49 protein-coding genes, 5 tRNA genes and 1 pseudogene (2 of these 55 running past the window's edge) are annotated in these 57,671 nt (G+C 32.0%); 15 read left to right on the top strand and 40 right to left on the bottom strand.

The features are described from left to right. Both AQ1689_RS02765 and AQ1689_RS02770 read right to left on the bottom strand, forming a co-directional pair. On the bottom strand, positions 1-17 hold the start of the coding sequence (locus tag AQ1689_RS02765; RefSeq protein WP_101955111.1) for an AraC family ligand binding domain-containing protein. 316 nt of this gene lie to the left of the window's left edge; the window shows 17 of its 333 coding nt (coding positions 1-17); its start codon is at positions 15-17; the stop codon falls past the left edge of the window. A gap of 18 nt (positions 18-35) precedes the next feature. After that, positions 36-2,408 carry a heavy metal translocating P-type ATPase gene (locus tag AQ1689_RS02770; protein ID WP_101955112.1) on the bottom strand — a complete coding sequence of 791 codons (2,373 nt, stop codon included), beginning with the start codon at positions 2,406-2,408 and terminating at the stop codon, positions 36-38. 103 nt (positions 2,409-2,511) lie between these two features. On the opposite strand from AQ1689_RS02770, the gene AQ1689_RS02775 reads away from it, so the two are divergent. Next, entirely contained in the window at positions 2,512-3,198 is a 687-nt protein-coding gene (locus AQ1689_RS02775) for a Crp/Fnr family transcriptional regulator (protein WP_101955113.1), read from the top strand. 56 nt (positions 3,199-3,254) lie between these two features. On the opposite strand, the gene AQ1689_RS02780 is transcribed toward AQ1689_RS02775, so the two are convergent. From AQ1689_RS02780 to AQ1689_RS02895, 24 genes are all read right to left on the bottom strand, one after another. Further along, entirely contained in the window at positions 3,255-3,563 is a 309-nt protein-coding gene (locus AQ1689_RS02780; protein ID WP_058885593.1) for a DUF3467 domain-containing protein, read from the bottom strand. Positions 3,564-3,617: 54 nt separating this feature from the next. Beyond that, positions 3,618-7,889 (bottom strand): DNA-directed RNA polymerase subunit beta', encoded by a 4,272-nt coding sequence (rpoC, locus tag AQ1689_RS02785; protein ID WP_101955114.1) that lies wholly within the window; start codon positions 7,887-7,889, stop codon positions 3,618-3,620. 108 nt (positions 7,890-7,997) lie between these two features. After that, the gene (gene rpoB / locus AQ1689_RS02790) at positions 7,998-11,810 is read right to left on the bottom strand and encodes a DNA-directed RNA polymerase subunit beta (protein WP_101915970.1); all 3,813 of its coding nucleotides are present in this window, start codon (positions 11,808-11,810) and stop codon (positions 7,998-8,000) included. A 234-nt stretch (positions 11,811-12,044) separates the two neighbouring features. Continuing rightward, the gene (rplL, locus tag AQ1689_RS02795) at positions 12,045-12,416 is read right to left on the bottom strand and encodes a 50S ribosomal protein L7/L12 (protein ID WP_101915969.1); all 372 of its coding nucleotides are present in this window, start codon (positions 12,414-12,416) and stop codon (positions 12,045-12,047) included. Between the two features lie 48 nt (positions 12,417-12,464). After that, positions 12,465-12,980 (bottom strand): 50S ribosomal protein L10, encoded by a 516-nt coding sequence (rplJ, locus tag AQ1689_RS02800; protein ID WP_101915968.1) that lies wholly within the window; start codon positions 12,978-12,980, stop codon positions 12,465-12,467. Between the two features lie 18 nt (positions 12,981-12,998). Then, positions 12,999-13,691: a 50S ribosomal protein L1 gene (gene rplA, locus AQ1689_RS02805; RefSeq protein ID WP_101915967.1), complete on the bottom strand. Its 693-nt coding sequence runs from the start codon at positions 13,689-13,691 to the stop codon at positions 12,999-13,001. A 20-nt stretch (positions 13,692-13,711) separates the two neighbouring features. Then, positions 13,712-14,149, bottom strand: a complete 438-nt coding sequence (rplK, locus tag AQ1689_RS02810) for a 50S ribosomal protein L11 (protein WP_058885599.1) — start codon at positions 14,147-14,149, stop codon at positions 13,712-13,714. 68 nt (positions 14,150-14,217) lie between these two features. Beyond that, entirely contained in the window at positions 14,218-14,766 is a 549-nt protein-coding gene (nusG, locus tag AQ1689_RS02815) for a transcription termination/antitermination protein NusG (protein ID WP_101916002.1), read from the bottom strand. A 2-nt stretch (positions 14,767-14,768) separates the two neighbouring features. Then, on the bottom strand, positions 14,769-14,960 hold the full coding sequence (gene secE, locus AQ1689_RS02820; protein WP_058885600.1) for a preprotein translocase subunit SecE: 192 nt from the start codon (positions 14,958-14,960) through the stop codon (positions 14,769-14,771). A 54-nt stretch (positions 14,961-15,014) separates the two neighbouring features. Continuing rightward, a tRNA-Trp gene (locus tag AQ1689_RS02825) sits at positions 15,015-15,086 on the bottom strand. Between the two features lie 62 nt (positions 15,087-15,148). Continuing rightward, positions 15,149-16,336 carry an elongation factor Tu gene (tuf, locus tag AQ1689_RS02830; protein ID WP_101915966.1) on the bottom strand — a complete coding sequence of 396 codons (1,188 nt, stop codon included), beginning with the start codon at positions 16,334-16,336 and terminating at the stop codon, positions 15,149-15,151. A 76-nt stretch (positions 16,337-16,412) separates the two neighbouring features. Beyond that, positions 16,413-16,485: transfer RNA gene (locus AQ1689_RS02835), tRNA-Thr, on the bottom strand. An 11-nt stretch (positions 16,486-16,496) separates the two neighbouring features. Further along, a tRNA-Gly gene (locus AQ1689_RS02840) sits at positions 16,497-16,569 on the bottom strand. Positions 16,570-16,639: 70 nt separating this feature from the next. Continuing rightward, positions 16,640-16,722: transfer RNA gene (locus tag AQ1689_RS02845), tRNA-Tyr, on the bottom strand. Positions 16,723-16,765: 43 nt separating this feature from the next. After that, positions 16,766-16,839, bottom strand: a tRNA-Thr gene (locus AQ1689_RS02850). Between the two features lie 112 nt (positions 16,840-16,951). Further along, on the bottom strand, positions 16,952-17,260 hold the full coding sequence (locus AQ1689_RS02855) for an HPF/RaiA family ribosome-associated protein (RefSeq protein WP_101955115.1): 309 nt from the start codon (positions 17,258-17,260) through the stop codon (positions 16,952-16,954). A 13-nt stretch (positions 17,261-17,273) separates the two neighbouring features. Beyond that, positions 17,274-18,161, bottom strand: a complete 888-nt coding sequence (locus tag AQ1689_RS02860; protein WP_101955116.1) for a tyrosine-type recombinase/integrase — start codon at positions 18,159-18,161, stop codon at positions 17,274-17,276. 118 nt (positions 18,162-18,279) lie between these two features. Beyond that, positions 18,280-18,477, bottom strand: a complete 198-nt coding sequence (gene rpsU, locus AQ1689_RS02865) for a 30S ribosomal protein S21 (protein ID WP_101955117.1) — start codon at positions 18,475-18,477, stop codon at positions 18,280-18,282. A 224-nt stretch (positions 18,478-18,701) separates the two neighbouring features. After that, positions 18,702-19,868, bottom strand: a complete 1,167-nt coding sequence (locus AQ1689_RS02870) for an acyl-CoA dehydrogenase family protein (RefSeq protein WP_101955118.1) — start codon at positions 19,866-19,868, stop codon at positions 18,702-18,704. 25 nt (positions 19,869-19,893) lie between these two features. Then, positions 19,894-20,610, bottom strand: a complete 717-nt coding sequence (locus AQ1689_RS02875; protein WP_101955119.1) for a helix-hairpin-helix domain-containing protein — start codon at positions 20,608-20,610, stop codon at positions 19,894-19,896. A 49-nt stretch (positions 20,611-20,659) separates the two neighbouring features. After that, the gene (locus AQ1689_RS02880; protein WP_101915962.1) at positions 20,660-22,240 is read right to left on the bottom strand and encodes an alanine/glycine:cation symporter family protein; all 1,581 of its coding nucleotides are present in this window, start codon (positions 22,238-22,240) and stop codon (positions 20,660-20,662) included. Positions 22,241-22,325: 85 nt separating this feature from the next. Further along, positions 22,326-23,225 (bottom strand): SDR family oxidoreductase, encoded by a 900-nt coding sequence (locus tag AQ1689_RS02885; protein WP_101916001.1) that lies wholly within the window; start codon positions 23,223-23,225, stop codon positions 22,326-22,328. Positions 23,226-23,236: 11 nt separating this feature from the next. Beyond that, a complete protein-coding gene (locus AQ1689_RS02890) occupies positions 23,237-24,241 on the bottom strand; it encodes a potassium channel family protein (protein ID WP_101915961.1) in 1,005 nt (334 codons plus the stop codon). Further along, positions 24,238-24,465, bottom strand: a complete 228-nt coding sequence (locus AQ1689_RS02895) for a hypothetical protein (RefSeq protein ID WP_058885608.1) — start codon at positions 24,463-24,465, stop codon at positions 24,238-24,240. Before AQ1689_RS02895 ends, AQ1689_RS02890 begins: the two co-directional genes overlap by 4 nt. Positions 24,466-24,608: 143 nt before the next feature. Here AQ1689_RS02895 and uvrA point away from each other — a divergent pair, with 143 nt between their 5' ends. From uvrA to AQ1689_RS02925, 6 genes and pseudogenes are all read left to right on the top strand, one after another. After that, positions 24,609-27,437: an excinuclease ABC subunit UvrA gene (gene uvrA, locus AQ1689_RS02900; RefSeq protein ID WP_101955120.1), complete on the top strand. Its 2,829-nt coding sequence runs from the start codon at positions 24,609-24,611 to the stop codon at positions 27,435-27,437. A 463-nt stretch (positions 27,438-27,900) separates the two neighbouring features. Next, a complete protein-coding gene (locus tag AQ1689_RS02905) occupies positions 27,901-28,077 on the top strand; it encodes a hypothetical protein (protein WP_158508519.1) in 177 nt (58 codons plus the stop codon). A 142-nt stretch (positions 28,078-28,219) separates the two neighbouring features. Beyond that, the gene (locus tag AQ1689_RS02910; protein WP_145993718.1) at positions 28,220-28,636 is read left to right on the top strand and encodes a CPBP family intramembrane metalloprotease; all 417 of its coding nucleotides are present in this window, start codon (positions 28,220-28,222) and stop codon (positions 28,634-28,636) included. A gap of 172 nt (positions 28,637-28,808) precedes the next feature. Further along, positions 28,809-29,116 (top strand): annotated as a pseudogene (locus AQ1689_RS02915) (cysteine peptidase family C39 domain-containing protein); the annotation flags it as partial. A gap of 178 nt (positions 29,117-29,294) precedes the next feature. Continuing rightward, positions 29,295-30,005 carry an LOG family protein gene (locus AQ1689_RS02920; RefSeq protein ID WP_101915959.1) on the top strand — a complete coding sequence of 237 codons (711 nt, stop codon included), beginning with the start codon at positions 29,295-29,297 and terminating at the stop codon, positions 30,003-30,005. Between the two features lie 483 nt (positions 30,006-30,488). After that, positions 30,489-32,942 (top strand): alpha-ketoacid dehydrogenase subunit alpha/beta, encoded by a 2,454-nt coding sequence (locus AQ1689_RS02925; RefSeq protein ID WP_101955122.1) that lies wholly within the window; start codon positions 30,489-30,491, stop codon positions 32,940-32,942. Between the two features lie 78 nt (positions 32,943-33,020). Here the strand turns inward: AQ1689_RS02925 and AQ1689_RS02930 are convergent, their stop codons facing one another. The 4 genes from AQ1689_RS02930 to AQ1689_RS02945 form a co-directional block, all read right to left on the bottom strand. Then, on the bottom strand, positions 33,021-33,755 hold the full coding sequence (locus AQ1689_RS02930) for an SH3 domain-containing protein (RefSeq protein WP_101955123.1): 735 nt from the start codon (positions 33,753-33,755) through the stop codon (positions 33,021-33,023). Between the two features lie 134 nt (positions 33,756-33,889). Continuing rightward, positions 33,890-34,648 (bottom strand): phosphoribosyltransferase family protein, encoded by a 759-nt coding sequence (locus tag AQ1689_RS02935; protein ID WP_101955124.1) that lies wholly within the window; start codon positions 34,646-34,648, stop codon positions 33,890-33,892. Positions 34,649-34,657: 9 nt separating this feature from the next. After that, on the bottom strand, positions 34,658-36,130 hold the full coding sequence (locus AQ1689_RS02940) for a nicotinate phosphoribosyltransferase (protein ID WP_101955125.1): 1,473 nt from the start codon (positions 36,128-36,130) through the stop codon (positions 34,658-34,660). Positions 36,131-36,240: 110 nt separating this feature from the next. Further along, positions 36,241-36,921 (bottom strand): NUDIX hydrolase, encoded by a 681-nt coding sequence (locus AQ1689_RS02945; RefSeq protein WP_101955126.1) that lies wholly within the window; start codon positions 36,919-36,921, stop codon positions 36,241-36,243. A gap of 278 nt (positions 36,922-37,199) precedes the next feature. Here AQ1689_RS02945 and AQ1689_RS02950 point away from each other — a divergent pair, with 278 nt between their 5' ends. From AQ1689_RS02950 to AQ1689_RS02965, 4 genes are all read left to right on the top strand, one after another. After that, positions 37,200-37,829, top strand: coding sequence for an NAD(P)H-dependent oxidoreductase (locus AQ1689_RS02950; protein WP_101955127.1), 630 nt, complete (start codon positions 37,200-37,202; stop codon positions 37,827-37,829). A 76-nt stretch (positions 37,830-37,905) separates the two neighbouring features. Next, positions 37,906-39,342, top strand: a complete 1,437-nt coding sequence (locus AQ1689_RS02955; protein ID WP_101955128.1) for a sodium:solute symporter — start codon at positions 37,906-37,908, stop codon at positions 39,340-39,342. Between the two features lie 40 nt (positions 39,343-39,382). Next, complete coding sequence (locus AQ1689_RS02960) at positions 39,383-39,544, top strand: hypothetical protein (RefSeq protein ID WP_180947521.1); 162 nt, start codon at positions 39,383-39,385, stop codon at positions 39,542-39,544. Between the two features lie 104 nt (positions 39,545-39,648). Next, positions 39,649-41,358: an ATP-dependent nuclease gene (locus AQ1689_RS02965; RefSeq protein WP_101955129.1), complete on the top strand. Its 1,710-nt coding sequence runs from the start codon at positions 39,649-39,651 to the stop codon at positions 41,356-41,358. Between the two features lie 237 nt (positions 41,359-41,595). On the opposite strand, the gene AQ1689_RS02970 is transcribed toward AQ1689_RS02965, so the two are convergent. The 10 genes from AQ1689_RS02970 to AQ1689_RS03015 all read right to left on the bottom strand — a co-directional run bounded on the left by AQ1689_RS02970 (position 41,596) and on the right by AQ1689_RS03015 (position 52,260). After that, positions 41,596-41,853, bottom strand: a complete 258-nt coding sequence (locus AQ1689_RS02970) for a DUF6952 family protein (RefSeq protein WP_058885623.1) — start codon at positions 41,851-41,853, stop codon at positions 41,596-41,598. Positions 41,854-41,873: 20 nt separating this feature from the next. Next, positions 41,874-42,200 (bottom strand): thioredoxin family protein, encoded by a 327-nt coding sequence (locus tag AQ1689_RS02975; RefSeq protein ID WP_101955130.1) that lies wholly within the window; start codon positions 42,198-42,200, stop codon positions 41,874-41,876. An 82-nt stretch (positions 42,201-42,282) separates the two neighbouring features. Further along, positions 42,283-42,924, bottom strand: a complete 642-nt coding sequence (locus tag AQ1689_RS02980; RefSeq protein ID WP_101915949.1) for a peroxiredoxin — start codon at positions 42,922-42,924, stop codon at positions 42,283-42,285. Between the two features lie 144 nt (positions 42,925-43,068). After that, on the bottom strand, positions 43,069-44,232 hold the full coding sequence (locus AQ1689_RS02985) for a sigma-54-dependent transcriptional regulator (protein ID WP_058886293.1): 1,164 nt from the start codon (positions 44,230-44,232) through the stop codon (positions 43,069-43,071). A gap of 545 nt (positions 44,233-44,777) precedes the next feature. After that, complete coding sequence (locus AQ1689_RS02990; RefSeq protein WP_101955131.1) at positions 44,778-47,438, bottom strand: carboxypeptidase-like regulatory domain-containing protein; 2,661 nt, start codon at positions 47,436-47,438, stop codon at positions 44,778-44,780. 16 nt (positions 47,439-47,454) lie between these two features. Further along, on the bottom strand, positions 47,455-48,300 hold the full coding sequence (locus AQ1689_RS02995) for a GLPGLI family protein (RefSeq protein WP_101915947.1): 846 nt from the start codon (positions 48,298-48,300) through the stop codon (positions 47,455-47,457). Positions 48,301-48,380: 80 nt separating this feature from the next. Next, positions 48,381-48,698 carry a hypothetical protein gene (locus AQ1689_RS03000; RefSeq protein ID WP_101955132.1) on the bottom strand — a complete coding sequence of 106 codons (318 nt, stop codon included), beginning with the start codon at positions 48,696-48,698 and terminating at the stop codon, positions 48,381-48,383. Positions 48,699-49,083: 385 nt separating this feature from the next. Next, on the bottom strand, positions 49,084-49,905 hold the full coding sequence (locus tag AQ1689_RS03005; protein ID WP_101955133.1) for a mechanosensitive ion channel family protein: 822 nt from the start codon (positions 49,903-49,905) through the stop codon (positions 49,084-49,086). 99 nt (positions 49,906-50,004) lie between these two features. Then, entirely contained in the window at positions 50,005-51,324 is a 1,320-nt protein-coding gene (locus AQ1689_RS03010; RefSeq protein WP_058885627.1) for an ABC transporter permease, read from the bottom strand. A gap of 6 nt (positions 51,325-51,330) precedes the next feature. Continuing rightward, the gene (locus AQ1689_RS03015; protein ID WP_058885628.1) at positions 51,331-52,260 is read right to left on the bottom strand and encodes an ABC transporter ATP-binding protein; all 930 of its coding nucleotides are present in this window, start codon (positions 52,258-52,260) and stop codon (positions 51,331-51,333) included. Between the two features lie 191 nt (positions 52,261-52,451). Here AQ1689_RS03015 and AQ1689_RS03020 point away from each other — a divergent pair, with 191 nt between their 5' ends. The 4 genes in view from AQ1689_RS03020 to AQ1689_RS03035 are tightly spaced (at most 27 nt apart) and all read left to right on the top strand, a layout consistent with a single transcriptional unit that may run on beyond the window. Then, positions 52,452-52,910, top strand: coding sequence for a MarR family winged helix-turn-helix transcriptional regulator (locus tag AQ1689_RS03020; RefSeq protein WP_101915943.1), 459 nt, complete (start codon positions 52,452-52,454; stop codon positions 52,908-52,910). A 16-nt stretch (positions 52,911-52,926) separates the two neighbouring features. Continuing rightward, complete coding sequence (locus AQ1689_RS03025) at positions 52,927-55,332, top strand: 3-hydroxyacyl-CoA dehydrogenase/enoyl-CoA hydratase family protein (RefSeq protein ID WP_101955134.1); 2,406 nt, start codon at positions 52,927-52,929, stop codon at positions 55,330-55,332. Positions 55,333-55,359: 27 nt separating this feature from the next. Continuing rightward, entirely contained in the window at positions 55,360-56,550 is a 1,191-nt protein-coding gene (locus AQ1689_RS03030) for an acetyl-CoA C-acyltransferase (protein ID WP_101955135.1), read from the top strand. Between the two features lie 25 nt (positions 56,551-56,575). Next, positions 56,576-57,671 carry the 5' portion of an acyl-CoA dehydrogenase family protein gene (locus AQ1689_RS03035; RefSeq protein WP_198913861.1) on the top strand. The gene runs 701 nt beyond the window's last position, so the window shows 1,096 of its 1,797 coding nt (coding positions 1-1,096); the start codon lies at positions 56,576-56,578; the stop codon falls past the right edge of the window.

Raw genomic sequence — 57,671 nt, forward strand, 5'->3', positions numbered from 1 at the left:
AATGAGGCTACTTTCATAATAATTATCTTTTAAAATTATTTAATTTTTTTTCCTAATAAATTTGTTGCAATCGTTGTAAATAACACGATGCTAATCGAACTTAAAGGCATTAGTATTGCCGCAATTACAGGTTTTAATTGTCCTGTTGTAGCAAAATATAATCCAATTAAATTATAACATAATGACAGCATAAAACTATACTTAATTATTTTGATTGCTTTTTTTGATGCTTTTATGTATCCTGAAATTTCATTAAATTTTGAAGCATCTAAAATAGCATCACAAGCAGGTGAAAACACGTTAATATTTTCCGATAATGAAATACCAACATTACTTTGTGCCAAAGCTCCCGCATCATTTAAGCCATCACCAATCATCATTACGCTTTGTCCTTTATTTTGTAAATTTTCCACGTAATTTAATTTATCTTCTGGCTTTTGATTAAATAAAAACGACGTATTTTTAGGTAATAAAGCTTCTAAATATTGTTTTTCTCCTTCATTATCACCAGAAACAACCGCCAAATTATAATTAGTATTTAATTCCGAAAACAAGTCTTTTACACCATTTCGATACGCATTTTTAAAGACATACTTTCCTTTATAAACTCCATCAAAACTACTATGTACCGAAGTATCTAAATTGAGTTTTTCTTTGGTATTATTCACAAAAGATGACGAACCTATTTTTACATCTACCCCATTACATCTAGCTTCAATTCCTTTTCCTGTGTATTCTTTAAAGCTATCAACAGGCAACATTTCTACCGATAAAAAACCGTATAACATTCTACTTAACGGATGATTTGAAGCTCGTAAAGCACTTTTTAAAAGTACTTTTTCTTCGGATGACAATTCGCTTCCTTTATACTCAATTTGATTTTCTTTACTTGTTGTAAGTGTTCCTGTTTTATCAAAAATAACAGTATCGATTGCGGCTAATTGTTCTACAACCGTGGCATTTTTCAAGTAGAATTTCTTCTTCCCAAAAATCCGAAGCATATTCCCTAAAGTAAACGGAGCAGCTAAAGCAATCGCACACGGACAGGCAATAATTAACACAGCGGTAAATACATTTAAAGCTTTGCTAGCATCATAATACAGCCAAAATGCGGTTGAAAAAAAAGCGATTATTAAAACGGTGACCGTAAAATTCTGACTTATACGATCTGTCAATGTTTTAAATGAGGAGTTTTTATCTTTCTTAAATACATCATTACTCCACAATTGTGTTAAATAACTTTGCGAAACCGAGCTTAAAACTTCCATTTCTACAACTCCCGATAATTGCTTTCCTCCTGCAAATAATTTATCGCCCGATTTTTTAGCTACAGGAACTGCTTCACCTGTAACAAAACTGTAATCGATTTTTGCATTTCCGTTGATTAAAATTCCATCAACAGGAATTAATTCTTGATTTCTAATTAATAATCTATCGCCTTTTTCAACATCATAAATTTGTACATTTTCTTCTTTTCCTTCGGATGAAATTCGAGTTACCGCAATGGGAAAATACGATTTATAATCACGTTCAAAAGACAAGAAATTATAGGTTTTCTGTTGAAAAAACTTCCCTAATAATAAGAAGAAAACCAAGCCTGTTAAACTATCAAAAAAACCAGTTCCGATATCAAAAATAATTTCAGCAGAACTTCGGATAAATAAAACAGCAACTCCTAAAGCAATAGGAACATCAATATTTAAAATTTTAGCTCGTAATCCTTTATATGCCGAAATAAAATAATCCTGCGCAGCATAAAAAACTACAGGTAATGAAAAGAAAAACATCAACCAACGAAATATTCCTTTGTATTGTTCCAACCAAAAACCAGTTACTTCAAAATATTCTGGAAACGATAAAAACATTACATTTCCAAAAGAAAAACCAGCAATTCCTAATTTATAAATTAAGCTGCGGTCAACTTTCTTTTTGCCAACTTCGTAATCTTCTAAACTGATATACGGTTCGTATCCGATAGAACTCAACAATAAAACAATTTCTTTCAAAGAAATAATTTCAGAATTATACGTAATTCGAACCGTTTTTTTAGGAAAATCAACTTGCGCCGAACTAATGTTTCGTTGTAATTTATGCACGTTTTCTAACACCCAAATACACGAACTACAATGTATATGAGGTATATATAAGTTAACAACATGCAAATTACCATCGTTAAACTCTAGTAGTTTATCGGTAATAGATGCGTTGTCTAGAAAGTCGTATTTTCCTTGAATTTCATCAGGGATTGCTCCTGGATTGTTTTGAAAATCATAGTAACAGGTTAAATCATTTTCTGAAAAAATTTCAAAAACCGTCTTACAACCATTACAACAAAAAGATTTCTCTTTAATAGTGATGGTTTTGGTATCGCATTCGGTACCACAATGAAAACATTTTGTGTTTTCCATATTTACTCTTTTGCCTAGTGCAAAGGTCTTATAAGAAGCGTAATTAAAACATGATATATATCAGCTTTTTGTTATCTTTGAACTAGCCTAACTAAAAATTACTATGAGCAAGTGTGAACAATGTGCTATTCGTCAACTTAATTCCTTAAAATCACTCACAAAAGATGAATTGATTCGGGTTGCGGGGTGTAAAACATCTAAAACCATAAAAAAAGGAACTGTTTTGTTTGAAGAAGGCGAGCATATTAATGGTGTTTTCTGTGTTAAAAAAGGTATTTGTAAAATATCTAAAATGAGTGATAACGGAAGAGATCAAATAGTAAACCTTATACAAAAAGGCGATTTATTAGGCGAGCGAAGTTTAATTAATGATGAAGCTTCTAACTTAAAAGCAATTGCTATAAATGATATGGAAATTTGTTTTATCCCTAAAGAAGAAATTGTTAGAGATTTAGAAGAGAACCAAAAATTTACCATGGATATTCTTAAAACAATGGCATCTTCTCTTAAAACTGCGGATGATTTTATTGTTGATATGGCTCAAAAAACCGTTAAACAGCGCTTAGCTTCTACCCTATTAAACCTTGATCGTAAATTTACTAAAAATGAAAATGGGGCTTTAGACATTCAATTATCTAGAGAAGATATTGCCAATATTATTGGTACAGCGACCGAATCGGCAATTCGATTACTTTCTGAATTTAAAAAGAAAAAACTAATTGATTTAAAAGGAAAACAAGTTTTTATTCTTGATAAACAAGCCTTAAAAGATATTTCAACAGGGTTTTAAAATATTTTTTACTTAAAAATAAAAAAACGTCTAATTATAGACGTTTTTTTTTATTTTTAAGCTTCCCCTGTTGTCCCTCCAAAATTCATTGGAATTGGCACCTGCTCATAGTCTTTAATTTCACCATTTGTTTGTTCAAATTTTTGAACATTTTCAACCAAAGCCTTTGCAAGTCTTTTAGCATGTTGTGGTGTTAAAATAATTCTTGATTTTACCTTTGGCTTTGGAATACCTGGCATAATATTGATAAAATCAACGATAAATTCTGATACTGAATGATTGATTATCGCTAAATTACTATAGGTTCCTTCAGCAATATCTTGATCTAATTCAATATTTAATTGTGGTTCTTTATTGTTTTCCATAATATTAATAAAAAAAAAGGCCTCTAAAAAATTTAGAGGCCTTTGTATTAAAAATTATAAATTTTCTTCCATTTCTTCTCTAGGCCCTACAATCTGACGATCGTAAGATCTCATTCCTGTACCTGCTGGTATACGTTTACCTACAATTACATTTTCTTTTAATCCTTCTAAGGTATCAATTTTACCGTTTACTGCGGCTTCGTTTAATACTTTAGTAGTTTCCTGGAACGACGCTGCCGATATAAATGATTTCGTTTGTAACGAAGCTCTAGTAATCCCTTGTAAAATTTGTTCAGCTGTTGCTGGTTTCGCTTCACGAGCGGCTACTAAATTTTTATCTGCTCTACGTAAAATAGAATTTTCATCTCTTAATTGACGTGCCGAAACAATCTGTCCTGCTTGTAAATTTTCAGAATCTCCTGCATCTTCAACAACTTTCATTCCGTAGATAGCATCGTTGTCTTTGATAAAGTCATTCTTATGAATTAATTGATTTTCTAGTAATAAGGTATCTCCAGAATCAATAATTCTAACTTTACGCATCATTTGACGTACTACTACTTCGAAATGCTTGTCATTAATTTTTACACCCTGTAAACGATATACTTCTTGAATTTCGTTTACTAAATATTGTTGTACCGCTGAAGGTCCTTGAATATTTAAAATATCGATAGGCGTTGTAGCTCCATCAGATAAAGGCATACCTGCTTTAATAAAATCGTTCTCTTGAACTAAAATTTGGTTAGATAATTTTACTAAATACTTAGTAATATCACCAGTTTTAGATTCAATAATAATTTCACGATTTCCTCGCTTAATTTTACCGAAAGATACCACACCGTCAATCTGAGCAATTACTGCTGGATTCGATGGGTTACGTGCTTCAAATAATTCTGTTACACGTGGTAAACCTCCTGTAATATCGCCTGCTTTACCAGACTTACGTGGAATTTTCACTAAAGTATGACCTGTTTCAACTTTATCACCATCGCTAATCATTAAGTGAGCACCTACTGGTAAACTGTACGAACGTAACGCATTACCATCAGCATCTTCAATAATTAATGAAGCAATAATTTTTTTGTTCTTAGAGTCAATCATAACTTTCTCTTGGAAACCAGTTTGCTCATCAACTTCAACAGAGTAATTAATACCTTGTTCTAAGTTATCAAACTTCACACGACCTCCAAATTCAGATACGATAACCCCGTTAAATGGATCCCACTGACATACAGCATCTCCTTTTTTAATGGTTTTCATATCTTTATTAAAGATAATTGAACCATAAGGAATAATGTTTGTACTTAATACGATTTCTGTCTTTTTGTCAATGATTTTGATTTCTGCAGTACGTGAAATAACTATTTCTATTTCATTTCCTTCTTTATCTTTACCATTTACAGTACGTAAATCTTCTATTTTAACGTTACCTTCATATTTTGCAATCAACTTATTCTCTTCAGAAATGTTTCCTGCTACCCCTCCAACGTGGAAAGTACGTAATGTTAACTGTGTACCAGGCTCTCCAATAGATTGTGCTGCAATTACACCAACTGCTTCACCTCTTTGAACTTTTTTACCTGTTGATAATGATTGTCCATAACATTTTTCACAAATTCCTCTTTCAGATTCACATGTTAATGCCGAACGAACCTCTACTTTATCAATACCAGCAGCTTGAATTGTATCTGCTAATTTTGACGTAATTAATTCACCAGAAGCAACGATAATATCATCAGAATTTGGTGCATATACATCTTGTAAAGAAGTACGCCCTGTAATTCTATCGCTTAAAGATTCAACAATTTCATCATTTTTCTTTAAAGGAGCTACTTCTAACCCTCTTAAAGTTCCACAATCAACTTCGTTTACAATTACATCTTGCGATACATCTACTAAACGACGTGTTAAGTAACCAGCATCGGCTGTTTTAAGAGCCGTATCCGCTAAACCTTTACGTGCACCGTGAGTAGAGATAAAGTATTCTAAAATTGATAATCCTTCCTTAAAGTTAGAAAGAATTGGATTTTCAATAATTTCTCCACCACCAGCAGTAGATTTTTTAGGTTTTGCCATTAATCCACGCATACCTGTTAACTGACGAATTTGCTCTTTCGAACCCCTTGCTCCAGAATCAAGCATCATAAATACCGAGTTAAATCCTTGCTGATCTTCTCGTAAACGCTTCATAGATAATTCTGTTAATCTATTATTAGTAGATCCCCAGATATCAATTACCTGATTATAACGTTCTTTATTTGTTAACATTCCCATGTTATAGTTAGATACAATTACGTCCACCTCTTTATTAGCTTCAGCAATCATTCCAGCTTTTTCTTTAGGAATAATAATATCTCCTAATGAGAAAGATAAACCACCTTCAAAGGCGTATTTATATCCCATATTTTTAATTTCATCTAAGAAATCTCCAACAGTTGGAATATCAGTAACTTTTAAAATATCACCAATAATACCTCTTAATGATTTTTTAGTTAAAACCTCATTAATATATCCTGCAGCTTTAGGTACCTTTTCATTAAATAAAACTCTACCAACCGTAGTTGCTACAATTCTAGTTACGTGCTCACCATCAACAACATCTGCTGTACGAACTTTTATACCTGCGTTTAAGTCTACTCTTTCTTCATTTAAGGCAATAATTACCTCTTCTGGAGAATAAAAAGTTAATCCTTCACCTTTAATAATAACTTCAGGTGTCGATTTTCTTTCTTTGGTCATATAATACAGACCCAATACCATATCCTGAGATGGTACCGTTACTGGTGCTCCATTTGCAGGGTTCAGAATATTGTGAGATCCTAACATTAAAATCTGCGCTTCTAAAATAGCTTCAGGTCCTAATGGTAAGTGAACTGCCATTTGATCCCCATCAAAATCGGCATTAAATGCCGAACATGCTAATGGATGTAAACGAATCGCTTTCCCTTCAATTAATTTTGGTTGAAAAGATTGAATACCTAAACGGTGTAATGTAGGTGCACGGTTTAATAATACCGGGTGTCCTTTAATTACGTTTTCTAAAATATCCCAAACAACTGGCTCTTTTCTATCTATAATTTTCTTTGCAGATTTTACAGTTTTTACAATTCCTCTTTCAATTAACTTACGAATAACGAAAGGTTTGTATAATTCTGCTGCCATATCTTTTGGCAATCCACATTCAAATAATCTTAATTCTGGTCCAACAACAATTACCGAACGTGCAGAATAATCAACACGCTTACCTAGTAAGTTTTGACGGAAACGACCTTGTTTCCCTTTCAAACTATCAGATAACGATTTTAACGGTCTGTTAGACTCTGTTTTTACTGCTGATGATTTACGTGTGTTATCAAATAAAGAATCTACTGATTCCTGTAACATACGTTTCTCATTACGTAAAATAACCTCAGGTGCTTTAATTTCCATTAATCGCTTTAAACGATTGTTACGGATAATTACACGACGGTATAAATCGTTTAAATCTGAAGTCGCAAAACGACCACCATCTAATGGCACTAAAGGACGTAATTCTGGCGGTATAACTGGTACAGCCTTCATAATCATCCACTCTGGGTTGTTTTCTCTATTTTTTTGAGAATCTCTAAAAGCTTCTACAACATTTAAACGTTTTAATGCTTCGTTTTTACGCTGCTTAGAAGTTTCCGTATTTGCTTTATGACGTAATTCAAATGATAAGGCGTCTAAATCAATTCTTTCTAATAAATCGATTAAACATTCAGCTCCCATTTTAGCGATAAACTTAGTAGGGTCTGTATCATCTAAATACATGTTTTCTTGTGGAAGTGTATCTAAAATATCTAAATACTCTTCTTCTGTTAAGAAGTCCATTTTATTCAATGACTCTCCTTCAGCAGTTTTAGCATCACCTGCTTGAATTACTACGTAACGTTCGTAGTAAATAATCATGTCTAACTTTTTAGATGGCAACCCTAAAAGGTACCCCATTTTGTTAGGCAATGATCTAAAATACCAAATATGTGCTACTGGTACAACTAAATTAATGTGACCTACTCTGTCTCTACGTACCTTTTTCTCGGTAACTTCAACCCCACATCGATCACAAATGATTCCTTTATAACGGATTCTTTTGTATTTACCACAGGCACACTCATAATCCTTTATAGGACCGAATATACGCTCACAAAATAACCCATCTCTTTCTGGTTTATGTGTACGGTAATTTATAGTTTCTGGTTTTAAAACCTCACCTCTAGATGCCTCTAAAATAGACTCTGGAGATGCTAAACCAATTGAAATTTTGTTAAACTTTTTAACAGTGTATTTTTCGTTCTTTCTTGCCATAATAAGTAATGGATTCGAATTAAAAATTTGCCCCTAATTAAGGCGTATATTTAAAATGATTTATCATTAGGCAATCAAGACGATTACCTAATGATATTTCACTGTTTGTTATTCCTCTAATTTAACATCTAATCCTAAACCTTTCAGTTCGTGCATTAATACATTAAATGATTCTGGTAAACCTGGTTCTGGCATAGTTTCACCTTTTACGATCGCTTCGTAAGTTTTGGCTCTACCTAATACATCATCAGATTTAACGGTTAAGATTTCTCTTAATATACTTGATGCACCATATGCTTCTAATGCCCAAACTTCCATCTCTCCAAAACGCTGACCTCCAAATTGAGCTTTACCTCCTAATGGTTGTTGTGTAATTAAAGAGTAAGGTCCGATAGAACGCGCATGCATTTTATCTTCAATCATGTGACCTAACTTAATCATATAAATGATCCCTACCGTTGCTGGTTGGTCGAAACGTTTTCCTGTTCCTCCATCATATAAATAGGTATGTCCGTAACGTGGAATTCCTGCTTGATCAGTTAAAGCGTTAATTTGGTCAATGTTTGCTCCATCAAAAATTGGTGTCGCATATTTTTGATCTAATTTTTGACCTGCCCATCCAAGAACAGTTTCATAAATCTGACCAATATTCATACGCGATGGTACCCCTAATGGATTTAATACGATATCAACAGGTGTTCCGTCTTCTAAGAAAGGCATATCTTCTGCTCTAACAATACGAGCAATAATACCTTTATTTCCATGACGTCCTGCCATCTTATCTCCTACTTTTAATTTACGTTTTTTAGCAACATAAATTTTGGCAAGTTTTAAGATTCCTGCTGGTAATTCATCTCCTACAGAAATTGTAAATTTCTCACGACGTAAAGAACCTTGTAAATCGTTTACTTTAATTTTATAATTGTGAACTAATTCAACAACTAATCTATTTAAGTCTTTATCGGTAGTCCAAGTTCCGTGTAAGTGCGTAAAATCACCTACAGAGTTTAACATTTTTTGAGTGAATTTTTTACCTTTTGGTAATACTTCCTCTCCTAAATCATTAAATACTCCTTGAGAAGTTTTCCCTGTAATTAAGTTGAATAACTTTTCAATTAATAAATCTTTTAAATCTTCGAACTTATGAACATAAGATGCTTCTAAAGTAGCAATTGCTTCTTTATCACGAGCACGTTTTGTCTTATCTTTTACAGCACGTTGAAATAATTTTTTATTAATTACTACACCTCTTAATGACGGAGAAGCTTTTAATGATGCATCTTTTACATCACCTGCTTTATCACCAAAAATAGCGCGTAATAATTTTTCTTCAGGAGTTGGATCAGATTCTCCTTTTGGTGTAATTTTACCAATTAAGATATCACCAGGGTTTACCTCTGCTCCAATACGGATCATTCCGTTTTCATCTAAGTCTTTAGTAGCCTCTTCTGAAACATTAGGAATATCGTTTGTTAATTCTTCAGCTCCTAATTTAGTATCACGAACATCTAATGAATATTCGTCAATATGAATAGAAGTGAAAATATCTTCACGAACCACTTTTTCTGAAATTACAATCGCATCCTCAAAGTTATACCCTTTCCAAGGCATAAAGGCTACTTTCATATTTCTTCCTAAAGCTAATTCTCCTTTTTGTGTTGCATAACCTTCACAAAGTACTTGACCTTCTTGAACTCTATCTCCAACTTTTACAATTGGCTTTAAGTTAATGTTCGTACCTTGATTCGTTTTTCTAAACTTAATTAAGTTATATGAAATATCATCTGATTCAAAGCTAACTAAACGCTCTTCGTCTGATCTGTCATACTTAATTCTAATTTTATTCGCATCAACATACTCAATAACTCCAGGTCCTTCAGCATTGATTAAAATACGAGAATCTTTTGCAACTCTACGCTCTAATCCTGTACCTACGATTGGTGATTCTGGACGCAATAATGGAACTGCTTGACGCATCATGTTCGATCCCATTAAGGCTCTATTGGCATCATCATGCTCTAAGAAAGGAATTAATGATGCTGATATAGATGCTATCTGGTTAGGGGCAACATCCATATAATCAATTTCAGTTGGTGTTACTACAGGGAAATCTCCCCCTTCACGTGAAATTAATTTATCTCCAACAAAATCTCCAGCTGCACTTACCTCTAAATTAGATTGTGCAAACTTCATTCCTTCTTCTTCTTCAGCACTTAAATATATATGCTCTTGGTGTACATCTACATTTCCTTCGATAACCTTTTTATAAGGTGTTTCGATAAAACCTAAACTGTTAACCTTTGCAAATACTGCTAAAGATGAAATTAATCCAATATTCGGTCCCTCAGGAGTTTCAATTGGACATAAACGTCCGTAGTGTGTATAGTGAACATCACGAACCTCGAATCCTGCTCTTTCTCTAGATAAACCTCCAGGTCCTAGTGCTGATAAACGACGTTTGTGCGTAATCTCAGCTAATGGATTGGTTTGATCCATAAATTGAGATAACTGGTTAGTTCCAAAAAACGAATTAATTACTGAAGATAAGGTCTTCGCATTAATTAAATCAATAGGAGTAAATACCTCGTTATCACGCACATTCATTCTTTCACGAATAGTACGAGCCATACGAGCTAAACCTACACCAAATTGACCTGCTAATTGTTCACCAACAGTTCTTACACGACGGTTAGATAAATGGTCAATATCATCTACTTCTGCTTTTGAGTTAATTAACTCAATTAAGTATTTGATAATGGTAATAATGTCATTCTTAGTTAATACCTTCTGATCAATCGGCTCATTTAACTGTAACTTGGTGTTCATTCTAAAACGACCAACTTCACCTAAACTATAACGTTGCTCAGAGAAGAATAATTTTTCAATAATTCCTCTTGCTGTCTCCTCATCTGGCGGCTCAGCATTACGTAATTGTCTGTAGACGTGTTCTACTGCTTCTTTTTCAGAATTCGTAGGATCTTTCTGCAGTGTATTGTGAATGATGGCATAATCGGCCATGTCATTATCTACCTTATGTAATAAGATAGTTTTAGCACCTGCGTCAATTATTTCATCAATATGTTCTTTCTCTATGATGGTATCACGGTCGAAAACAATTTCGTTACGTTCAATAGACACCACTTCACCGGTATCTTCATCAACGAAATCTTCATGCCAAGTTTTTAAAACTCTAGCAGCTAATTTACGCCCTAATACTTTTTTTAATCCTGCTTTAGAAACCTTAATTTCCTCTGCTAAATCAAAAATTTCTAATATATCTTTATCTCTTTCAAAACCAATGGCTCTGAATAACGTAGTTACTGGTAGTTTTTTCTTTCTATCAATATAAGCATACATTACTTGATTGATATCAGTTGCAAATTCTATCCAAGATCCTTTAAAAGGAATTACTCTTGCAGAATACAACTTAGTTCCGTTTGCATGGAAAGATTGTCCAAAAAACACCCCTGGTGAACGGTGTAATTGAGATACAACAACTCGTTCAGCTCCATTAATAATGAAGGTTCCAGAATTTGTCATATAAGGAATCGTTCCTAAATACACATCTTGAACAATAGTTTCAAAATCTTCGTGTTCAGGATCTGTACAGTAAAGCTTTAATCTTGCTTTTAAAGGAACACTATGTGTTAAACCTCTTTCAATACATTCTTGGATGCTATATCTTGGTGGATCTACAAAGTAGTCTAAAAATTCTAATACAAATTGATTACGGGTATCTGTAATCGGAAAGTTATCCATGAAGGTTTTGTACAAACCTTCTTCACCTCGCTCATCAGCTTTGGTTTGCAATTGGAAAAAATCTTGGAAAGATTTCACCTGAATATCCAAAAAGTCTGGATAATCGGTACCTAATTGCGATGATGCGAAGTTAATTCTTTCAGTAGTGTTTATCGTTGCCAAAAGAGATGCTATTTTTAAATTAAAAATATTATTTTTTGAAACTATCTCGTTTCAATAATGCAATTTTAATTGCTTTGCTAACTTAGTGTCAGCTCTTTACAGTCGTACTATTATAGTGTTACAGATGTAATAAAATAAAGAACGAATATATACACAAAATGGTTTAGGACCAGAAACGAATGTTTCTAGTACCTAAACCTTAATTGTTTTACCTAGTTAAACCAGGGATATAGATTACTTAATCTCTGCTTCAGCTCCTGCTTCTTCTAAAGATTTTAAAAGACCTTCAGCCTCATCTTTAGTTACTCCTTCTTTTACTGGTGCTGGTGCGCTATCAACGATTGCTTTAGCTTCTTTTAAACCTAATCCAGTTAATTCTTTAACTAACTTTACTACAGCTAATTTAGAACCACCTGCTGCTTTTAAGATAACATCAAATTCAGTTTGCTCATCTGCTGCTGCTCCTGCTTCTCCTGCTGGACCTGCTACTGCTACTGCTGCTGCTGGCTCAATACCATATTCGTCTTTTAAAATATCAGCTAATTCATTAACTTCTTTTACTGTTAAGTTAACTAATTGCTCTGCGAAATCTTTTAATTCTGCCATTTTAATTGTGTTTTGAAATTTTATTATTTAGTTTATTCGTGCGCGTACTTATTTCTCTGATAATGTCTTTAAGATACCAGATAACTTGTTACCTCCTGATTGTAATGCTGAAACAACATTCTTAGCAGGCGATTGTAATAATGAGATAATATCTCCAATAAGTTCTTCTCTAGACTTAATGTTAACTAATGCGTCTAATTGGTCATCTCCAACATAAACAGATTCTTCAACAAAAGCACCTTTTAATAAAGGCTTCTCTGATTTTTTTCTGAACTCTTTGATAACTTTAGCAGGGGCGTTAGACACCTCTGAAATCATCATTGAAGTATTTCCTTTTAAAACAGCTGGTAAGTCTCCGAAGTCTTTATCAGAAGCTTCCATTGCTTTTGAAAGCAATGAGTTTTTAATAACAGCTAATTCTACGTTTGCTTTAAAACAAGCTCTTCTTAGATTTGAAGTAGTAACTGCATCTAATCCAGAAATATCTGCTAAATAGATTGTATTTGTAGCTGCTAATCTTGCTGTTAAATCTTGTATTACTTGTAATTTGTCTTCTCTTGTCATAATTAAAAGTTTAAGTGCCTATAATGATATAGATTTTTCATCTACAGCAATACTAGGACTCATAGTTGAAGACATAAATATACTCTTTATATAATCTCCTTTAGCCGCTGTTGGCTTTAATTTAACTAACGTTTGTAATAACTCATTTGCATTTTCCTGAATCTTCTGAGCATCAAAAGATACTTTTCCGATTGCAGCATGTACAATACCAGTTTTATCAACTTTAAAGTCAATTTTACCAGCTTTAACTTCTTGTACTGCTTTTGCAACGTTCATAGTTACTGTACCTGTCTTTGGGTTAGGCATTAAACCTCTTGGTCCTAAAACACGACCTAAAGGACCTAACTTACCCATAACACTAGGCATAGTTATAATCACATCAACATCTGTCCAACCTCCTTTAATTTTCTGAAGGTATTCGTCTAATCCAACATAATCCGCACCAGCTGCAATAGCTTCTGCTTCTTTGTCTGGAGTAACTAACGCTAATACTTTTACGTCTTTTCCTGTTCCGTGAGGTAATGTTACAACACCACGTACCATTTGATTTGCTTTACGAGGATCAACTCCTAAGCGTACTGCTAAATCAACTGATGCGTCAAATTTTACAGTTGTAATTTCCTTAACTAAGGTTGATGCATCTTGTAAGCTGTAAACTTTAGAGCTATCTACCTTAGAACGAGCTTCTTTTTGCTTTCTAGTAATTGCCATTTCTAAATATCTTTTAAAGTTTAAGCAGGTGCATTACCTGTTACTGTTAATCCCATAGAACGAGCAGTTCCGGCTATCATTTTCATTGCTGATTCGACTTTAAAGGCGTTCATATCTACCATTTTGTCTTCTGCAATTACTTGAATTTGATCCCAAGAAACACTTGCTACTTTTTTTCTGTTTGGTTCTCCCGAACCTTTCTTAATTTTGGCCGCTTCTAACAATTGTACTGCAGCTGGTGGTGTTTTTACAACAAACTCGAAAGATTTGTCTTTATAAACAGTAATCACAACAGGTAAAACTTTACCTTGCTTGTCCTGCGTACGAGCATTAAATTGCTTACAGAACTCCATGATATTAACACCGGCAGCACCTAAAGCGGGTCCAACTGGTGGCGACGGATTCGCAGCACCTCCCCTAACTTGTAGTTTAACTAATTTACTTATTTCTTTTGCCATTGTTTAAGATTTAAAAACGATATGCTTAAAATGGAAGCTTTAAACACATCTAAATATAGGTGTAACGATTATATTTTTTCTACTTGCATATAGTTTAATTCTAATGGAGTTTTTCTTCCGAAAATTTTAACCATTACTTCTAACTTACGCTTTTCCTCATTAACTTTTTCAACAATACCGTCAAAACCATTAAAAGGACCATCAATTACCTTCACTGTTTCACCAGCATTAAAAGGAATTGCAATATTTTCATCTTTTACAGAAAGTTCATCAACTTTTCCTAACATCCTGTTTACCTCTGATTTACGCATCGGTACTGGTTCACCACCTTTTGTTTCACCTAAAAAACCAATAACGCCTGTTACTGATTTTATCACGTGAGGTACTTCACCGGCTAAATTAGCCTCTACCATTACATATCCAGGAAAATAAACTCTTTCTCTGTTAACTTTCTTTCCGTTTCTTACTTGAATAACTTTTTCTGTAGGAACGATAACTTTACTTACAAAATCAGACAAACCAAAACGAGCGATTTCTGTCTCAATATAAGTTTTAACCTTATTCTCTTGACCACCAACAGCTCTTACCACATACCACTTCATTACTGAGTCAGCCATCATTAAAACATTTTAAAGAAATTATCTAATCCTGTTTGAAAAACTTTATCTACTCCTGCTACGACTAAAGCAAAAACGATTGTAAACGCCGCAACAATTACAGTAGACTTTTGTGCTTCTTCACGAGAAGCCCATGTCATATTTGTATTTAATTCTTCAAAAGAACCTTTGATGTATTGTATAAAGTTATTCATTTTGTTATCCTTTTAGCGAGTTACAATTTATCATTATAACTCGCTTTAATTATGCACGGACGGAGAGATTCGAACTCCCGACAGCTGGTTTTGGAGACCAGTGCTCTACCGCTGAACTACGTCCGTATTTTATTTTAAAAGGAGTCTCTCATTTAAGAGACTCCTTTTTTATAATATAAACTAATAAATTAGTCTAAAATTTCAGTAACCTGACCTGCACCTACTGTTCTACCACCTTCACGGATAGCAAACTGTAAACCTAAGTTTAATGCAATTGGCTGGATTAATTCAACTGTAATAGTTAAGTTATCACCAGGCATAACCATTTCTACACCTTCAGGCAAGAAAATATTTCCTGTTACATCAGTAGTACGTACGTAAAACTGAGGGCGATAGTTATTATGGAATGGAGTGTGACGTCCACCTTCTTCTTTTTTCAATACATACACCTCAGCCTTAAACTTAGCGTGTGGAGTTACAGAACCTGGCTTACAGATTACCATTCCTCTTTTAATATCTTCTTTAGCAATACCTCTTAATAAGATACCTGCATTATCTCCAGCCTCACCTCTATCTAAGATTTGACGGAACATTTCAATACCAGTAACTGTAGAAGTTAACTTCTCAGTACCCATACCAATAATATCTACAGACTCACCAGAATTGATGATTCCTGTTTCAATACGACCAGTTGCAACAGTACCACGACCAGTAATAGAGAATACATCTTCAATAGGCATTAAGAAAGGCTTTTCAGTCTCTCTTAAAGGCTCTTCAATCCAAGCATCAACAGCAGCCATTAATTCTAAAACAGTATTAACCCATTTTTCTTCACCATTTAAAGCTCCTAAAGCTGAACCTGAAACTACAGGACCATTATCTCCATCGTACTCATAGAAAGATAATAATTCTCTTACTTCCATTTCTACTAACTCAAGTAACTCCTCATCATCAACCATGTCAACTTTATTCAAGAAAACAACCATACGAGGAATACCTACTTGACGACCTAATAAGATGTGCTCACGTGTTTGTGGCATAGGACCATCAGTTGCAGCTACTACTAAAATAGCTCCATCCATTTGAGCAGCACCAGTTACCATGTTCTTTACGTAATCCGCGTGACCTGGACAGTCTACGTGAGCGTAATGACGGTTTTCTGTTGCATATTCAACGTGAGAAGAGTTAATTGTAATACCTCTTTCTTTTTCTTCTGGTGCATTATCGATTTGATCAAAATCTCTAGCTTCAGAGAATCCTGCATCAGCTAATACTTTTGTGATAGCAGCAGTTAATGTAGTTTTACCGTGATCTACGTGACCAATAGTTCCAACGTTTAAGTGGGGCTTCGAACGATCGTAAGTTTCTTTTGCCATGATATTAATTTTAATTCTTTAGTTAAATATATTTAGTGTTACTTTAAATCTTTTTTCAAAAAAACTCTAAAAAAAGAGCCAATGATCGGATTTGAACCGATGACCTCATCCCTACCAAGGATGCGCTCTACCAACTGAGCTACACCGGCGTGGACAATAGAGCGAAAGACCAGGTTCGAACTGGCGACATTCAGCTTGGAAGGCTGACGCTCTACCAACTGAGCTACTTTCGCGTATTTTTAAAACCTTTCATCAATAATCAAAAGTTGAAGCTTAACTATTGACTAATCAGTTTTAAAAAAGTGGGGAGAGCAGGATTCGAACCTGCGAAGTCGTAAAACAACGGAGTTACAGTCCGTCCCAGTTGGCCGCTTTGGTATCTCCCCTATTTTTTTGGTACTTAATAAATAATGAACTTTTGTTTTATTGAGCCGATGGAGGGACTCGAACCCACGACCTGCTGATTACAAATCAGCTGCTCTAGCCAGCTGAGCTACATCGGCTTTTTAATTGTCAATAAAAACAATCCGCTATTTCTAACGGATTGCAAATGTATAAAGTAATTTCTATATTTTAAAACTTTTTTCAAGTTATTTTTAAAAAACTTTTATTTTTTTATTCAACTAACGTGCTTCTTTGCTTCTCTTTTGACTTTTTTAAGCTTCTTTTTAAAGAGTCAATGGCAATGTTTACGCCTTCTTCAAAGGTTTTGGTTTGTTTTTTAACCATAAACTCATCGCCTGATATGTTTATTTTGATCTCCGTGATTTTATTTTCCTTCTCGCTAGCTTTTTGTACTTTTAAATATACTTCTGCATCAACTATTTTATCATGGAACTTTTCTAAACCTTCAATTTTCTTTTCAATATAATCGATTAAACTTTTATCTGCTGTAAAGTTTACTGACTGTGTGAATACTTTCATAATTTTCCAATCTTTATTTTGACTCTCTAGGATGAGCCTTATTATACACTTTTTTTATTTGCTCCAAGCTACTATGCGTATATACTTGGGTCGAGGCTAAACTTGAATGTCCTAGTAATTCTTTAACCGAATTTAACGACGCACCGTTATTTAATAGGTGTGTAGCAAAAGCATGCCTTAATATATGTGGGCTTTTTTTTGCTTTCGTAGACACTTTACTAAAGTACACATTTATTATTCGGTACACAAGTTTTTCGTAAATTTTAGCACCTCTTTCAGTTATCAAAAGTGCTTCTTCCCCTGCTACCTCGTACGTTTTCTTTAAAATTAAATACTCCTTTAACGTTTTTAGTACTGTTGAAAGCAGCATTACATAGCGTTCTTTATTTCTTTTACCTAGTACTTTTATGGCTTGTTTGCTAAAATCAATGTCTTTTTCTTTAATATTAATCATTTCAATTCGCCTCATTCCTGTAGAATAGAGCAACTCCACAATTAATTTATTCCGTACCAATTCAAAATTATCAGGTTCACTTAAAAGCGCAATTACTTCTTGTATTTCATCAACATCAAAAGGTGTTTGTATTTTTTTTTGAACTTTTAATGCTTTGTGTTTTGCCATTGGATTGTTTTCAATGGCGGCTATTTTTTGCAAAAAAGTATAAAATGTTTTTAAAGAACTCATTTTTCGATTTACACTTCTGTTTGATATTTGAGCATCAATAAGTGAAACGATCCAGGTTCTTATTTGATTGTAATGAATAGTTGCCAAATCTTCTTGGTCAAATTCGGTGATGCAAAAATCTTTAAAACCAAGTAAATCTATCCGATAGGCATTAATCGTGTTTTTTGAATAGTTTTTTTCGTGTTCTAGGTAGTCTAAGAAAGCCGTTAGTAGCATAAAGCCTATTTTAATATTTTGATGCTGCTATTCTAACAGCTTTTGAAAAATAAAAGTACAAAAAAAAACCTGCATTGAAATTAATCAATACAGGTTTCTGTAAATTAATAAACTATTTCTAGCTTACTTCTTCTTTAGTTCTTAGTCCTTGAACGTAAGACGCTTTCTTCATTTGAGCACGTTTAACAACAGACGGTTTATTGAACTGTTTTTTATCACGTAGTTGTCTTAAGATTTTTACATCTCTAAACTTTCGTTTGTAACGTTTTAACGCTCTATCGATATTCTCTCCATCTTTAATTGGAATAATTAACATATATTAGCACCTCCCTTCATTGTAGTCTCTAAATTTTTATTTTTAGGACTGCAAATGTACTGAGTCTTATTTTAATCTACAATTATTTTTATACTTATTTTAAAGTTGGTCACCGCATTAGCGATTGAAACGGCATCCTTTTTTATTTTTTATAAAAAAGATATAGTGGAAAGCGCGACCTGCAAGGGAATGCCCAAAACATCTTTCTTATAGTAATTCAACAATTAAGTTGCCGGCTTATACTCTTTTTTGTCAATAATCATTTTAGCGATAATCTCTTTTAGAATTTCTGAAGTTCCACCACCAATAGGACCTAAACGGCTATCGCGCAACAAACGTGCCAACGGATATTCTTCCATATACCCATAACCACCCAATAATTGCAAGGCATCATAAATTACTTCATCCGCCATTTTGGTAGATAGCATTTTACTCATACTCGCCTCTTTTACTACGTAAACGCCATCGTTGAGTCTTTTTGTAATCGAATAGTTATATTCTCGACACATATCAACTTTTGATGCCATTTCTGCCACCTTATGACGCAGCGCCTGAAACTTGTCTAAGGTTTTACCAAAGGCCTCTCTTTCGCTCATGTATTTCAACACATAATCAACCGCATATTCGGCTCTTGCATGGGCGTTAATTGCCATAATTAAACGCTCTAAGGCGAAATGTTGCATAATATAAGGAAACCCTTTTCCTTCTTCTCCCATTAAATTTTTAGCAGGAATAACTACATTATCAAACGCAATTTCTGCGGTATCAGATGCTCTCCATCCTAGTTTATCTAACTTGGTTGCTGATATTCCTGGGGTATCTCTATCAACAATAAAAATACTCATTCCTTTATGTTTTTCCTGCGGATTTGTTTTAGCAGCAACCACCAAATAATCTGAATATATTCCGTTGGTAATAAATGTTTTTGAACCGTTAATTACATAGGTATCGTCTTTTTTAACAGCCGTGGTGCGCATTCCTGCAACATCGCTTCCGCCAAAAGGTTCTGAAATACATAGACAGCCAATTTTATCGCCGTTAATACTTGGTGTTAAATAGTCTTTTTTTATACGAGCGTCTCCTTCTTTATTTAAATGTGTCATTGCCAAGTAAGCGTGTGCCCACATTGCAGCGGCAAAACCTCCTGAGTTTACTTTCTGTAATTCTTCTAAAAAAATTACGGTATAAAAAAGATCTAGCCCTAAACCGCCATGTTCTTCTGGCTGATTTAATCCGAAATAACCCATTTCACCAAATTTCTTCCAAATAAAACGTTCTACAGCTCCATTTTTTTCCCATTTATTTATATGAGGAACTACTTCTTTTTGTAAAAAGCTTTTAAAACTTTCACGAAAAGATTCGTGCTCTTCAGTAAAGTACATATTGTTCATAATTGTATATGCGTTTATTGTTTGTTTATTCTGCTTTCAAATATAAAACTATTCTATCATATTTATCAATTGGAAATTCAGCGATGTTTTTTATTTCTGATATATCTTGAAGTTCTGCAACTTCTTCTCGGTATTCCATAATTTTTTTACAAAGCTGGTAATTAATATGAGGGATTTTTAATATTTGTTTAAATGAAGCAGTATTTATATTGATTTTAACGATTCGTTTTGCTGTTTTTGATGCAGCTTTCTCTGAAAAATTTACAGTAGAAAAATCAGAATAATTTGAAGTGCGTCTTTTTTTTGCTGCGTCTTTTTTGCGTTTTAGTACCCAATCTGGGAATTTAAAATACGGCGAAATTTTACCGAGTAAACTATCTGATACTTTTGTTATTTGTTGAAATTCTTTTGCTGAATTCACAAATTTACCTTGTTTTCTGTACGCGTGTAATTTATCAATTTCTAGCAGACTCATACCTAATTTACTTCCTTTAAAATCGGTAATATAATTGGGATTAAAAGGGTATGTTTTTGGTTTTTTAGCTGCTAAAGCGATTGTTTTTAAACTGTCTATTTTTTGTTGAAAAACACGTATTTCTGTTGAAGTTGTAGCTATTTTTTTATCCGAAGAAAAAGCAATGTAAAAATAAATAACCTGAAGGATAAAAAGAATAAGGCATAAAAAGAAAATCCCATTTCTTTGGCGTTTGTGATACCAGAAATGGGATTTAAATAATTTCATTTTTATATTTTTTTAGCTGTAATAAAAACGCTTTAAAATCTTATAAATTCTATAAATTTTTTGCCTTAATAGCATCTAAATAAATGGTTAATTCTTCTTTTACCTTTGGATATAAGAAAAACAATCCAATTACGTTTGGTACTGCCATGGCAAAAATCATTGCATCAGAAAAATCTGTTACCGCTCCTAAACTTGCTGCTGAACCAATAATTACAAATAAACAGAATAAGATTTTATACGCATAATCTGCTGCTTTTGAACGACCAAATAAGAACATCCAACCTTGTAATCCGTAGTAAGACCATGATAACATCGTTGAAAAAGCGAACAATACTACTGCCATTGTTAATACGTAAGGAAACCAAGGAATTACCGAAGCAAATGCTTTTGAGGTTGCCAAAACACCATCTGGAGATTTTGTTCCGTAGGTCATAATACTTCCGTCGCCATTGGTAATAATAATTACTAAAGCAGTCATGGTACACACCACTACAGTATCAATAAAAGGCTCTAATAAAGCCACTAAACCTTCTGATGCTGGATATTTTGTTCTTACTGCTGAATGGGCAATTGCCGCCGACCCAACTCCTGCTTCATTTGAAAATGCTGCTCTTTGAAAACCAATAATTAACACTCCTAATATACCTCCTGAAATTCCTTTTGCATTAAAAGCGCCATCCCAAATTTGACCGAAAGCGTTTCCTATTAACGAAAACTTAGCAACTAAAATAATCACGGCTGCTAACACATAAATCCCTACCATAAAAGGTACGATTTTTTCTGTAATATTTCCAATTCTTTTAATTCCTCCAATAATTACAACCCCTACTAATATAGACATTACAACACCGAATGTTAAAGCAGTTGATAAATCATTTGAACCAATCATACTACCAAATTGCTGAGCTGCTTGGTTTGCTTGAAACATGTTTCCTCCTCCAAAAGAACCACCAACAACCATAATAGCAAAAAGAACGGCTAATATTTTACCTAAAGTACTTTTACCTACATCGGCTAATCCTTTTCGTAAATAATACATCGGTCCACCGTAAATGGTACCATCTTCGCCTACATCTCTATATTTTACCCCTAAAGTACACTCTACAAATTTTGATGACATCCCTATTAAACCTGCAACAACCATCCAAAAAGTTGCTCCTGGTCCTCCTAATGATAACGCCACCGCTACCCCTGCAATATTTCCTAAACCAACAGTTCCTGAAAGTGCTGCTGTTAACGCCTGAAAGTGAGAAACCTCACCGTCTGTACCTTCTACTCTAATAGTTTCAATCGCATCACCTCCTGGTGTTAGATCTCCCGCCATAACATCAGTAGTTACATGGTCAATTTCGTCATATTTTCCGCTAACAATATTTATAGAGGTTGGAAATAATCGAATATTTACAAATTTAAATAGTATTGTAAAAATCAACCCTGCCATTAATAACATGATTATTACTAGTGGCATTTTTACACCGCCACCCAATTCTATCGAGTAAAAAACAAAACCACCCCAAGTATCAGCAACAGGCTTAAATCCTTCATTTATCTTTTCGGCTAAACCTTTTTCTTGTGCGAACGTGAACATCGGTATTATTAATAATAACAACGTAAGAAGTCTTTTATTCATATAAATATGTTTGTTTTTAGTTTGTAATTCGCAATATCATAAAAAATTGTACTTTCAACAAGTTTTTGTGCGTTAAATATACTCTTTAAGTTAGTTTTTCTTTAAATTTCTGTAAATTTTCTTGGAATGATTTTGGATAAAACTGCAATACTTCAGTGGTCTTTTTTAGGTTAAAACCTGTTTTAGGGGGTCTTGTTGCCGCCTGCTGTAATTCACTTGTTTTTATAGGCTTAATTAAGCTTTTATCTAACTGAAAAACTACTGCTATTTGCTGGGCTATTTCATAAATACTCAACAATGTGTTTGATGAAATATTAAAAATCCCTGTGGCTTTTTTATCGAGTGCTAATTTACAGGCAAGTGCCAAATCATCTACATAGGTTGGCATGCGGTATTGATCATCGACAATGGTAATTTCTTTTTTATCTTCTAATGATTTTTTTACCCAAAGCACAATATTACTTCGCGACATATCAAAAACTTTTCCATACACTAAAACAGTTCTAAGAATGGTGTAATCTATGTTTGATTGGGTTAAAATTCGCTCTGCTTTTAATTTTGATTTCCCATAATAATTAACAGGATTTGGCGCATCAGTTTCTTTATAAAAGCCTTTTTTACCGTCAAATATAAAATCGGTAGATATGTGAATTAAATGTGTGTTATTAGCTGATGAAAAAAATTTCAAAGTATCAACGACATCAATATTTAAAAGATCGCAGGCTGTTTTATTGGTTTCACAAGCATCAACGTTTGTCATTGCAGCGGTATTTATAATAACATCTGGTTGATATTCTTCTAAATTTTTTAATAGGTTTTTTTTATCTGTAATATCAATAGAACTATATTCAAAATCGGTTCTTCCGCTTCTATTTTTTCCTTTCGAAAAACCAATTACTTGATATTTTTGTGGTTCTTCTAATAATAAATTAACCAAACTTTGCCCTAACAATCCATTACTTCCTGTAATAACTACTTTTTTCATTTTATTTTTCATTAAAATAACTCCCTTAACTTAATAATTTGCTCAGGACGACCTAATACAATTAAACTTCCCCCAGCTTTAAGACTCAAAGAAGCTTCAGGATTAATAATATACTCCTTATTCTTTCTGCGATATCCGATAACGGTACAGCCTGTTTTTTTTCGTATATCTAAATCTAAAATTGTTCTATTTAAATATTCTGTAGGCAGGTTATCAATCTGTATTTCTTCCAAATTAGCCGTCGTATCGCCTTCTATAGTTAACCGATCTACAAATTCAATAACATCAGGAGTTACCACTAATGACGCCATGTGTGCACCGCCTAATTTATCGGGCATAATTACATTATCGGCCCCTGCAATTTTAAGTTTACTGCAAGATGATTCTTCCGAAGCTCTGCTAATTATTTTACATTTTTTATTTAACTGACTAGCGGTTAATACCACAAATAAATTGTCGGCATCTGAAGGTAAAACGGTTATTAAATAATCGGCATTTAAAATCCCTGCCTTTAGCAATGCTTCATCGGTAGTAGCATCGCCTTGAATATTTAAAATTTCATGTTCGTCTAATTCTTTAATAATATCGTCATACTTTTCAACAACTACTAATTTCTGATTGTAGCTATGTAATTTTGAAATGGCTTGTTTTCCGTTCCTTCCATACCCACAAACAATGGTATGCCCTTTTAACTTTTCAATTTTTTTTTGCACTTTTTTTGTTTTTAATTGATCAAAAAATTGCCCACTTATTAAATATTCTGAAAATAGCGAAACGGCATATCCGAAGGTAAATAAACTTGATACTATTAAACCGATCGTAAATATTTTTTCGCCAGTTCCGAACGGATGAACTTCACCAAAACCAATAGTGGTAATGGTAATTATAGTCATGTATAAAGCATCAATAAAAGAATACTCAAATAGCCACATATACCCGACTATTCCTATTAGTAAAATAAGTAACGAGAATAAAACCGCCTTATATAATTTTGATTTAAAGAGGCTCTTTATCATAAATCAAAAACAGAGGTTCGTTTGGTGTAAATCATATCTTTTAATCGCAATAAAAAAGCGAGCGTTAAATACACGCCAAACGATAAACCGATGGTTACAAATGATATGTAAATAAAAAATAACCGCACATTGGTGGCACGCATTCCTAATTTATCGGCAAAGCGAGAAGATACCGCAAAACCATGGCGTTCAAAAAAATGACGCACCGCATGAATGAGTTTCATATTAACTTGTTTTAACTGCAAGATACCAATTTACAGCCATTTGTTTATAACATCGGCTTTAAAATAAATTTGGTTTCTGTAACTTTGCTTCTTTGGTTTAAATTAGTGTTTAATTTGGGCTTAATTTAGTAAAAACAGCACTTTTGAAAAAACAAGAATATATTGAAGTTTACGGAGCTAGGGTTCACAACTTAAAAAACATTGACGTTAAAATTCCTCGTGAAAAACTCGTGGTTATTACCGGGCTAAGCGGTAGCGGGAAATCATCGCTTGCTTTTGATACTATTTATGCCGAAGGACAGCGCCGATATATTGAAACTTTTTCGGCATATGCACGTCAGTTTTTAGGCGGATTAGAACGCCCCGATGTTGATAAAATTGATGGTTTATCGCCCGTAATTGCTATCGAGCAAAAAACCACGAATAAAAGCCCGCGCTCAACAGTAGGAACAATTACAGAAATTTATGATTTTTTACGATTGTTATTTTCTCGTGCCTCGGATGCTTACTCGTATAACACAAATCAGCAAATGGTCCGTTATTCTGACCAGCAAATAAAAGAATTAATTTTAAAAGATTTTAACGAAAAACGTATTGCTGTTTTAGCGCCTTTAATCCGAAGTAGAAAAGGACATTATCGCGAGCTTTTTGAGCAAATTGCCAAGCAAGGTTTTGTTAGAGTTCGTGTAGATGGTCAAATAAAAGAGCTTGAAAAAGGCATGAAACTTGACCGCTACAAAAACCACGATATTGAAGTGGTTATTGATCGGTTGGTGGTTAATGAAAAATCAGAAAAACGCCTAGAAGAGACTATTAAAACTGCTTTATATGCAGGTGATAATATTTTAATGGTAATTGATGTTGATGCTGATGATAAACCTCGTTATTTTAGTCGGGAATTAATGTGCCCATCCACAGGGATTGCCTACCCGAACCCCGAACCAAATTCATTTTCTTTTAACTCCCCAAAAGGAGCCTGCTTGAAGTGTAACGGCTTAGGAATTACCGATCAAATTAACATAAAAAAATTAATTCCTGATGATAAAATATCGATTAAAAGTGGTGGAATTATTCCGTTAGGAACTCAAAAAAGCAGTTGGATTTTTAAACAAATCCAAACCATTGCCGACAGGCATAATTTTAAATTGACCGATCCAATAAATAAAATTCCAGCAACAGCGATCGACATTATTTTACATGGAGGTAATGAAAAATTCGAAATTAATTCGAAAGAACTTGGCGTTACCAGAAATTATGAAATTGATTTTGAAGGAATTATTGCTTTTATAGAAAATCAATATAAAAATGCCGAAAGTGCGACTATAAAACGCTGGGCAAAAGATTTTATGGATGAAGTTACTTGCTCAGATTGCGAGGGAAAAAGATTAAAAAAAGAAGCGCTTCATTTTAAGGTTACTGATAAAAACATCAGCGATTTAGCACAAATGGATATTACCGAGCTTGCGCTTTGGTTTGAAAATATTGAAGATGATTTATCAGAAAAACAACGCCTAATTGCTTCTGAAATAATCAAAGAAATTCGCACAAGAATTCAGTTTTTATTAGATGTTGGCTTGGATTATTTAACCTTAGATAGAACCTCAAAATCATTATCGGGTGGTGAAGCGCAACGGATTCGCTTGGCGACTCAAATTGGGTCGCAATTGGTGGGTGTTTTGTATATTTTAGATGAACCAAGTATCGGTTTACATCAACGAGATAACGAAAAATTGATGAAATCGCTTATAAAACTTCGTGATATTGGAAACTCTGTTTTAGTGGTCGAACATGATAAAGATATGATTGAACAGGCCGATTTTGTACTAGATATTGGCGCAGGAGCAGGAATTTACGGTGGCGAAATTGTAAGCCAAGGAACTTTTGAAGATTTAAAAAAACAGGCTACTTTAACGGCTGATTATTTAACAGGGAAAAAGAAAATTGCCATCCCAAAAGAGCGCCGAAAAGGCAACGGAAACTTTATTAAACTTTCGGGAGCATCAGGAAATAACCTAAAAAATGTTACGGTAAAATTTCCTTTAGGACAAATGATTTGCGTTACCGGAGTTTCTGGTAGTGGAAAATCGACCTTAATTAATGAAACTTTATATCCTATTTTAAATGCACATATTTATAATGGCGTAAAAAAACCAATGCCCTACAAAAAAATTGAAGGCTTAGCACATATTGATAAAATAATTGCCATCGACCAATCGCCAATTGGTAGAACGCCACGTTCAAACCCCGCAACTTATACAGCAACGTTTACCGAAATTAGAAGTTTATTTGCCAAAACTCCCGAAGCATTAATTAGAGGTTACAAACCTGGGCGTTTTAGTTTTAATGTAAAAGGCGGGCGTTGTGAAACCTGTCAAGGTGGTGGTGTTCGGGTTATTGAAATGAATTTTTTACCCGATGTTCAGGTGGAATGTGAAACTTGTCAAGGGAAGCGTTTTAATAGAGAAACTTTAGAAATTCGCTATAAAGGAAAGTCAATTTCTGATGTTTTAAATATGACCATCGATCAAGCAACTGATTTTTTTGAGTTGATCCCTAAAATACATCGAAAATTAAAAACCATTAAAGATGTCGGCTTAGGATATATCACTTTAGGGCAGCAATCGACCACGCTTTCTGGTGGTGAGGCGCAGCGTATTAAATTGGCTTCCGAATTATCAAAAAGAGATACAGGAAACACCTTTTATATTTTAGATGAACCTACCACGGGCTTGCATTTTGAAGATATTCGGGTGTTAATGAATGTTTTAAATAAACTTACTGATAAAGGAAATACGGTGTTAATTATTGAGCATAATATGGATGTTATCAAGCTTGCCGATACTATTATTGACATCGGTATGGAAGGTGGTAAAAATGGTGGCGAAGTGTTAACTATTGGTTCTCCTGAAGAAGTTTCCAAACATAAAACGAGTTATACCGCGAAGTTTTTGAAAAAGGAATTACAGTTATAAAGAGATAAACGTCATGCTGAATTTATTTCAGCATCGCATCAAAAGGAGAACTTCGGCAAATCAGGATGCGAACCTGAAACAACACGATATTTCTTACAAGCTAATTTATTCGTTGCAAGTTAATTGCAGTGAACACGGTTGTATTTGTGGTATCAAAACAAACAATTTAATAGGTGCACATATATAATTTGGGTTGATACCGATTGTAATTAATTACAAAATACAATCAAAAAAAGAAATAGTAATTTATAAAAATGTAATTTTATAAAAAATTTAAATGATTTTGGGGTTTTAGAAATAAGTAAATCTGAGCAACAGATAATTGATGGAGGAGGATGGATTTCTGAAGCTTGGGAGGTACTAAAAGAAATCGACAAAGGATGGGATGATTTCAAAGATAGATTGGGTAATGGTTGGGATTCTTATGGAGACTGTGCTTGTTAAATATTTAAAATTATAAAAAATGAAAAATTTAGATTTTTGTAAAGAGTTAAGTTCAGTAGAATTAGTTGAGATAAATGGAGGTGGTTTAGTAGAGGATATCGGTTACGCAGCTCATGCAGTTAGTGATGGTATATGTACTGCTGGTAGATGGGTTGCAGATAGGGCATCTGATGCTTGGGATTGGTGTTGTAACTAAAAACAAAAGGCTCTTTTGTTATAATAACAAAAGAGCCTTTCTTCTAATTTATAAATTATGTTTTCTTTTAAAGATAAAAATATTCAGTTTGATTTTATTTATTTATTTATTTATATTTGTTTTTACTTTCAACATGTTAATTTTGAAAATTATTAATCATATATATAAAAAACCTTTTATAGATGAAGATGATTTTTCAAAATTAACTATTGGCATTTTTGTAACATATGTTTTTTTGATTCCTTTAATAGAAGAGTTGTGTTTTAGAGGTGTTTTAAGTTTATCAAAAAAAATATTTTTTGTATCGCTTGTAGCGATTTTAATTGTTCTTTTATGTTTTTTTAAGTTCAATTTTATTTCATTATCAATTATTAGTTTAATAATTATTTTAGGTATTCTAACTTTAGTTAATAATGATTTAATTTTCCGAATTAAACGTTTCGTTGATGAAAATATTATTATTGTAATAATAATAACTGCTATATTGTTTTCTATTGCTCATCTTAAAAATTATACCAAAATTTACTGGAGGTCTTTATTTAGGGTATATTGCTTATAAATATGGAATATCTAGGTCGTATATTCTTCATGGAATAAATAATTTAATTCCTTTTATTATTATTCTAATTGTAAAATATTTTAGGTTTTGATTATTTAAACTAGAAAAAACTCTTCCCTGCAAATAAATTGCAGTAAACAAAGCTTTCTTTGTCGTTCTTAAATTGAAAAGAATGGCAAAAATTACTATAAAACAACACGATATTACCGATTGCGGGGCAGCATGTTTAGCATCTATTTCGGCACATTATAACTTACAACTTCCTATTGCACGTATTGCCAATATGCAGGTACTGATAAAAAAGGAACGAATGTATTAGGCTTAATAGAAGCATCAGAAAAATTAGGTTTTGAAGCAAAAGGTGTCCGTGGTGAATTAGATAGTTTGTTTAAAATACCAAAACCAGCCATAGCACATATAATCGTTAAAGAACAATTACACCATTATGTCGTTATTTACGAAGTAACCAAAGAGTACATAAGAAACTTCCTTTGCGTATTTCTCTATCAAAAAATAGTTTTAAGTTAAAAAATAAATTCTTTTTTAAAAAAAATCATTTTTTTCTTGCTATTCTCATTAAAAAAAGTACATTAGTAAGCTTGCTGAAAAAGTAATTTTAGCAGTGTTACTTAGTACATAAATTATAAAAAACGAGAATATGAGCCCGAATGATGATAGAAAAATACAAGAAAAATTACAACCAAAAACTTGGAACGAAATAAAAACAAACGACTCTTGGGCCATTTTTAAAATTATGGCGGAATTTGTTGAAGGTTATGAAAAATTAAGTAAAATAGGCCCATGTGTATCTATATTTGGTTCAGCCAGAACAAAACCAGAAGATAAATACTACAAACTAGCCGAAGAAGTTGCTTATAAATTAACTCAAAATGGTTTTGGAGTAATTACTGGTGGAGGTCCAGGAATTATGGAAGCTGGTAATAAAGGCGCACATCGAGGTAAAGGAGTTTCGGTAGGTTTAAATATTGAATTACCTTTCGAACAGCACGACAATCCTTGGATTGACCAAGGAAAAAGTTTAGATTTCGATTACTTTTTTGTTCGTAAAGTAATGTTCGTAAAATACTCACAAGGTTTTGTGGTAATGCCTGGTGGTTTTGGTACTATGGATGAATTATTTGAAGCAATTACCTTAATTCAAACTAAAAAAATTGGACGTTTTCCGATTGTTTTAGTTGGTAAAAAATTCTGGGGTGGTTTATTAGATTGGATCAAAAACACCTTAATTGAAGAAGGAAATATTAGCGAAAAAGACCTAAATTTATTTAGAGTTGTCGATACTGCCGATGAAGCGATTGATCACTTAAATAAATTTTATGCGAAACATCAATTAAAACCAAATTTCTAAAAATACCAAAAGCTCGTTGTACTAAAATTCAACGAGCTTCTTCTTCTTCTTCTTCTTCTTCTTCTTCTTCTTCTTCTTCTTCTTCTTCTTCTTCTTATTATTATTATTATTATTAGAACCTGTTTAAGTTTCATCTAAAAAAAAATATAACAGAAAAATAAGGAATTGAATCCGTCAAACTGTTTAGTTCAGTTTCACATCCTGATTTTCCGTAGCTATTCACTTTATGCGATGCTGAAATAAATTCAGCAGGACGTTTATTTGCCTTGAAACAACAAAACAAGTCTATCTTATAAAAATCAGATTTGTAACAACAATGAGTATTCATCGAATTTACAACTTTATAAGAAGATTTTACTTACATATAATTCAATAAATTAGCTATTTATTCGTAATAATTTAAAGAATAGTCAATAAATGCGTAAATTTTTAAATTTAGACTAAAAAAGCTATCTTTGTAACCAGACCAAAAAATAGATAATTATGACGCAAAAAACCGAAATAGCCAGTACAAAACAACTTTCTTTTGAAGATTTTAAAAACGATGTTTTAAACGATTATCGAATTGCACGCTTGAGTAGAGAATGTAGTTTGTTAGGGCGTAGAGAAGTTTTGACAGGTAAAGCAAAATTCGGAATTTTTGGTGATGGTAAAGAAGTGCCTCAATTGGCAATGGCTAAGGCGTTTAAAAATGGTGATTTCAGATCAGGATATTACCGTGATCAAACCTTTATGATGGCGATTAACGAACTAACTCCGCAACAATTTTTTGCAGGTTTATACGGGCATAATAGCATCGAGGTTGAGCCAATGTCGGCAGGTAGACAAATGGGGGGGCATTTTGCTACACATTCGTTAGATGAAAACGGAAAATGGAAAAACTTAACCGCTCAAAAAAATTCGTCATCAGATATTTCACCAACCGCAGGACAAATGCCTCGTTTATTAGGTTTGGCGCAGGCTTCTAAAATTTATCGAAATGTAAAAGGTTTAGAACATTTTACTGATTTTTCTGATAAAGGAAACGAAGTTGCTTGGGGAACTATCGGAAATGCAAGTACTTCAGAAGGCTTATTTTTTGAAACAATTAATGCTGCCGGTGTTTTACAAGTGCCGATGGTAATGAATGTTTGGGATGATGAATACGGTATTTCAGTACATGCAAAATATCAAACAACCAAAGAAAGTATTTCTGAAATTTTAAAAGGATTTCAAAAAGAAAACGATACCAATGGTTATGAAATTTTTGTGGTAAACGGTTGGGATTATGTACAGTTAATTGACATCTATAATAAAGCAGGAAAAATTGCTAGAGAACAGCATATTCCTGTATTAATTCATGTAAAAGAATTAACACAGCCTCAAGGACATTCAACTTCAGGGTCGCATGAGCGTTATAAATCGACAGAAAGATTGCAGTGGGAACAAGATTTTGACTGTATTTCTCAAATGCGAAAATGGATTTTAGAATTTGAATTAAAAGATGAAAATGGGGCTATTTTAAAATTTGTTAATTCTGAAGAAGAGTTAATGGATATCGAAAAACAAGCTAAAAAACAAGTAAGCAAAGCAAAACGTGATGCTTGGAGCGCTTATACAAACGAAATAAAAGCGGAAGTTGCCATGGCGGTTTCTTTATTAGAAACTGTTGCTGAAAAAAGTAACAATGGCTCTTTTATTACCAAATATAAAAATGATTTAGCAAGTGTTGTTGAACCAATTAGAAAAGATATTTTAGTTGCAACGCGTAAAAGTTTGCGTTATTTAAAAGACGAAGATTTTGCCGAAAAGAAAATACTTCAAAAATTTATTAAAGATGCTATTGATAATGCGGCTGTTAAGTTTTCGTCACATTTACTAAGCGAAACCACTTTTTCTCCTGAAAAAATAGCCGCGGAAGCGCCTAAATATGCCGCTAAAGAAAACCTAGTAGATGCGCGTCTTATTATGCGTGATAATTTTGATGCTATTTTCAAAAAATATCCTGAAGCCTTAATTTTTGGTGAAGATGCTGGTTATATTGGTGATGTAAATCAAGGTTTAGAAGGTTTACAGGAAAAATATGGCGAGCTAAGAGTTTCAGACACAGGAATTCGTGAAGCTACTATTTTAGGACAAGGTATTGGAATGGCAATGCGTGGTTTACGCCCAATTGCTGAAATTCAATATTTAGATTACCTATTATATGCCTTACAAATTATGAGTGACGATTTGGCAACACTTCGTTACCGTACTTTTGGAAAGCAAAAAGCGCCGTTAATTATTAGAACTCGTGGGCATCGTTTAGAAGGAATTTGGCATTCAGGTTCTCCAATGGGTGGAATTATAAATAATATTCGTGGAATTCACGTTTTAGTGCCTAGGAACATGACCAAAGCAGCTGGTTTTTACAATACTTTATTACAAGGTGATGACCCAGCTTTAGTGATCGAATGTTTAAATGGCTACCGATTAAAAGAAGAATTACCTATTAATTTAGGTGATTTTAAAACGCCAATCGGTGTGGTGGAAACCATTAAAGAAGGAACTGATATGACGGTAATTTCTTACGGTTCTACCTTGCGAATTGTAGAAGAAGCGGCAAAAGAATTAGCTCAAGTTGGTATTGATATCGAAATTATTGATGCCCAAAGTTTACTTCCTTTTGATATCAATCATGACACGGTAAAATCGGTAGCAAAAACAAATCGTTTGTTAGTAGTTGATGAAGATTTACCTGGTGGAGCATCGGCGTATTTATTACAAGAAATTGTAGAAAATCAAAATGGATATAAACATTTAGATAGCAAGCCACAAACCTTAACAGCAAAGGCACACAGACCTGCTTACGGTACCGATGGTGATTATTTTTCAAAACCATCTGCTGAAGATATTTTTGAAAAAATATATGCTATTATGAATGAAGCAAATCCTAGTAAATATAAGAGTTTATATTAAATTTTTTCTTTTAAGAAACAAAAAAGATGTAACATATAAATGTTACATCTTTTTTTATTTATAGATGCTACTAATTAATTATTCCGAAACCTCTATATTATTATCTATCTTTTGATTTTTAGCTTTGTAATCCTCTATTTTTCCTTGTAACACCGCTATAAGACTTGATGATGAAAAATCAGCATTATTAGTAATTTTCTCTAATGCTTTTATTTTATCGGTCATTGATCCTGAAGCTATTGCTAGTCCTGCAAATTTAGCAACAGCAACATCTACTGAAGCTTCAGATAAATTTCCTGATTTAATCCACCCTTCTTCAATATACTGTCCTTCTGCTCTTTTACCTTTAACATGCATCCAATCATCTTGCGTTTTTAAAACAGCAATAATATCCATTGCACTATATTTTTTATTCGTTTTAGTTAATAAATCAGGTCTTTTATAAACATTTGCTTCTTTAAGTAATGTTGAAACCTTACCATTAACAGCTAAAAAAGTTGCTCTAGTCCAACCTTCTTTTCCATCAATTAATCTTACCTTGTAGTATAATTTTTTAGAAACAGAATCAGTCACTTCCTCCCCTGTAAATTCAATTTTTTCCCCTAAACTCATCGAGGTAATCCATTTACCTTTTGATTTAGGAGTAACTCTTACTGAAAGCTTTTCTAGCAAACAAACAGCAGGTGTTAAAACTTCTTTTTTTTGCGATTCCACAATTGTTTCTCCATTTTGAGAATTCGTTGTTTCCTTATCATTTTTACAACTTAATAAAACAAAAGCTGCCGAAATTACAGTAATAAATATTTTTTTCATAATAATAATTTATAACAAATATATACTCTTTATTACTCATTTTGAAGCTTAAAACATTTTAGTTGATTTTTCTGATGTCATTATTTTTTCTACTACTTCTTTTTTGACTCTTTTTTAAGTATTTTATTTTCCCTTTAAACCACTTTAAACTGCGTTACAAAATCATCAGAAATATCTTTATAGCTATTCGTACAATAAATATGATTGATATTTTCTTTTAACTCATCAAAACCATAATTAAACTGTCCGTGTGTTACGTATAAAAAAACTTTAGTAGCACCTTGATTTTTCAATTCTTTGGCTAAAAAATTAAACGTTCTTCCGCCATCGGCTAAATCATCCACAATTAAACATTCTTTATTTTGAACAGCTCCTTGAATTGTTATTTTTGGAACTCCCGCTATTCGTACTTTATTTGACGGAATTAAATCTGCTTTTAATTTTTCTGCTATTTCGTGTGTTGTTTTATATGCTCCTGCATCTGGGCTTATCAATACGGGGTTTCCAATAGCATTATATGCTTTTTTTACAAACTCATAGTTTTTTAATTCTACAGAATTATCAATCAACGCTAAACTTATTGAACTGTGCGGATGTAAAATTTCCACTTTATCAAAACCTATTGAATTTATAAAATTAGCAATTACTTTTAAATCAAAAGATTCTTTTTCATTAAATCGTCTGTCAGAACGCTGCCCTATCAAACAATACATCGTTAGTATCGCTGTGGCTGTTTTATGTAAACGATTCTCGGCATCCCAAGCTTCTTTTATCGATGCAATACGGAATAAATCTTCATAAGTATTTCCTCTTATTTTAACATGTAAATTTCCTTTTTCAAGGATTTTAGCAGTTACCTGCCCGTCATTAAATTTCTTTATTTCGTAGTTCATAACTTATTTTTAAACTAAAACAGTACTATTTATATTTTGATTGATGCCTTCTCTAACCTCATTTAAGGTTACAGTATTGTAAAATTTTCCATCTTGATAAATTTCTTTTAATTCTCCTTCATTTTCTTCAGCTACTGAAACTTGATCTATCAAACTATACTCTCCGTTTTCTATAACAACTTTAACTAAACCTTTTGCTGATTTTTTAATACCATCATCCGTAATCGGATCTTTAAATATTTCTCTTCTTTCGCCATTAACAACAACCGAAGTCGCTTTCATAGCAAAACCAAAAGTATCTCTAGTATTATATTGATAGGTAAACGACCCGATTCCTAACACAATATTTGTCGAAGCAAAACCTTTATCGTGTAATTGTTTACAAATTTCTTCGGCGCTGTCCGTGGTGATGCTATCGCCATAAATAGCGCCAATATGAGTATCTAATACTTTAAAACCTTGTGCATTTACACTTCCTCCAAAAATATCCCATAACAATTCTACTACGCCTTTTTCTTGTGGAGTACTTCCGTTTAATGCGGTATTTTCACCACAAATTATAGCAACAGGATCTCCGCTATCTGGTCGAATTACTAATTTCCCATCTCTACTTAAAATTTCTGATTTTAAAATTGGTAAATACGTTGTTAATACTTTCCATAAATCCCAAGTATCGCTTACTACGGATAAAATTCCTGTCGGATATATTTTCATTAACTCTCTAAAAGTTCCTATTTCATCATCTTTTGTTCCTGCACACATCACCGAATGTTCCGTAGCATTTACCGATCCGATAACAAAACCTGTTGCTTTATAATATTTTCTCAAACTACTAATTACTGGCAAAGTATCCGACCCTAAAAAAACACTTGCATGTCCCATTCCTGATAATACGGCACTTTGTAAACCTCCCATTCCTCTCATTGAAAAATCGTGTCCTTGAAAATCGATAAATCCTATATTTTCTGTATCAGTTAAAGTTGCCCATTTTTTAAAAATTCGTTTATATCGTAACGCAATTGAAGCAGAAGTCATCGGTTGCCACAACATGGTTGATAAAATGGTTTCTAAAAAATTCGTTACCCAATAAAACTCTTTTACCGTATTTACAACCGTTAACATCGGCACTCTTACGGGTATTTCTACGCCTTCTTTTATTGATTTTACTTTGATGGGTAAATATTGTAAATCATGTAGTTTTTCATAATGAGAAACATCATAATCCGTTCCTAAATATAAAGAAAGTTCTTCTTTTATTTCTTGACAAATTACATCTTTTGGCTTGCTAAAAAAGTTTGCTTCAAAATAATTATGTAACCAAGTAATTACATATTGTTGTCCAAAGGAAACTACTTTTTCACATCCTTTTGGCGCATATTTATTACTTCTTGGTGTCCAATTAGAATAGACTTCTTCTGTTCCTTTTGGATATTGTTGGTGATGCCCTGTTTTGTAACCGTCCGTTAATAATAATCCGTTCATAGCCTACATTTTTAGCGTTAATTTGCGTAATTATGACACAAATATATTTCATATTTTTATATCTCGCAATTAATTTGCGTAAAAATAACGCTAACTATGTTTTTAACTGTTTAAATATCGAAAATTATTCCTTCTTTTTTTAGTTGAAAAAATCTTTTTTCATTAAATTGGAACAGTTTTGCTGGTCTTCCTGAGCCTTTTGATGTTTTTTCATCTAATTCATCTAAAATATTCAAATTCATTATTTTTTTTCGAAAATTACGTCTATCAACCGCTCTTCCTAAAAGTGTTGCGTAGAGTTTTTCTAAATCTGAAAAAGGAAATTTACTTTCTAATAATTCAAAACCAATCGGTTCATAGGTGATTTTTGCTTGTAAACGATTTATTGCTTTATCTAAAATATCTTGATGATCGAAAGATAATTCTGGTAATTTATCAATAGAAAACCATTGGGCTTGCTCAGCATCAGTACTGGCTTTTAGTTTAAAACAATTTGGTTTTACAAGCCCAAAATAAGCAACCGTTACTACTCTTTTTCGGGGATCTCTTTCTGGTTGACCAAAAGTATATAACTGCTCTAAATAATTAATTTTAACACCTGTTTCTTCTAATAATTCTCTTTCAACAGCGGTTTCTAACGATTCGTCAGCAAGTATAAAACCCCCTGGAATTGCCCATTTCCCTTTAAAAGGTTCGTATTTTCTTTTTATCAATAATATAGAAATATTCCCCGCTTCATAGCCAAAAACTACGGCATCTACAGCTAATTTTATTTCTTGTTTTAGTATCATTATTATTAGGTGTTATTTGTACGCAAAAGTACATTATTTCGATAATAAATGATTTAACTATTAATCTGTTTAAATTTTAAAAAAGTATTTTTAAAAACAGATAAACGTTAATAAATTCAGGTTGACGGATTCGGTTTTTTAGCTATAAAATGTTTTTAAATAAAATTAAAAAACAACTATAAATATTAAATAAATTAAGTCATCAATTTTTATAATAATCAAACCTTAATTTGTATTAAAAGCAATTGTATTTTTGCCTGATAAATAAATTCAACAAAATGAATAGTATAGAAAATTTAAAATGGCGATATGCTGTTAAAAAATTTGACGAAAATAAAACACTTTCAAACACACAAATAACAACCTTAAAAGAGGCTTTTAATTTAACGGCAACTTCTTTCGGATTACAGCCTCTTAAAATGCTGGTTATTCAAAATAAAGAAATCCAAGAAAAATTAGTAGCCCATTCTTGGAATCAGCCACAAATAGCACAAGCTTCTCATGTATTGGTTTTATGTATTCCTAAAAAATATGAGGTATCGGAAGTGGAGGCTTATTTTTCATTGGTAAAAAAAGTAAGAAATACGCCTGATGAAATTTTAGCGCCGTTTAAAAAAATGCTAACAGATACTATTAGTAGTAAAACTCAAGAAGAATTAACCATTTGGAATAAAAATCAAGCCTATATTGCCTTAGGAAATTTAATGACCGTTGCGGCAAACCAGCAAATAGATTCTTGCCCAATGGAAGGTTTTATCCCTAAAAAATACGATGAAATTTTAGGTTTAGACAAACATAATTTAACATCAGTATTAGTATTACCTGTTGGTTTTAGAGCCGAAGATGATTATATGAAAGATCTAAAAAAAGTGCGTAAAAACACTGCCGAAGTTATTATCGAAATGTAATTTTATCGGTATAAGTTATGAATTACGATGCACAAAATTAGTACTTTCGTAATTCATAATTTTTTAATTAAATTACATGCAACCACTACATATATTGCTTCTTATTATTGCCTATTTTGGGGTTTTAATGCTCATTTCATACTTTACAGGTAAATCGGCAAATAATGCTACTTTTTTTAAGGCTGACAATTCCTCTCCTTGGTATTTAGTTGCCTTCGGGATGGTTGGCGCTTCACTCTCTGGCGTTACTTTTATTTCCGTTCCTGGCTGGGTTGAAGGGCAGCAAATGAGTTATATGCAAATGGTTTTTGGCTATGTGCTAGGGTATGCCGTAATTGGTTTGGTGTTACTTCCGCTTTATTATCGCTTAAATTTAACCTCTATTTACACCTATTTAGAAACTCGTTTTGGGCGATATTCTTATAAAACTGGTGCTTCTTTTTTCTTATTATCAAGAACTATTGGTGCGGCTTTCAGGTTGTTTTTAGTAGCCAATGTTTTACAATTAATTTTGTTTGATGCCTACGGAATTCCATTTTGGCTAACCGTAACGATTACCATTTTATTAATTTGGTTATACACTTTTAAGGCAGGAATCAAAACCATCGTTTGGACAGATACTTTACAAACATTATTCATGCTAATTTCGGTAGGTATTTGTATCATCATGATTAAAGACAGCCTACAAATTGACAGTTTATTTAGCTATATATCTGAAAGTAAATCGGCTAAAATGTTCTTTTTTGAGGATATAAAAGCAGGAAATTATTTTTGGAATCGGTTTTTATCAGGGGCATTTATAGCTATTGTAATGACAGGATTAGACCAAGATATGATGCAAAAAAACTTAACCTGTCGTAATTTAAAAGATGCTCAAAAAAATATGTTTTGGTTTACGATTGTTTTAGTAATCGTTAATTTTTTCTTTTTAGCTTTGGGAGTTTTACTGACAGATTATGCAACTATTAACGGATTAGACGCACATAAAGACCAATTATTTCCGATGATTGCCATGAGTGGTAATTTAGGTTTAGTAACTTCTTTATTCTTTTTATTAGGATTAATTGCCGCCGCCTATTCAAGTGCCGACAGTGCTTTAACCTCCTTAACCACCTCTTTTAGTATTGATATTTTAGAGATTGATAAAAAAGAAGATCATCAGCAACAAGAAAAAACCCGTAAGAAAATACACATTTTATTTTCATTTATATTAATCGCAACTATTTTAGTTTTTAAATATTTTATTGCAGATGCCAGTGTAATTGCTAAAATATTTCAATTTGCGGGCTATACTTATGGTCCTTTATTGGGGTTATATGCCTTCGGATTATTTACAAAACTGACTATTAAAGATAAATTTGTTCCTATCATTTGTATTGCATCGCCTATTCTTACTTTTTTAATAAGCCACTTTAGTAAAACACAATTCAATTTCGACTTCGGATTTTTCGTATTAGTTTTAAACGGACTGCTTACTTTCTTCGGATTATTAATGATAAAAACATCAAAATAAATTAAAATATTTCTTTTAAAAAAAACATATAAAATATAAAATGCCTAAAAAAGGAAAAGCCAAAAACACGGCAAACAAAGCAAAACATACCCGTTTAATGAAGCAAAAATTAAACAAGGTAAAATTAGAGAAATTACAAAACAAAGAGCGTTTAAAAGCTTTGGTTAAAAAAATGAATGAGCAGAAGAGTGTGGAAGAATAAGTTTGCCTAATTTCATTTGTTTTCTACCTGTATTTTAATAACTTAGCTAATATTAAATTTCAGTTATTAATATATTATAAGCAAACTAAATAACCACATAAACAATGAGAATTTGTAATATAAAAATTGAAAATTTTAAAGCATTCGAAATCTTAAATTTTGAATGTAATAGTAATTTTAATTTTATCGTAGGAGAAAATAATATAGGTAAATCAACACTATTAGAAGTTATCCTTTTATGGAAAAGCTCTTTTGATAAACTTATTCAAACTAATGGAGAAGACTTCTACGGAGCAAACACTCCATGTTATTTAGAGTTTGATAAATTATTTTTTCTAAGATTAAGAAATGATAACGACATTTTTAATAAAAGTGCGAAAAAAAAACTTTCAATCACGATATCTTTTAAACATGGAGAAGATATTTACCCCTTAAAAATTACGCTTGAAAAACCAGGTAATATATCTAATTCATACTTTAGAATAAAGTATGATATTGACTTATTTAATTCATTCAAAAATAAAGAAATAGAATTAGGATTAAGCCTAAAAGATGCCATTTTTGTTTATCATACTAGACCAATATTTCATTCAATTAAAAATGAAGCCTTTTACAATAATGCACAATTGTTGAAAAAAATTTCACTAGGTAAATCACATGAAGTAATCAGAAACAAAATTTTAAAATCAGAAAATCCTGACACCAAATTTCAAGCCTTACAAAACCGCTTAAATAATGTTTTTAAGTCAAATTTTAAAATTCGTTTTAAAAACAAAAATAGGCAAGATGATGAGTTTGTACGTATTACTATTCAAGAGCAAAATAAAAAAGAAATTGAAATATCTCTAATGGGCAGTGGTATGCTTCAGATTATAGAAATTTTCTCAACTCTTGAGTTTATAAATAGAAAAGAACATTGTGTTAATATCTTACTTATTGATGAACCTGATTCTCATATCCATTCAAACCTTCAAGCTAATTTATTAGATGAGTTAAAAACTAATACAAATTATCAAACTTTTTTAATATCACATAATGACAGACTAATAAACAAAGCAGATGAGGGTGAATTATTTTTTCTTAATTCATTAACAATAAGTCAAGGTTTAATTTCTAGTATGCCAAAAAGCTGTTATTCATCCGTAGGTAACGAACTAGCACAAAACCTATTATCTCTTGCGGATATTGAAAGACAAAAAATAATAATTATTACTGAAGGAAAAACCGATAAAAACATATTAGAAATAGCTTTTAAAAAATTAAATAACGGAGAAGAATCTCCTTATCATATAGTGTCATCTGGGTTAGATTTAGATGAACAAAAAAGATCTGGAAATGCCGACACTGTAAGAAGAACTATTGAATTTATATCTACTATTTCAAATAACTTAAAATTAGTCGGTCTTTTTGATAATGACAGGGAAGGAAATGAGCAGTTCAAAGGCTTAAATAAAAATATATTTGAAGAATATATTCCAAACTCTATTATTAGAAAACATAAGGAAAAAATGATTTTCGGACTGTTATTACCAGTCACGGATGAAAAAAAGGAATTCATTACTGATAACATTACTCAAAGGTATTTTGTAATGGAGCATTATTTTAGTAATGATTTTTTAAATATTCATAATATGAAAGGTGATAATATTTTAACAACAAATGTTTTTGAAATAAGCGGTAATAAAGTTCAATTTTCAAATGATATTGACCAAGCAAATCCTGTTGAATTTGAAGGTTTTAATATTTTATTTAACGAAATTGACGCATTATTCAATGAAGTTAATATACCTGTCTTAGAATTAAATATAAATTAATACTCTAACAACCTGTTTAAATTCCATTTAAAAACGTTTTATCCCTGAAAAATCGAATCCGTCAAACTGAATTTATTTCAGTTTCACATTCTGATTTGCCCTATTTCTTCACTTTATGTGATTCTGAAATAAATTCAGAATGACGATAATTTGGTTTTTATTTCATTTTTAAACCTGCTTTAACAAAAAAATCCCAAGCCATACAGCTCGGGATTTATTATCTTTTAAACAATAGTATTATTTATCAATAGATCCTAAAACACGCTTCATAAAAGTATTCAACGCTTCTTTTTTAGGAGTACCGTCTTTTATCATTTTATCAACCTCGATAGCTCCGTACATATTGGAAATTAACTCACCAATAACGTCTAATTCTTCATCTTTTAAAGATGAAACCTCTGTTAAAGCCTCTAATGTTTCAATAGTTTCTAGTACATAATCTTGATCGTTTTGCTCAATAAAAGAAGTCAAATGTTTTATTACTGGTAATTTCATAACGCTATTTTAATTTAAAACTATACAATCTCTTTAACTTCTTTAACCTCATTAATTAACTCTTTTAAAGAATCAAATTTATTGGTTTGTACTTGATTTACAAATTTACCATCTACAAAAGTAGCAAAAGTAGGTAACTTACTTACATCGGCTAATTTTCTGCTTTCTGGAAATTTTTCCGCATCAACAACTACAAAAGTAATTTCTTCATTTTCCGAAGCTAATTTTTTAAATTTTGGCTTCATTATACGACAATTACCACACCAAGTTGCTGAAAATTGTACCGCTACTTTTTTGTTGTTTGCTACTAAATTTTCTAAATTATCTTGACTTAATTCTTGTACCATAATTATAAGTTTTTAAGAGAAAGGAGTTCGTGCATATAATCCCCCAATCAGTACACGAACTGAGCCCTTTCATTATATTGTATTAGTGAGATGCTAAATATGCAGCAGTTCCTTTTGCATTTGGTTTCATAGCATCTTTACCTTCTTCCCAGTTTGCAGGACAAACTTCTCCGTTTGTTTGAACGTGTGCATACGCATCAATTAAACGTAAAAATTCGTTTACATTACGCCCAACTGGCATGTGGTTGATTCCTTCATGAAATACCGTTCCTTCTTCATCGATTAAATAAGTAGCTCTGTAAGTTACGTTATCACCAACTACTTGTACCGTTTGAGTTGCTTCGTCAAAAACCTCATCAGTAATATCTAAAATACCTAAGATTGATGATAAATTACGGTTGCTATCTGCTAATAAAGGATACGTTACACCTTCAATACCTCCGTTATCTTTTGGCTGATTTAACCATGCAAAGTGAACCTCAGGAGTATCACAAGAAGCACCAATTACAACCGTATTTCTTTTTTCAAATTCTCCTAAAGCAGCTTGAAAAGCATGTAATTCAGTAGGGCACACAAATGTAAAATCTTTTGGATACCAAAATAACAATACTTTTTTCTTGTTCTTTACAGCCTCTTCTAATACATTTACTTTAAATGTATCACCCATTTCGTTCATTGCATCTACACTTAAACCTGGAAACTTTTTACCTACAATTGTTGACATTTTTTTATTTTTTTATTGATTATTATTCGTTTTCACAAGTACAAATATACCAAGCAAAACAACTATAAAATAAAAAACTTGATCCTAATTTTTTATATCATCATCAAGTTTTCTTATACTTAATTAGTTTATAATTGCTTTATCTTATTTACTAGCAAATAATTTTACATCCTTTTCAGAAATTTCTTTTTCACCTAAAATAATTAAACGTTCTACGACATTTCTAAGCTCACGAATATTCCCTGTCCAGTCATATTCTTGTAATAATTTAATTGCTTGTTTTGAAAATGCTTTTTTAGGAGTTCCTTGTTCATCAGAAATTTTTGAAGTAAAAAAATCTATTAATAAAGGAATATCTGTTCTTCTATCGTTTAACGAAGGGACTTTAATTAAAATAACGGCTAAACGATGGTATAAATCTTCTCTAAAACGTCCTTCGGATATTTCTTTTTTCAAATCTTTATTCGTTGCCGCTACAATTCGCACATTTACTTTTATATCTTTATCTGAACCAACACGTTGTATTTTATTCTCTTGCAAAGCTCTTAATACTTTAGCTTGTGCCGATAAACTCATATCGCCAATTTCATCTAAAAAAATAGTTCCACCATTTGCAGCTTCAAATTTCCCTGCTCTGTCTTTATTTGCTCCTGTAAAAGAACCTTTTACATGCCCAAACAATTCACTTTCTATGAGTTCCGATGGAATAGCTGCACAATTTACTTCAATCATTGACGCTTTTACCCTGTCTGATTTTTCGTGTAACCAATGCGCTACTAATTCCTTTCCTGTTCCGTTAGGTCCGGTAATTAAAACACGAGCATCGGTTGTTGCTACTTTTTCAATAATTTCTTTAATATGGGTAATCGCATCACTATCGCCAATCATTTGGTAGTTTTTACTTACCTTCTTTTTTAAGCGTTTATTTTCAACAACAAGCGCTGTTTTATCTAACGCATTACGAACAGTATTTAATAAACGGTTTAAATCTGGTGGTTTTGAAATATAATCAAACGCCCCCAAACGCATGGTATTTACTGCGGTATCTAAATCGCCATGACCAGAAATCATTACCATTGCTGTTTCAGGCTTTATTTTTTTAGCCCTTTCTAATACCTCAACACCATCCATTTTTGGCATTTTAATATCACATAAAACCAAATCGTAGTCGTTATTTTTAATCATTTCAAGACCAATTAAGCCATCTTGGGCTTCCGATACTTGATAGGCATCATTTTCTTCTGAAATAATTTTTGTTAAAACTCTACGGATTGCCGCTTCATCTTCTATTATTAATATTTTGCTCATATTTTTCATTTTCTATATGGTTATCAAGATACAATAATCAAGCTATTAAATCATTTTGTTGCAGTATATTTTTATTATTAGGATGCTAAAATTATTACAACTGATTACTTGCAATTTTTACTATTTAAATTACGATTCAATTGTATTGTATTTTTTCGGCTTTATATTTTGAATTTACATATTACTAAAACTGATTGATAATTATGTATATTTAAGTTTATACTTTTATGTCTTGTTTTAAAAGAATATTGTTTTTGTTTAAAGCATTTATAAATAATATCTACTCTTTTAAGCTAATCTGACAAGAATTTTATTTTAATAACACTGAAGTATTCTGGCGAGTTTCGTTTGGGAGTCATTCAAAAGTAAGTATGGAAATTTTGAAAATAGGACAAAGTTGCCTTTTTTGTAAAATGATAAATAATACAATTTACAGCCATTGCCAGAGCTAAAATGCTAAAATACAGTAAAAAACGGAAAACCCATTACGGAAAACAAAACGAATCACTCCTCATATATTTAACTACTCTTATGCCTATTAAGAATTAAAAACTATATTTTATTTTTAATAATATAAATCTTGGCAATAATTTGTATTCAATCTTTGAAGTACTTACATCGTTTATTGAATATTTATTAAAATTTTTAATATTTAATAAATTTTTTCCTGTGAGCCCTACATTTAATTTTTTGTATTTTTTAAATTTATAATTGACTTCAAAATCCGAAAAATAATATGCTGTATTTACTTTTGAATTACCAAAAAGATAACGTTCATTTTTTATTTCAAAAGTTAAATTATTATCAATTCTAAATAATAAATCTAAAAAACTAACATTACTTAGTGCCTTAAAAATGTTTGTATTTACTTTTGTTCTGCTTCTAATCCATTTTGTTCCTATATGGTAATTAAAAACTCCATTAAAACCTGAGCGCAATTCTAATTGGTAATTATAATTATTTGTAATTATGTTTCTTTGTTTAGAGTTGTTTACTGTATTATTAAATTTACTTTTTGAATAGTTTAAGTTTAGTCTAAGATTAGACGCTAAGCTTTTAAAATAATATTCTATTTTATAGCTAACATATAATACGTCGCTATTTTTTGATATGGTTTTTTCATACTGATAAAAATTTTGAGTTACCTGTGCATTTGTTGAAAAAAAATCATGGTTCTTTTTATAAGTGATAAAAAAATCTGTAAAAAAGCTACTATTCCAATTTCCTAATTGATAATTAAAAGTAACATTAGAAGCTTCTAATTGATTAAATGCACCTGTTCCTTTAGAAAAATAACGGAAACCTTTTAATACATAACCGTTATAAACATCTAAAATATTTGCATTTTTAGTTGTGTATGAATAGGATAACCTCACGTTATTTTTTTTGTTAACTACCCAATTAAGAGCTATTTTAGGATTTATAAAGAAGGGGGTATTTTTACTTGTTTTTGTTCTATTTTTTAATTGATTAAATATGGTATGTATTTCTAAGTTCCCTATCAAATCAAAATTATCAATTTTATATACATATTTTCCTTTTAAATATGTGTCGTTTATTTGATATGATGTTTTATTTTGATATCCTTTTGGAGTACTTAAAAGAATATTTTCTTTTAATAATGAAAATTTAGTATTTAATATATCAGTACGATATTGATTACCTACTTGAAGTTCTAATAAGTCTTTGTTTTTTTTTCTATTTAACAAATGTGCATTAAAACCAATAAATTGCATGTGATTATTGGCTGTTTGTTTTACATTATTTCCTTTAGAGAACTTAGGTAGTAGATTTTGATAAAAAAACTGATTTGTACGATACTTTTGAGGAGCTTTTTTATCTATAAAGCGCCCTGTTAATAAAAATACTTTGCTTTTATTTATTTTATTGGTGCACACTATTTTCTCATCAAATAAAGTGTATTTATTTTCTAAGTTTTGAATAGTTGAATTTCCATTAAAAATTAAGTCCGTAACACTACCTTCAACATTACTGCTGTATTTTGTAGTACTTTTTATTTTTGCTTTTTTAGATATATTGTAAAAAAAATCAACCTTAGCGAAAGTTGTTCTTTTTTGATTTCTAAATTTTTGCTTTTCATAATTTGTAAAACTAAGCTCCTTGGTATTTATACTTGTTGTACTGCTATTAAACAAATCTGTTTTATCCCAATTAACAAAAGCAAGAGTTTTTATTTTTATTTTTTTTGTTATATTAACAATTGTATTTAATGACACCAATTTTGAATTATTAAAATTGGTTCTACTTTTTTTAAAATCAGTTACAGGAGCAGCTATGTTTAATACATTATAAAACTTTTGTGTATCGCCAATACTTATTTCGTCTTGACGATATGGAGCTATTAAATTTAATATATTCCCTGTAGCATTAAAACCAACAGTATTAAAATTGGTTAAAAGATAATGTTTACTTTTTTTACCAAAATTCATTAAATTAGTTTTTAAGTTATAAAAACTACTGTTTCCGATACCAGAATTAGCTTCTACATTTCCAAACCAAACTCGTTTAGCTTTTTCATTTAATTTTAAATTTAATGCTATTTTATTACTTTCTTCAATTCCTTTTAAGAGGCTATTATTTGAATAATTTTTAAGTACTTCTATTTCATCAATAGGATCTGATGGCATGTTTTTAGATAGAATTTGATAGCCTCTTTCAAAGAAATCTTCTCCATCAACCATTAATTTATCTATTTCTTGTTTACCTACCTTTATGACCCCATCATTATCAACCGTTATTCCTGGTATTTTTTTCAATAAGTCTTCAATACTTTGCTCATTTCCTTGTTTAAAACTTGATGCTTTATAACGAATTGTATCATTCTTAATAACAATTGATTTTTGAGCTTCAATGAATACCTCATTTAGTTGTAAAGTTTCTTCAATTAAAATAAAATTTTTGTTTTTTTTTATATTTAAACTATCTATAGCTACTGAAACAGCCTTATACCCTAAAGAGGTCACTTTTATGTATAGCTTTTTTTTTGATGGTACACTTATTTGATATTCACCTTTTTGATTGGTGCTTGTATATGCTACAATTTTTTTTGTTGTATTTTCTTTTATTAAAATATTACCGTAAGCAATAGGGTTATTTTGTATGTCTTTAACAGTACCTTTTAATAGTTTTTGACTATTAACTATAAGTACTTGAAAAAAAAACAGAAGTATACTTATTTTATTCATTTAGTATATGTAAAATTTACAATTTACTCTTGTTTTTTTTAGCTCTTGCTTTTGCAATTTTTAAGATTCTTTTTCTTCCAAAAATTTCTAAATTCTTACCTTCAACACTACACCCCATACATTCTGGAATAAAAGAACTACTACTTCCTTGACCTCTTTTACTATCGTATTTTTTAATATCCTCAATAATTAATCGTTCATCTTCTACAATATATTGATTAATTGTCATGGCATTTTTAAGATTTTTTATGTCAAAAGGAATTTTACATTTCTTTTTTGTGCTAACATCAACTTTTACTGCTATTATTTGCCATAATTTTTTTGAATCGTATACCTCTAAAATAAGCCCTGGTAATCCTTTAAATTTCCATGGACCGAATGATGAAGCTATTTCTGTAGTAAACCAAGCAATAAATGTTCTTCCTCTAAACCTAATACTGGCATTTTGGCAAGTAAACTTCCCTATCTTTTTAGTTTCTCCTAATAATTTCCATCGCCAACCAAAAGCATTTTCTTTAATAGTTAATGTTTTAGCCCAACTTGTATCTGAAAAAAAAGTTTCTTTTTTAGTAGCATAGACATATTCATCATCTTTATTAGGCGTTTCTACCAATGTAATAACAACATCTTCATTTATATTATTTAAAGCTGACTCGTCTATATCTTTTAAATAAGGCTTTGCTTCTTTACCTGTAATATACTTAGCATAAGAGGCTTCTTCATTAAACATTGTGGTTAAAATAGTTTGATAAAATAAGCTAATGTTTGATGTTTCTTTATAAACTACTTTACCACAAATGCTTTGTGAATTACTAGTATAGATACTACAAAACAATACTATGATACTTATGTGTTTTTTCATTATATTTTTTTTATAAAAGCAGTTTGCTAATAAAATTTAGCAAACTACCTTTAGTTTTATTTTCTTTAAGATGTTACCTCTTAAAGTAATTTTACTCCAGCACCTTTTTCTTCAAATTTAACAGGGTGAGTAGGAGCAAGTATTTTTTCATCTAACGGCACCGGTAAATACTTTACAACCACACCACTACATGTTTCTCTTCTACAGAATGTCCACTTTTTTTTACCACCAACTAATCTATATCTGCAATGAGTTATGGTACAAAATTCTGTAATAGCTACTTCTTCTTTAGATTCAACAGCCTCAGTTTTCTTCGATGCTTTTTTAACAGGATTACCTGCATACGTAAATACACCTGATATAAGTACAAATACGAAAGTAATTAATAAATTTTTCATTTTATATTCATTTTAATTAAACACTTACTCTTTTAAGGCTTTTCAGTTTCCACCTAATTTGTTGCAACAAATGTTTTGATACGTAAATATATATATATATATACTGAAAACTAAGTACTTTTATTAAGTTAATTTAATTGAATCTGAAATCTTTTAAAATTTTTGTTAACCTAAACTTGCTTTAAGTTCTCTTTCTTAATACCTGACTCTATGAGTGATGAGATTCTGAAATAAATTCAAAATGACACTTATTCTTCAATATCATTAAAAAAATTGTTGATACTTTGTTAAAAACAGATTAATTAATAACCTCATAATGAATATATTTGCTATTAGTAGACCTTATAAAATTAAGGCGCTGAAAATTCCCTTACAATAACATTTATTATCTTATAATATGAATATCTCGCTGTGGAAACGGAATTGAAATATGGTGTTCTCTAAATAGTTCATCAATTTTAAAACGCAAATCACTTTTAGGTATTTGTGCCTGAAAACTATCATTTAAAGTGAATATTAATTTAAAATCTAACGAGCTGTCTCCAAAATTTTCAAAAATTACTAAAGGAGCAGGATGCTGATATACCTTCGGATGTTCGGTTGCTGCTTTTAATAATAATTCTTTTACCAATTGAACATCGCTACCATAAGCAACCCCTACTTTTACACTTTCACGCGTTGTAGTACCGTTTTGCGTCCAATTATACAGGCTACTTGTTAAATATTTATGATTCGGAATTACCAGTACTTTATTATCAATAGTTACCGCACGGGTGGTTCTTAATTTTATCTCTTCTACCCTACCTACTTTATCATCTAACTCAATAATATCGCCTACATGTACACTTTGATCTATAATAATAAAAATACCTGATATTATATCTTGAAAAAAAGTTTGCAATGCCAAACCAACTCCAATTAATAAGGCTGCTGAAGCTGCAAATATAGCTGTTACATTTACGCCTAATGAATTTAAGGTGGTTAAGAAAATAATAATATATAACAACCAACTAGCAAAAGAAAAAACAGTGCTAAACTTGTTTTCGTCTTCATTTTGAAGTCTTTTTTTAACAAATTTCTCAAAATATTTTAATAAAAAAGATGCCAAAATTAGTATAACTATTAGCATTAAAACTGCTTTAATACTAATGCCTATTTCTTTGTTAAATTGAAGCGTATAGTTCAATATTTTATTCAATTCTTTCATGGAACTAAAATTATAATAAATTGTTCATTTTAGCCACAAAAAAAGCAGTTATTTTAATAATAACTGCTTTTCATATTTAATTAATTTAGTGCATCGATTTTAACTACCGTAACGCATCCATTTCCATAAATCTTTATAGGTTGGTTTTTTACCATACATTAAAATACCTACTCGGTAAATTTTTGCAGCAACCCACACAATTGCTATAAAACTAAGGACTAACAATAGCATTGATAACGCAATTTCCCACCAAGCAACACCAAAAGGCACACGCATTAGCATTACAATTGGCGATGTTAACGGAATATAAGAAAAAATTACAGAAACAGGACCATGTGGGTCATTAACCACCGTAAAAGCACCCACATAAACAGCTAACATTAAAGGAAGCATAATTGGCGTCATAAATTGTTGCGTATCGGTTTCGTTATCTACTGCTGCTCCAACAGCTGCAAATAAAGAACTGTACAGCATATATCCTCCTAAAAAGTAAAATATAAATAAGAAAAATAAGGTAAACCAAGGTAATTTTCTGATTTCTAAAAATAACTCGGCTTTATTTCCCATTAATGCTTGCATTTTTGCCACTTGATTGGCATCAATATCTTGCGAAAAAACCTGTGAAGTATCAATTCCTATAAATAAAGAAACGACGACAGCTCCAAGTAATAATAAAACTCCCCATATAAAAAACTGTAACAATCCTGCGGCTCCGTTTCCTACAATTTTACCCAACATTAATTGAAAAGGCTTTACTGATGATACAATTACCTCTACAATCCTACTGGTTTTTTCTTCAATAACACTACGCATTACCGATGTTCCGTACAAAATCATAAACATCATTAATAAATAACCAGCAATGGTTCCTACACCAATTTTCATGTTATTAATCATTTTTGATGATTTTTCACCCGAAAAATTATACATTTTTATATCCGAAGAAATTTTAGCGGCTTTTATTTTTTCTAAATTAATGCCTAATTCCTTCATCTTTAAATTTCGTAAATGCGTATTTACGTTGCGCTCTATGTTTTCTATGGTATTTAAACCTGGCGTATCTTTTGAATAAAATTCTACTGAATTTGCCAACAATTCTAAACTATCTTGTTTGGGGATAATTAAAACACCAAAATGATCGCCTGCTTCTACTTTCTTTTTAGTTTCTTCGATGCCAAAAGTGGTAAAATCTTTGTATTTTATAGTTTCGGTATCTTTAAAATTATCTTTTGAAAAAATACCTGAATTATCGACATATACAATGTCTTTAATTTTCTGATCGTTTTGTTTCATCAAAAAAACAATCAACGCCATCATGGCAATCATTATTACTGGGCTTAAAAAAGTCATCATAATAAATGACTTATTTTTAACCTTCGCTTTAAATTCTCTTGCTATTATTAATTGTAACTTACTCATTTTCTTTTAACTATTTTTACGTATTGACTCAATAAAGATATCGTTGGCGGTTGGTATTAATTCTACAAAATGTTGCACCTGTCCTTGGGTGGTTAAAAATGACAACAAATCGTTTGCTGAATTTCCTTGGGTTAATTGTATTTTTAATTTCAAACCGTCATTTAACAATTTAAAATCGGCAGGTAAAACCTTAAAGTTTTCTTTTAATTTTGCTTCTACTTCGGATGGGTTTGCCGTATTTACACCTACTTGAAAGGTATTTGTTCTAAATTGACGCTTAATATCGTGTAATTTACCGTCTAATATTTTGTTTGATTTATGAATCAAGGCAATTTCATCACACATTTCTTCTACCGATTCCATTCTGTGAGTCGAAAAAATAATGGTTGCCCCTTCGTCACGCAATTGCAAAATTTCTTTGGCGATTAGTTGTGCATTTATCGGGTCGAAACCAGAAAAAGGTTCATCAAAAATTAATAATTTAGGCTGATGCAATACTGTAACAATAAATTGTACTTTTTGCGCCATTCCTTTTGATAATTCTTCTAATTTTTTATCCCACCAGCTACTAATTTCAAATTTATCGAACCAATATTTAAGGCGTTTTTTTGCTTCGGATTTAGTCATTCCTTTTAACTGTGCCAAATACAAAGCTTGCTCGCCTACTTTCATTGATTTGTATAAACCACGTTCTTCGGGTAAATATCCGATGTGTTCTATATGATGTGGCGCTAACTTTTCGCCATCTAAAATAACTTCACCGCTATCGGGCATGGTAATTTGATTGATAATTCGAATCAACGATGTTTTTCCTGCTCCATTAGGACCCAATAAACCGAAAACACTTCCTTTTTCAATACTAAGCGATACATTATTTAACGCCGTATAATCGCCATAACGCTTTACTACATTTTTAATTTCTAATAAATTACCCATTCTTTTTATCGTGATTTTTTTTTAGTTATTTTTTTAAGCTTGTAACACAAACTTACATATTTTTATACGGATTAGTCATAAGTTTACGCCAAACGTTACACTTTACGTAAATGTTAAATTTACTATGCACGCATAATTTTTACAAAAAAATACTATGCACGCATAATAAATTTCTGTATCTTTGGACGAACATGGATAAAAATAAATCAATCGATCATCAATTAAGAGCCACTTGGCAAGCTGTTGCAAAAATGTACAATGAGCAAGCTGCAAAGCATGACAGTACCATGGCAACTGCTTTTGTATTATTAAATATCGATTTTGAAACAGGAACTCCTTCCACCGCACTAGGTCCTTTAATGGGCATGGAACCAACAAGCCTTTCTCGCTTATTAAAAACAATGGAAGACAAAGGCGTTATCTGCCGAGAAAAAAATCCCAATGACGGAAGAAGCGTAATTATTAAGCTGACCGATCATGGTAAGGAGATGCGTAAAATTTCAAAAGGACATGTGTATCAGTTTAACAATCAAGTAAAAAAACATATTACTGAAGAAGAACTAAACCTTTTCTTTAAAGTAACATCAACCATAAACAAACTTATTACAGAAAAGAAGGTGTATATTGATGCCAACAATAAAACTGTATAAAAAAACCTAAAAACAAATGACAAGAAGAATTAAAAAAGTAGCAATTATCGGTTCGGGGATTATGGGAAGCGGTATTGCATGTCATTTTGCCAACATTGGCGTTGAAGTCTTATTATTAGACATCGTTCCTAGAGAACTTAACGACAAAGAAAAAGCAAAAGGACTTACGTTAGAAGACAAAGCTGTTCGTAATCGTTTGGTTAATGACGCTTTAACGGCTTCTTTAAAATCGAAACCATCGCCAATTTATACTAAGGAGTTTGCTAGTAGAATTACTACAGGTAATTTAGAAGACGATATCGCCAAAGTTGCCGATGTTGATTGGATTATGGAAGTTGTTGTAGAACGATTAGATATTAAAAAAATCGTTTTTGAAAAATTAGAAAAATACCGTACTCCTGGTACGATTATTTCGTCAAACACTTCAGGAATCCCTATCAAATTTATGAACGAAGGACGAAGCGAAGATTTTCAAAAGCATTTTGCTGTAACGCACTTTTTTAATCCTCCACGTTATTTAAAATTATTTGAAGTTGTTCCTGGTCCTGATTGTAAACAAGAAGTTACTGACTTTTTAATGGAGTATGGTTCTAAGTTTTTAGGAAAAACGTCTGTTTTAGCCAAAGATACGCCTGCTTTTATTGGAAATAGAATTGGAATCTTCGGAATTCAGTCTTTATTTCATCAAGTAAAAGAATTAGGTTTAACCGTTGAAGAGGTTGATAAATTAACAGGCCCTGTAATTGGTCGCCCAAAATCGGCAACTTTTAGAACGGTTGATGTTGTTGGTTTAGATACTTTAGTACACGTTGCGAACGGTATTTACGAAAACTGCCCGAACGACGAAGCACACGATTTATTCAAATTACCAGGTTTCATCAACACTATGATGGAAAATAAATGGTTAGGAAGTAAAACTAAACAAGGTTTTTATAAAAAAGTTGTAAACGCTGAAGGGAAGAAAGAAATTTTGACGTTAGATTTAGAAACGATGGAATATCGTTCTAAAAAACGTGCGAAATTTGCTACTTTAGAATTAACAAAAACTATTGATAAACCAATTGACAGATTTAAAGTGTTGGTTGGCGGAAAAGATAAAGCGGGAGAATTTTACCGTAAAAACTTCGCAGCAATGTTTGCGTATGTTCAAAATAGAATTCCAGAAATTTCTGACGAATTGTATAAAATTGACGATGCCATGAAAGCTGGTTTCGGTTGGGAAAACGGGCCTTTCGAAATTTGGGATGCCGTTGGTATCGAAAAAGGTATCGAATTAATGAAAGCCGAAGGAAACCAACCTGCTGCTTGGATTAGCGAAATGGTTGCAAATGGGCAGAAATCTTTTTATGCTATTAAAGAAGGAGCTACCTATTTTTATGATATTCCTACAAAAACTCAAACTAAAAAACCAGGGCAAGATGCTTTTATCATTTTAGATAATATCAGAAAAACAAAAGAAGTCTTTAAAAATTCTGGCGTTGTTATTGAAGATTTAGGTGATGGTATTTTAAACTGTGAATTCCAATCTAAAATGAACACCATTGGTGGCGATGTTTTAGCAGGATTAAACAAAGCAATTGATTTAGCTGAAAAAGATTTCCAAGGATTAGTTGTTGGTAATCAAGGTGCAAATTTCTCGGTTGGCGCAAATATCGGAATGATATTTATGATGGCTGTTGAACAAGAATATGACGAATTAAACATGGCGATCAAGTATTTTCAAGATACCATGATGCGTATGCGTTATTCTTCAATTCCTACTATTGCTGCGCCTCACGGAATGTCGTTAGGTGGTGGTTGTGAATTGTCATTACATGCCGATAAAGTGGTTGCCGCTGCTGAAACTTACATGGGATTAGTAGAATTTGGTGTTGGAGTTATCCCTGGTGGTGGTGGTTCAAAAGAAATGGCGTTGCGTGCTTCGGATACGTTCCATACAGGAGATGTTCAATTAAACGTATTGCAAGAATATTTCTTAACTATTGGTATGGCTAAAGTAAGTACTTCGGCACATGAAGCTTTCGATTTAGGCTTATTACAAAAAGGAAAAGATGTTGTTGTAGTAAACAGAGAGCGTCAAATTGCACAAGCTAAAAAACACGCCGTATTAATGGCAGAATCTGGTTATACACAACCTGCACTTCGTAAAGATGTTTTAGTTTTAGGAAAGCAAGCCTTAGGTGCTTTTATGGTCGCTACCGATTCTATGCACGCAAGTAGATTTATATCAGAACACGATCAGAAAATCGCTAATAAACTAGCGTATGTAATGGCTGGTGGAGATTTATCAGAACCAACAAGAGTTTCTGAACAGTATTTATTAAACCTAGAGCGTGAAGCATTTTTAAGCTTAACAACAGAGCGTAAATCATTAGAACGTATTCAGCAAATGTTGAAAACAGGAAAACCATTACGTAACTAAAGTTCACTCTAAAACATCTACAGAAAAATGAAAACAGCATATATAGTACAAGGATATAGAACCGCTATCGGAAAATCAAAAAAAGGGGCATTTCGCTTTAAAAGAGCCGATGAATTAGCAGCCGAAACCATTGAATATTTAATGGAAAAGTTACCTGATTTCGATAAAACTCGTATTGACGATGTTATTGTTGGTAACGCAATGCCTGAGGGTTCACAAGGATTAAATATGGCGCGTTTAATTTCTTTAATGGGATTAAAAATTGATGACGTTCCTGGAGTAACAGTAAATCGTTTTTGTTCATCAGGATTAGAAACTATCGGTATGGCAGTGGCTAAAATTCAGTCAGGAATGGCAGAATGTATTATCGCTGGTGGTGCCGAAAGCATGAGTTCTGTACCAATGACAGGTTTTAAACCAGAATTAAATTATGATGTAGTTGCCGATGGGCATGCTGATTATTATTGGGGAATGGGAAATACTGCCGAAGCGGTTGCTGAAAAGTATAATATTTCTCGTAAAGATCAAGATGAATTTGCGTTAAACTCACATTTAAAAGCATTAAGAGCGCAAGCTGAAAATCGTTTTCAAGATCAAATAGTTCCTATTGAAGTTGAAGAAACTTATGTTGATGAAAACGGAAAAAAAGCGACAAGAAAATATACGGTAACAAAAGATGAAGGTCCTCGTAAAGGGTCAAATATTGCTGGTTTAGAGCGTTTACGCCCTGTATTTGCTACCAACGGAAGTGTTACCGCTGGTAACTCATCGCAAACAAGTGATGGTGCAGCATTTGTAATGGTAATGAGTGAAGATATGGTTAAAGAATTAAACATCAAACCAATTGCTCGTATGGTAAGTTATGCCGCTGCTGGTGTACCGCCAAGAATTATGGGAATTGGTCCTGTTGCAGCAATTCCAAAAGCATTAAAACAAGCAGGATTAAAGCAAGAAGATATCAGTTTAATTGAATTAAACGAAGCTTTTGCATCGCAATCATTAACGGTAATTAGAGAATTAGGTTTAGATGCAGACATCATCAATGTAAATGGAGGTGCTATCGCTTTAGGACATCCTTTAGGGTGTACAGGTGCTAAATTATCAGTACAATTATTTGATGAAATGCGCAAACGTAACATGCAAGGAAAATACGGTATGGTAACCATGTGTGTAGGTACTGGGCAAGGTGCTGCTGGTATTTTCGAATTCTTAAACTAAACTAACAATTAAAACAAAACAAAAAATGGCAGATTTATTAAGAGGAGGTCAATTCCTTGTTAGAGAAACAAAGTGTGAAGACGTTTTTACTCCTGAGGATTTTACCGAAGAGCAAAAAATGATGAAAGAAGCGGTTGGTGAATTTAACGACCGTGAAATTATCCCTCATAAAGCACGTTTTGAAAAGAAAGATTACGCATTAACCGAAGAAACCATGCGTAAAGCTGGTGAATTAGGGTTTTTAGGTGTTTCTGTTCCTGAGGCTTACGGCGGATTAGGAATGGGCTTTGTTTCTACCATGTTAACCTGTGATTATATTTCAAGCGGAACAGGTTCTTTTAGTACTGCTTTCGGAGCGCATACAGGTATTGGAACGATGCCAATTACTTTATACGGAACCGAAGCTCAAAAACAAAAATATGTTCCAAAATTAGCAACAGGAGAATGGTTTGGTGCTTACTGTTTAACAGAACCAGGTGCTGGATCGGATGCTAATTCAGGAAAAACAACTGCTACCCTATCGCAAGATGGAACGCATTATAAATTAAACGGACAAAAAATGTGGATTTCAAACGCAGGTTTTTGTAACGTTATGATTGTATTTGCTCGTATTGAAGATGATAAAAACATTACTGGTTTTATCGTTGAATATGACAAAGACAATAACAATGGTATTGTTTTAGGTGAAGAAGAGCATAAATTAGGAATCCGTGCTTCTTCTACCCGTCAGGTATTTTATAATGATACTATTGTGCCTATTGAAAATATGTTATCGGCAAGAGGAAATGGTTTTAAAATTGCCATGAATGCCTTAAATGTTGGGCGTATTAAATTAGCTGCTGCTTGTTTAGATTCTCAAAGAAGAATTACCACTACGGCAATTAATTACGCAAATGAGCGTAAGCAATTTAAAACGGCTATTTCTGAATTTGGTGCTATCAAAATGAAATTAGCCGATATGGCAACCAATGCCTATGTAGGAGAATCGGCATCGTACAGAGCTGCTAAAAATATTGAAGACCGTATTGCTTTACGTGAAGCGGAAGGAAATACACATCAAGAAGCGGAATTAAAAGGTGTCGAAGAATATGCCATTGAATGTTCTATTTTAAAGGTAGCTG

It is taken from the genome of Tenacibaculum finnmarkense (assembly GCF_900239185.1).
Lineage (GTDB): Bacteria > Bacteroidota > Bacteroidia > Flavobacteriales > Flavobacteriaceae > Polaribacter > Polaribacter finnmarkensis.

Bases quoted from the DNA above. Each gene is read 5' to 3' on its own strand.
- AQ1689_RS02770 (WP_101955112.1), bottom strand. From the start codon at position 2,408: ATGGAAAACACAAAATGTTTTCATTGTGGTACCGAATGCGATACCAAA.
- AQ1689_RS02775 (WP_101955113.1), top strand. From the start codon at position 2,512: ATGAGCAAGTGTGAACAATGTGCTATTCGTCAACTTAATTCCTTAAAA.
- AQ1689_RS02780 (WP_058885593.1), bottom strand. From the start codon at position 3,563: ATGGAAAACAATAAAGAACCACAATTAAATATTGAATTAGATCAAGAT.
- rpoC (WP_101955114.1), bottom strand. From the start codon at position 7,889: ATGGCAAGAAAGAACGAAAAATACACTGTTAAAAAGTTTAACAAAATT.
- rplL (WP_101915969.1), bottom strand. From the start codon at position 12,416: ATGGCAGAATTAAAAGATTTCGCAGAGCAATTAGTTAACTTAACAGTA.
- rplJ (WP_101915968.1), bottom strand. From the start codon at position 12,980: ATGACAAGAGAAGACAAATTACAAGTAATACAAGATTTAACAGCAAGA.
- rplA (WP_101915967.1), bottom strand. From the start codon at position 13,691: ATGGCAATTACTAGAAAGCAAAAAGAAGCTCGTTCTAAGGTAGATAGC.
- rplK (WP_058885599.1), bottom strand. From the start codon at position 14,149: ATGGCAAAAGAAATAAGTAAATTAGTTAAACTACAAGTTAGGGGAGGT.
- nusG (WP_101916002.1), bottom strand. From the start codon at position 14,766: ATGGCTGACTCAGTAATGAAGTGGTATGTGGTAAGAGCTGTTGGTGGT.
- secE (WP_058885600.1), bottom strand. From the start codon at position 14,960: ATGAATAACTTTATACAATACATCAAAGGTTCTTTTGAAGAATTAAAT.
- tuf (WP_101915966.1), bottom strand. From the start codon at position 16,336: ATGGCAAAAGAAACTTACGATCGTTCGAAGCCCCACTTAAACGTTGGA.
- AQ1689_RS02855 (WP_101955115.1), bottom strand. From the start codon at position 17,260: ATGAAAGTATTCACACAGTCAGTAAACTTTACAGCAGATAAAAGTTTA.
- AQ1689_RS02860 (WP_101955116.1), bottom strand. From the start codon at position 18,161: ATGCTACTAACGGCTTTCTTAGACTACCTAGAACACGAAAAAAACTAT.
- rpsU (WP_101955117.1), bottom strand. From the start codon at position 18,477: ATGTTAATTATTCCAATTAAAGATGGAGAGAATATCGATAGAGCGTTA.
- AQ1689_RS02870 (WP_101955118.1), bottom strand. From the start codon at position 19,868: ATGAACAATATGTACTTTACTGAAGAGCACGAATCTTTTCGTGAAAGT.
- AQ1689_RS02875 (WP_101955119.1), bottom strand. From the start codon at position 20,610: ATGAAATTATTTAAATCCCATTTCTGGTATCACAAACGCCAAAGAAAT.
- AQ1689_RS02880 (WP_101915962.1), bottom strand. From the start codon at position 22,240: ATGAATAAAAGACTTCTTACGTTGTTATTATTAATAATACCGATGTTC.
- AQ1689_RS02885 (WP_101916001.1), bottom strand. From the start codon at position 23,225: ATGAAAAAAGTAGTTATTACAGGAAGTAATGGATTGTTAGGGCAAAGT.
- AQ1689_RS02890 (WP_101915961.1), bottom strand. From the start codon at position 24,241: ATGATAAAGAGCCTCTTTAAATCAAAATTATATAAGGCGGTTTTATTC.
- AQ1689_RS02895 (WP_058885608.1), bottom strand. From the start codon at position 24,465: ATGAAACTCATTCATGCGGTGCGTCATTTTTTTGAACGCCATGGTTTT.
- AQ1689_RS02905 (WP_158508519.1), top strand. From the start codon at position 27,901: ATGAAAAATTTAGATTTTTGTAAAGAGTTAAGTTCAGTAGAATTAGTT.
- AQ1689_RS02920 (WP_101915959.1), top strand. From the start codon at position 29,295: ATGAGCCCGAATGATGATAGAAAAATACAAGAAAAATTACAACCAAAA.
- AQ1689_RS02925 (WP_101955122.1), top strand. From the start codon at position 30,489: ATGACGCAAAAAACCGAAATAGCCAGTACAAAACAACTTTCTTTTGAA.
- AQ1689_RS02930 (WP_101955123.1), bottom strand. From the start codon at position 33,755: ATGAAAAAAATATTTATTACTGTAATTTCGGCAGCTTTTGTTTTATTA.
- AQ1689_RS02935 (WP_101955124.1), bottom strand. From the start codon at position 34,648: ATGAACTACGAAATAAAGAAATTTAATGACGGGCAGGTAACTGCTAAA.
- AQ1689_RS02940 (WP_101955125.1), bottom strand. From the start codon at position 36,130: ATGAACGGATTATTATTAACGGACGGTTACAAAACAGGGCATCACCAA.
- AQ1689_RS02945 (WP_101955126.1), bottom strand. From the start codon at position 36,921: ATGATACTAAAACAAGAAATAAAATTAGCTGTAGATGCCGTAGTTTTT.
- AQ1689_RS02950 (WP_101955127.1), top strand. From the start codon at position 37,200: ATGAATAGTATAGAAAATTTAAAATGGCGATATGCTGTTAAAAAATTT.
- AQ1689_RS02955 (WP_101955128.1), top strand. From the start codon at position 37,906: ATGCAACCACTACATATATTGCTTCTTATTATTGCCTATTTTGGGGTT.
- AQ1689_RS02960 (WP_180947521.1), top strand. From the start codon at position 39,383: ATGCCTAAAAAAGGAAAAGCCAAAAACACGGCAAACAAAGCAAAACAT.
- AQ1689_RS02965 (WP_101955129.1), top strand. From the start codon at position 39,649: ATGAGAATTTGTAATATAAAAATTGAAAATTTTAAAGCATTCGAAATC.
- AQ1689_RS02970 (WP_058885623.1), bottom strand. From the start codon at position 41,853: ATGAAATTACCAGTAATAAAACATTTGACTTCTTTTATTGAGCAAAAC.
- AQ1689_RS02975 (WP_101955130.1), bottom strand. From the start codon at position 42,200: ATGGTACAAGAATTAAGTCAAGATAATTTAGAAAATTTAGTAGCAAAC.
- AQ1689_RS02980 (WP_101915949.1), bottom strand. From the start codon at position 42,924: ATGTCAACAATTGTAGGTAAAAAGTTTCCAGGTTTAAGTGTAGATGCA.
- AQ1689_RS02985 (WP_058886293.1), bottom strand. From the start codon at position 44,232: ATGAGCAAAATATTAATAATAGAAGATGAAGCGGCAATCCGTAGAGTT.
- AQ1689_RS02990 (WP_101955131.1), bottom strand. From the start codon at position 47,438: ATGAATAAAATAAGTATACTTCTGTTTTTTTTTCAAGTACTTATAGTT.
- AQ1689_RS02995 (WP_101915947.1), bottom strand. From the start codon at position 48,300: ATGAAAAAACACATAAGTATCATAGTATTGTTTTGTAGTATCTATACT.
- AQ1689_RS03000 (WP_101955132.1), bottom strand. From the start codon at position 48,698: ATGAAAAATTTATTAATTACTTTCGTATTTGTACTTATATCAGGTGTA.
- AQ1689_RS03005 (WP_101955133.1), bottom strand. From the start codon at position 49,905: ATGAAAGAATTGAATAAAATATTGAACTATACGCTTCAATTTAACAAA.
- AQ1689_RS03010 (WP_058885627.1), bottom strand. From the start codon at position 51,324: ATGAGTAAGTTACAATTAATAATAGCAAGAGAATTTAAAGCGAAGGTT.
- AQ1689_RS03015 (WP_058885628.1), bottom strand. From the start codon at position 52,260: ATGGGTAATTTATTAGAAATTAAAAATGTAGTAAAGCGTTATGGCGAT.
- AQ1689_RS03020 (WP_101915943.1), top strand. From the start codon at position 52,452: ATGGATAAAAATAAATCAATCGATCATCAATTAAGAGCCACTTGGCAA.
- AQ1689_RS03025 (WP_101955134.1), top strand. From the start codon at position 52,927: ATGACAAGAAGAATTAAAAAAGTAGCAATTATCGGTTCGGGGATTATG.
- AQ1689_RS03030 (WP_101955135.1), top strand. From the start codon at position 55,360: ATGAAAACAGCATATATAGTACAAGGATATAGAACCGCTATCGGAAAA.